This window comes from Polaribacter sp. Z022, assembly GCF_023555495.1.
In the GTDB taxonomy this organism is placed as follows: domain Bacteria; phylum Bacteroidota; class Bacteroidia; order Flavobacteriales; family Flavobacteriaceae; genus Polaribacter.
In genome coordinates this window covers 57,672-115,342 of record NZ_JALCZO010000003.1, presented here as the reverse complement: position 1 = coordinate 115,342, position 57,671 = coordinate 57,672, and the positions used below count along the sequence as shown (strand labels likewise).

At 29.9% G+C, this 57,671-nt stretch carries 66 protein-coding genes (2 of these 66 cut by a window edge); 47 read left to right on the top strand and 19 right to left on the bottom strand.

Features of this window, described 5'->3' with window-relative positions; translation table 11 throughout:
- The 5 genes in view from MPF13_RS07415 to MPF13_RS07395 are tightly spaced (at most 38 nt apart) and all read left to right on the top strand, a layout consistent with a single transcriptional unit that may run on beyond the window.
- Positions 1-406: the 3' end of a multiheme c-type cytochrome gene (locus MPF13_RS07415; protein WP_249981721.1), read on the top strand. 1,487 nt of this gene lie to the left of the window's left edge; the window shows 406 of its 1,893 coding nt (coding positions 1,488-1,893); its start codon lies off the left edge, out of view; the stop codon is at positions 404-406.
- Positions 381-773, top strand: a complete 393-nt coding sequence (locus MPF13_RS07410; protein ID WP_249981720.1) for a tetratricopeptide repeat protein — start codon at positions 381-383, stop codon at positions 771-773. Before MPF13_RS07415 ends, MPF13_RS07410 begins: the two co-directional genes overlap by 26 nt.
- Before the next feature lie 37 nt (positions 774-810).
- Complete coding sequence (gene radC / locus MPF13_RS07405; protein WP_249981719.1) at positions 811-1,497, top strand: RadC family protein; 687 nt, start codon at positions 811-813, stop codon at positions 1,495-1,497.
- A 38-nt stretch (positions 1,498-1,535) separates the two neighbouring features.
- Positions 1,536-2,840: a polysaccharide deacetylase family protein gene (locus tag MPF13_RS07400; protein WP_249981718.1), complete on the top strand. Its 1,305-nt coding sequence runs from the start codon at positions 1,536-1,538 to the stop codon at positions 2,838-2,840.
- A gap of 1 nt (position 2,841) precedes the next feature.
- Complete coding sequence (locus MPF13_RS07395) at positions 2,842-3,699, top strand: GNAT family N-acetyltransferase (RefSeq protein WP_249981717.1); 858 nt, start codon at positions 2,842-2,844, stop codon at positions 3,697-3,699.
- Here MPF13_RS07395 and MPF13_RS07390 read toward each other — a convergent pair.
- The 3 genes from MPF13_RS07390 to MPF13_RS07380 are packed head-to-tail and all read right to left on the bottom strand — an operon-like array spanning position 3,669 to position 7,969.
- The gene (locus MPF13_RS07390) at positions 3,669-4,934 is read right to left on the bottom strand and encodes an oligosaccharide flippase family protein (protein WP_249981716.1); all 1,266 of its coding nucleotides are present in this window, start codon (positions 4,932-4,934) and stop codon (positions 3,669-3,671) included. The two genes, MPF13_RS07395 and MPF13_RS07390, sit on opposite strands and share 31 nt — an antisense overlap.
- Positions 4,934-6,829: an asparagine synthase (glutamine-hydrolyzing) gene (gene asnB / locus MPF13_RS07385; RefSeq protein ID WP_249981715.1), complete on the bottom strand. Its 1,896-nt coding sequence runs from the start codon at positions 6,827-6,829 to the stop codon at positions 4,934-4,936. The genes MPF13_RS07390 and asnB overlap by 1 nt, the downstream gene beginning before the upstream one ends.
- 3 nt (positions 6,830-6,832) lie before the next feature.
- The gene (locus MPF13_RS07380) at positions 6,833-7,969 is read right to left on the bottom strand and encodes a glycosyltransferase family 4 protein (RefSeq protein WP_249981714.1); all 1,137 of its coding nucleotides are present in this window, start codon (positions 7,967-7,969) and stop codon (positions 6,833-6,835) included.
- A gap of 74 nt (positions 7,970-8,043) precedes the next feature.
- Here MPF13_RS07380 and MPF13_RS07375 point away from each other — a divergent pair, with 74 nt between their 5' ends.
- From MPF13_RS07375 to MPF13_RS07360, 4 genes are read left to right on the top strand one after another with little or no spacing between them, the layout of a single operon-like run.
- The gene (locus MPF13_RS07375; protein ID WP_249981713.1) at positions 8,044-8,727 is read left to right on the top strand and encodes a YjjG family noncanonical pyrimidine nucleotidase; all 684 of its coding nucleotides are present in this window, start codon (positions 8,044-8,046) and stop codon (positions 8,725-8,727) included.
- Between the two features lie 29 nt (positions 8,728-8,756).
- Entirely contained in the window at positions 8,757-9,302 is a 546-nt protein-coding gene (locus MPF13_RS07370) for a hypothetical protein (protein ID WP_249981712.1), read from the top strand.
- Positions 9,295-10,674: a DUF5723 family protein gene (locus tag MPF13_RS07365; protein ID WP_249981711.1), complete on the top strand. Its 1,380-nt coding sequence runs from the start codon at positions 9,295-9,297 to the stop codon at positions 10,672-10,674. Before MPF13_RS07370 ends, MPF13_RS07365 begins: the two co-directional genes overlap by 8 nt.
- 1 nt (position 10,675) lies before the next feature.
- Positions 10,676-11,434: a hypothetical protein gene (locus MPF13_RS07360; RefSeq protein WP_249981710.1), complete on the top strand. Its 759-nt coding sequence runs from the start codon at positions 10,676-10,678 to the stop codon at positions 11,432-11,434.
- On the opposite strand, the gene MPF13_RS07355 is transcribed toward MPF13_RS07360, so the two are convergent.
- On the bottom strand, positions 11,431-12,702 hold the full coding sequence (locus tag MPF13_RS07355) for a replication-associated recombination protein A (RefSeq protein ID WP_249981709.1): 1,272 nt from the start codon (positions 12,700-12,702) through the stop codon (positions 11,431-11,433). The genes MPF13_RS07360 and MPF13_RS07355 overlap by 4 nt on opposite strands.
- 76 nt (positions 12,703-12,778) lie before the next feature.
- Here MPF13_RS07355 and MPF13_RS07350 point away from each other — a divergent pair, with 76 nt between their 5' ends.
- Positions 12,779-13,450 (top strand): rhomboid family intramembrane serine protease, encoded by a 672-nt coding sequence (locus tag MPF13_RS07350; protein ID WP_249981708.1) that lies wholly within the window; start codon positions 12,779-12,781, stop codon positions 13,448-13,450.
- Here MPF13_RS07350 and rlmB read toward each other — a convergent pair.
- From rlmB to MPF13_RS07320, 6 genes are all read right to left on the bottom strand, one after another.
- On the bottom strand, positions 13,447-14,202 hold the full coding sequence (rlmB, locus tag MPF13_RS07345; RefSeq protein WP_249981707.1) for a 23S rRNA (guanosine(2251)-2'-O)-methyltransferase RlmB: 756 nt from the start codon (positions 14,200-14,202) through the stop codon (positions 13,447-13,449). The genes MPF13_RS07350 and rlmB overlap by 4 nt on opposite strands.
- 82 nt (positions 14,203-14,284) lie before the next feature.
- Positions 14,285-15,808, bottom strand: a complete 1,524-nt coding sequence (locus MPF13_RS07340) for a RagB/SusD family nutrient uptake outer membrane protein (protein ID WP_249981706.1) — start codon at positions 15,806-15,808, stop codon at positions 14,285-14,287.
- 23 nt (positions 15,809-15,831) lie between these two features.
- Positions 15,832-19,011: a SusC/RagA family TonB-linked outer membrane protein gene (locus MPF13_RS07335; RefSeq protein ID WP_249981705.1), complete on the bottom strand. Its 3,180-nt coding sequence runs from the start codon at positions 19,009-19,011 to the stop codon at positions 15,832-15,834.
- A gap of 127 nt (positions 19,012-19,138) precedes the next feature.
- Positions 19,139-20,587: a SusD/RagB family nutrient-binding outer membrane lipoprotein gene (locus MPF13_RS07330; RefSeq protein ID WP_249981704.1), complete on the bottom strand. Its 1,449-nt coding sequence runs from the start codon at positions 20,585-20,587 to the stop codon at positions 19,139-19,141.
- Positions 20,588-20,598: 11 nt separating this feature from the next.
- Positions 20,599-23,748 carry a SusC/RagA family TonB-linked outer membrane protein gene (locus MPF13_RS07325; RefSeq protein ID WP_249981703.1) on the bottom strand — a complete coding sequence of 1,050 codons (3,150 nt, stop codon included), beginning with the start codon at positions 23,746-23,748 and terminating at the stop codon, positions 20,599-20,601.
- Positions 23,749-23,874: 126 nt separating this feature from the next.
- Entirely contained in the window at positions 23,875-25,563 is a 1,689-nt protein-coding gene (locus tag MPF13_RS07320) for a ShlB/FhaC/HecB family hemolysin secretion/activation protein (protein WP_249981702.1), read from the bottom strand.
- 152 nt (positions 25,564-25,715) lie between these two features.
- Between MPF13_RS07320 and rpsL the strand changes: the two genes are divergently transcribed.
- The 36 genes from rpsL to MPF13_RS07140 all read left to right on the top strand — a co-directional run bounded on the left by rpsL (position 25,716) and on the right by MPF13_RS07140 (position 48,175).
- Entirely contained in the window at positions 25,716-26,090 is a 375-nt protein-coding gene (gene rpsL, locus MPF13_RS07315; RefSeq protein WP_018943587.1) for a 30S ribosomal protein S12, read from the top strand.
- Positions 26,091-26,117: 27 nt separating this feature from the next.
- Positions 26,118-26,597, top strand: coding sequence for a 30S ribosomal protein S7 (gene rpsG, locus MPF13_RS07310; RefSeq protein WP_249981701.1), 480 nt, complete (start codon positions 26,118-26,120; stop codon positions 26,595-26,597).
- A 5-nt stretch (positions 26,598-26,602) separates the two neighbouring features.
- Positions 26,603-28,720, top strand: coding sequence for an elongation factor G (fusA, locus tag MPF13_RS07305; RefSeq protein WP_249981700.1), 2,118 nt, complete (start codon positions 26,603-26,605; stop codon positions 28,718-28,720).
- Positions 28,721-28,738: 18 nt separating this feature from the next.
- Positions 28,739-29,044 (top strand): 30S ribosomal protein S10, encoded by a 306-nt coding sequence (gene rpsJ, locus MPF13_RS07300; RefSeq protein ID WP_068363283.1) that lies wholly within the window; start codon positions 28,739-28,741, stop codon positions 29,042-29,044.
- Between the two features lie 291 nt (positions 29,045-29,335).
- Positions 29,336-29,953 (top strand): 50S ribosomal protein L3, encoded by a 618-nt coding sequence (gene rplC, locus MPF13_RS07295; protein ID WP_249981699.1) that lies wholly within the window; start codon positions 29,336-29,338, stop codon positions 29,951-29,953.
- Complete coding sequence (gene rplD, locus MPF13_RS07290; protein WP_249981698.1) at positions 29,953-30,582, top strand: 50S ribosomal protein L4; 630 nt, start codon at positions 29,953-29,955, stop codon at positions 30,580-30,582. Before rplC ends, rplD begins: the two co-directional genes overlap by 1 nt.
- Before the next feature lie 9 nt (positions 30,583-30,591).
- Positions 30,592-30,882 carry a 50S ribosomal protein L23 gene (gene rplW, locus MPF13_RS07285; protein WP_249981697.1) on the top strand — a complete coding sequence of 97 codons (291 nt, stop codon included), beginning with the start codon at positions 30,592-30,594 and terminating at the stop codon, positions 30,880-30,882.
- Between the two features lie 11 nt (positions 30,883-30,893).
- Positions 30,894-31,718, top strand: coding sequence for a 50S ribosomal protein L2 (rplB, locus tag MPF13_RS07280; RefSeq protein ID WP_249981696.1), 825 nt, complete (start codon positions 30,894-30,896; stop codon positions 31,716-31,718).
- Between the two features lie 7 nt (positions 31,719-31,725).
- Positions 31,726-32,004 carry a 30S ribosomal protein S19 gene (rpsS, locus tag MPF13_RS07275; RefSeq protein ID WP_237588110.1) on the top strand — a complete coding sequence of 93 codons (279 nt, stop codon included), beginning with the start codon at positions 31,726-31,728 and terminating at the stop codon, positions 32,002-32,004.
- A gap of 6 nt (positions 32,005-32,010) precedes the next feature.
- Complete coding sequence (gene rplV / locus MPF13_RS07270) at positions 32,011-32,415, top strand: 50S ribosomal protein L22 (protein ID WP_249981695.1); 405 nt, start codon at positions 32,011-32,013, stop codon at positions 32,413-32,415.
- An 11-nt stretch (positions 32,416-32,426) separates the two neighbouring features.
- Complete coding sequence (gene rpsC / locus MPF13_RS07265) at positions 32,427-33,146, top strand: 30S ribosomal protein S3 (RefSeq protein ID WP_249981694.1); 720 nt, start codon at positions 32,427-32,429, stop codon at positions 33,144-33,146.
- A gap of 22 nt (positions 33,147-33,168) precedes the next feature.
- On the top strand, positions 33,169-33,600 hold the full coding sequence (gene rplP / locus MPF13_RS07260) for a 50S ribosomal protein L16 (RefSeq protein WP_249981693.1): 432 nt from the start codon (positions 33,169-33,171) through the stop codon (positions 33,598-33,600).
- A gap of 11 nt (positions 33,601-33,611) precedes the next feature.
- Positions 33,612-33,803, top strand: a complete 192-nt coding sequence (rpmC, locus tag MPF13_RS07255) for a 50S ribosomal protein L29 (RefSeq protein ID WP_249981692.1) — start codon at positions 33,612-33,614, stop codon at positions 33,801-33,803.
- A 20-nt stretch (positions 33,804-33,823) separates the two neighbouring features.
- Positions 33,824-34,081, top strand: coding sequence for a 30S ribosomal protein S17 (rpsQ, locus tag MPF13_RS07250; RefSeq protein ID WP_091891527.1), 258 nt, complete (start codon positions 33,824-33,826; stop codon positions 34,079-34,081).
- A 1-nt stretch (position 34,082) separates the two neighbouring features.
- Positions 34,083-34,451 (top strand): 50S ribosomal protein L14, encoded by a 369-nt coding sequence (gene rplN / locus MPF13_RS07245; RefSeq protein WP_015482230.1) that lies wholly within the window; start codon positions 34,083-34,085, stop codon positions 34,449-34,451.
- Between the two features lie 13 nt (positions 34,452-34,464).
- Entirely contained in the window at positions 34,465-34,767 is a 303-nt protein-coding gene (gene rplX / locus MPF13_RS07240) for a 50S ribosomal protein L24 (protein ID WP_249981691.1), read from the top strand.
- A gap of 8 nt (positions 34,768-34,775) precedes the next feature.
- Positions 34,776-35,327, top strand: a complete 552-nt coding sequence (gene rplE, locus MPF13_RS07235; protein WP_249981690.1) for a 50S ribosomal protein L5 — start codon at positions 34,776-34,778, stop codon at positions 35,325-35,327.
- A gap of 3 nt (positions 35,328-35,330) precedes the next feature.
- Positions 35,331-35,600 (top strand): 30S ribosomal protein S14, encoded by a 270-nt coding sequence (gene rpsN, locus MPF13_RS07230; RefSeq protein WP_249981689.1) that lies wholly within the window; start codon positions 35,331-35,333, stop codon positions 35,598-35,600.
- Between the two features lie 163 nt (positions 35,601-35,763).
- Positions 35,764-36,162: a 30S ribosomal protein S8 gene (rpsH, locus tag MPF13_RS07225; RefSeq protein ID WP_249981688.1), complete on the top strand. Its 399-nt coding sequence runs from the start codon at positions 35,764-35,766 to the stop codon at positions 36,160-36,162.
- A gap of 9 nt (positions 36,163-36,171) precedes the next feature.
- Entirely contained in the window at positions 36,172-36,717 is a 546-nt protein-coding gene (gene rplF, locus MPF13_RS07220; RefSeq protein ID WP_249981687.1) for a 50S ribosomal protein L6, read from the top strand.
- A gap of 11 nt (positions 36,718-36,728) precedes the next feature.
- On the top strand, positions 36,729-37,079 hold the full coding sequence (gene rplR, locus MPF13_RS07215; protein ID WP_249981686.1) for a 50S ribosomal protein L18: 351 nt from the start codon (positions 36,729-36,731) through the stop codon (positions 37,077-37,079).
- A 3-nt stretch (positions 37,080-37,082) separates the two neighbouring features.
- Entirely contained in the window at positions 37,083-37,607 is a 525-nt protein-coding gene (gene rpsE, locus MPF13_RS07210; RefSeq protein WP_249982319.1) for a 30S ribosomal protein S5, read from the top strand.
- Between the two features lie 11 nt (positions 37,608-37,618).
- Entirely contained in the window at positions 37,619-37,801 is a 183-nt protein-coding gene (gene rpmD, locus MPF13_RS07205; RefSeq protein WP_249981685.1) for a 50S ribosomal protein L30, read from the top strand.
- A gap of 13 nt (positions 37,802-37,814) precedes the next feature.
- Positions 37,815-38,264, top strand: coding sequence for a 50S ribosomal protein L15 (gene rplO / locus MPF13_RS07200; protein WP_249981684.1), 450 nt, complete (start codon positions 37,815-37,817; stop codon positions 38,262-38,264).
- Positions 38,265-38,276: 12 nt separating this feature from the next.
- On the top strand, positions 38,277-39,599 hold the full coding sequence (secY, locus tag MPF13_RS07195) for a preprotein translocase subunit SecY (protein WP_249981683.1): 1,323 nt from the start codon (positions 38,277-38,279) through the stop codon (positions 39,597-39,599).
- Between the two features lie 5 nt (positions 39,600-39,604).
- A complete protein-coding gene (infA, locus tag MPF13_RS07190) occupies positions 39,605-39,820 on the top strand; it encodes a translation initiation factor IF-1 (protein ID WP_004568721.1) in 216 nt (71 codons plus the stop codon).
- Between the two features lie 13 nt (positions 39,821-39,833).
- The gene (ykgO, locus tag MPF13_RS07185) at positions 39,834-39,950 is read left to right on the top strand and encodes a type B 50S ribosomal protein L36 (protein WP_004568720.1); all 117 of its coding nucleotides are present in this window, start codon (positions 39,834-39,836) and stop codon (positions 39,948-39,950) included.
- On the top strand, positions 39,950-40,315 hold the full coding sequence (gene rpsM / locus MPF13_RS07180; RefSeq protein WP_249981682.1) for a 30S ribosomal protein S13: 366 nt from the start codon (positions 39,950-39,952) through the stop codon (positions 40,313-40,315). The genes ykgO and rpsM overlap by 1 nt, the downstream gene beginning before the upstream one ends.
- A 75-nt stretch (positions 40,316-40,390) precedes the next feature.
- Positions 40,391-40,774, top strand: a complete 384-nt coding sequence (rpsK, locus tag MPF13_RS07175) for a 30S ribosomal protein S11 (RefSeq protein ID WP_249981681.1) — start codon at positions 40,391-40,393, stop codon at positions 40,772-40,774.
- Between the two features lie 81 nt (positions 40,775-40,855).
- Positions 40,856-41,461: a 30S ribosomal protein S4 gene (rpsD, locus tag MPF13_RS07170; protein ID WP_249981680.1), complete on the top strand. Its 606-nt coding sequence runs from the start codon at positions 40,856-40,858 to the stop codon at positions 41,459-41,461.
- A gap of 96 nt (positions 41,462-41,557) precedes the next feature.
- A complete protein-coding gene (locus MPF13_RS07165) occupies positions 41,558-42,550 on the top strand; it encodes a DNA-directed RNA polymerase subunit alpha (protein WP_249981679.1) in 993 nt (330 codons plus the stop codon).
- A 60-nt stretch (positions 42,551-42,610) separates the two neighbouring features.
- Positions 42,611-43,081: a 50S ribosomal protein L17 gene (gene rplQ, locus MPF13_RS07160; protein WP_249981678.1), complete on the top strand. Its 471-nt coding sequence runs from the start codon at positions 42,611-42,613 to the stop codon at positions 43,079-43,081.
- 109 nt (positions 43,082-43,190) lie between these two features.
- A complete protein-coding gene (gene carA, locus MPF13_RS07155) occupies positions 43,191-44,297 on the top strand; it encodes a glutamine-hydrolyzing carbamoyl-phosphate synthase small subunit (RefSeq protein ID WP_249981677.1) in 1,107 nt (368 codons plus the stop codon).
- Between the two features lie 136 nt (positions 44,298-44,433).
- Entirely contained in the window at positions 44,434-45,720 is a 1,287-nt protein-coding gene (eno, locus tag MPF13_RS07150) for a phosphopyruvate hydratase (RefSeq protein ID WP_249981676.1), read from the top strand.
- Between the two features lie 180 nt (positions 45,721-45,900).
- Complete coding sequence (locus MPF13_RS07145) at positions 45,901-47,187, top strand: citrate synthase (protein WP_249981675.1); 1,287 nt, start codon at positions 45,901-45,903, stop codon at positions 47,185-47,187.
- 73 nt (positions 47,188-47,260) lie between these two features.
- The gene (locus MPF13_RS07140) at positions 47,261-48,175 is read left to right on the top strand and encodes a dimethylarginine dimethylaminohydrolase family protein (protein WP_249981674.1); all 915 of its coding nucleotides are present in this window, start codon (positions 47,261-47,263) and stop codon (positions 48,173-48,175) included.
- 133 nt (positions 48,176-48,308) lie between these two features.
- Here the strand turns inward: MPF13_RS07140 and MPF13_RS07135 are convergent, their stop codons facing one another.
- From MPF13_RS07135 to MPF13_RS07095, 9 genes are all read right to left on the bottom strand, one after another.
- Positions 48,309-49,013, bottom strand: coding sequence for a DUF4369 domain-containing protein (locus MPF13_RS07135; RefSeq protein WP_249981673.1), 705 nt, complete (start codon positions 49,011-49,013; stop codon positions 48,309-48,311).
- A 66-nt stretch (positions 49,014-49,079) separates the two neighbouring features.
- On the bottom strand, positions 49,080-50,474 hold the full coding sequence (locus MPF13_RS07130; RefSeq protein ID WP_249981672.1) for a DUF819 family protein: 1,395 nt from the start codon (positions 50,472-50,474) through the stop codon (positions 49,080-49,082).
- Between the two features lie 10 nt (positions 50,475-50,484).
- Positions 50,485-51,111, bottom strand: coding sequence for a DUF2490 domain-containing protein (locus tag MPF13_RS07125; protein ID WP_249981671.1), 627 nt, complete (start codon positions 51,109-51,111; stop codon positions 50,485-50,487).
- A 115-nt stretch (positions 51,112-51,226) separates the two neighbouring features.
- The gene (locus tag MPF13_RS07120) at positions 51,227-54,379 is read right to left on the bottom strand and encodes a VPS10 domain-containing protein (protein WP_249981670.1); all 3,153 of its coding nucleotides are present in this window, start codon (positions 54,377-54,379) and stop codon (positions 51,227-51,229) included.
- 101 nt (positions 54,380-54,480) lie between these two features.
- The gene (locus MPF13_RS07115) at positions 54,481-54,645 is read right to left on the bottom strand and encodes a type II toxin-antitoxin system antitoxin (protein WP_249981669.1); all 165 of its coding nucleotides are present in this window, start codon (positions 54,643-54,645) and stop codon (positions 54,481-54,483) included.
- Positions 54,646-54,648: 3 nt separating this feature from the next.
- On the bottom strand, positions 54,649-55,572 hold the full coding sequence (locus MPF13_RS07110) for an alpha/beta hydrolase family protein (protein WP_249981668.1): 924 nt from the start codon (positions 55,570-55,572) through the stop codon (positions 54,649-54,651).
- On the bottom strand, positions 55,569-56,063 hold the full coding sequence (locus MPF13_RS07105) for a hypothetical protein (RefSeq protein WP_249981667.1): 495 nt from the start codon (positions 56,061-56,063) through the stop codon (positions 55,569-55,571). The genes MPF13_RS07110 and MPF13_RS07105 overlap by 4 nt, the downstream gene beginning before the upstream one ends.
- A 1-nt stretch (position 56,064) precedes the next feature.
- Positions 56,065-56,223, bottom strand: coding sequence for a DUF4177 domain-containing protein (locus tag MPF13_RS07100; protein ID WP_249981666.1), 159 nt, complete (start codon positions 56,221-56,223; stop codon positions 56,065-56,067).
- A gap of 13 nt (positions 56,224-56,236) precedes the next feature.
- On the bottom strand, positions 56,237-57,097 hold the full coding sequence (locus MPF13_RS07095) for an SPFH domain-containing protein (protein ID WP_249981665.1): 861 nt from the start codon (positions 57,095-57,097) through the stop codon (positions 56,237-56,239).
- A gap of 120 nt (positions 57,098-57,217) precedes the next feature.
- On the opposite strand from MPF13_RS07095, the gene MPF13_RS07090 reads away from it, so the two are divergent.
- Positions 57,218-57,671, top strand: the 5' portion of a protein-coding gene (locus MPF13_RS07090; protein ID WP_249981664.1) for a S1/P1 nuclease. The gene runs 329 nt beyond the window's last position; only the first 454 of its 783 coding nucleotides appear in the window; its start codon is at positions 57,218-57,220; its stop codon lies off the right edge, out of view.

Sequence of the window (57,671 nt, the reverse complement as noted above, 5' to 3'; positions counted from 1 at the left end):
TTCTGCTTTGGTTAGAGGAGCCAGTGTAGATGTTTTAAGTAGTGTAAATACATCAGAATATACTTCTTACTTTTTACCATTATTAGAAGATCCTAAAAGAAGTATTAGAATAAAAACATTTTTTGGATTAGGAAACGTATCCGAATCAGAAATTCCTGAAGCATATAAAGAAAGCTATAAAAAAGTTAAAAAAGAGTTTTTTACACACTTAAAAACCAATGCAGATTTTGTAGGTGCAAGAATTAAAAAAGGAAATTATTATATTAAAAAAGGAAACCTACAAAAAGGTATAGAAAGTTACGAAAGTGCTTTAGAAATAGATAATATTAACAATCAAATTAGGTTAAACTTAGCTACTTTATATTATAATAATAAACAATATGAAAAAGCAGAAGAAACTTTTTAAAGAAGTAATTAGGCAAGAGCCAGAGTTTGGGCCAGTTTATTATTCTTTAGCTTTATTATATGCAGAAATTAATAGATTAGATGATGCTATAATTCAACTAAAAAAGGCAACTAAAATTATGCCTAAAAACATTCGTGTTTACTATAATTTAGGTTTATTGTTTGACAAAAAACAAGATTATAAAAATGCCGAAAAATATGTAATTGCTGGATTAAAAGTTGAACCAACAAATGAAGGATTATTATATGTTTTGGCTTATGTTTATTCTAAATCAGATCAAAGAAATAAAGCTAAAAACATTGTACAAAAGTTAATACAATTATATCCTAATAACCAGCAATATAGAAGTTTTTTAAATCAATTATAGTTTTAGATTCATTTTCGTATTTTTATAAAAAAAGAATATGGAAAAGTTAACCATTAAATCTTGGGCTTTAGATGATAGACCAAGAGAAAAATTGGTTGCAAAAGGAAAAACATCACTTTCTGATGCAGAGTTAATTGCAATACTTATTGGTTCTGGAAATAGAGAAGAAAGTGCTGTTGGTTTGTCTAAAAGAATTCTACAATCTGTAGAAGGAAACATTAATGAACTTGCAAAATTATCTGTAGAAAAACTTACCAATTTTAAAGGAATTGGTGAAGCAAAAGCAATTGCTATAATTACAGCTTTAGAATTAGGAAAAAGAAGACAATTAGAAACTGCTTTAGAAAAACCTAAAATTACCAGTAGTAAAGATGTTTTTAATTTAATGCAACCTCTAATAGGTGATGTTGAACATGAAGAGTTTTGGGTGTTATTTTTAAATAACTCTAACAAAGTTTTAGCAAAAAAACAAATTAGTAAAGGAGGCTTAACAGCAACAGTTGTAGATGTTAGGTTGTTGTTTAAAAGAGCATTAGAGCTAACATCTGTTGCAATGGTTGTATGTCATAACCATCCTTCAGGAAAATTACAACCCAGTAATGCAGATAAACAACTAACTCAAAAAATAAAAGAAGCTGGTGTAACTTTAGATATTAAACTCTTAGATCATTTAATAATTACTGAAAAAGCGTATTTTAGCTTTGCAGATGAAGGTGTTTTGTAATTAACAAAAATCGATACTGTAAAATTTTTACACGCTAAATGTTATTAGTTTACACACATAAAGTTACTCCAAGAGTTCGTTATATATTTAAGCATATTTTTACAAGAACCTTATTAATTCCTGTAGATTTTACCTCTAAAATAGAAGAGTTTGTTGCTTTTAATGGACCTAAAATGTCATATACAAAAACGCCATTAGGAAACGAGTTTTTTGTAAAAAGCAACGATTTATTGTTTGAACAAGGTGTAAATGACATGGAAATTGTTATTCAAAAATGGGATGATATACCTTGTTTTTTTAAAACAGGACCAAAATCTGCAGTTCCTTATGATGTATTTGCAGCAAGTTTTTATTTAATTTCTAGATACGAAGAATATTTACCACATGTAAAAGATGTTCATGGACGCTATACTGCAGAACAAAGTTTGGCATATAAATATCGTTTTTTAGAAAAACCAGTAGTAGATATTTGGGCATATAAACTTTTAGAAGCCTTAAAGCAAAAGTTTCCAGATTATGAATATAAAACAAGAAAATATAAATATATTTCTACAGTTGATATTGATAATGCATACGCATATAAATATAAAAGTTTAGTAAGAAGTGTTGGTGGGTTTTTTAAAGATTTGTTTCAGTTAAAATTAATAAATGTTTGGAATCGTTTTGCAGTAACTTTTAATATAAAGAAAGATCCTTTTGATACCTTTCAAAAAATATTAGATATCAAAAAAGAAAAAGATATTAGAACTATTTTCTTTTTTTTAATAGGAGATTATACCACTTTTGATACCAACGTTTCTGCATCAAAAAATAAATACAGACTGCTTATTAAAGAAATGGTAGATTATGCAAGAGTAGGTTTGCATCCTTCGTATTTTACCATGAATAATACAGAATTATTAAAGAAAGAAAAAATAAGATTAGAGCACATAATTAATATGCCTATTCAAAGATCTAGACAACATTATCTTAGATTTAGTTTGCCAGATACATATCAAAATTTAATAGATTTAGAAGTAGAAGAAGATTATTCTATGGGGTATGCAAGCAATGTAGGTTTTAGAGCAAGTACTTGTACACCATTTTATTTTTACGATTTAGATTTTGAAATACAAACACCTTTAAAAGTATTTCCATTTGCTTTAATGGACACAACTTTAAATGATTATATGAAGCTTACTCCAAGGCAATCTTTAGGAAGAATTAGAGATTTAAAAAATGAAGTAAAAGCTGTAAATGGTACTTTTATAACACTGTTTCATAACGAAAGTTTAAGTGATTATTTAAGGTGGAAAGGATGGAAAAGGTTGTATGATTCTATGATTAAAATAGCTACTTCATAAAATGATTCAATATATAAAAAGAAAAGATTTAGATATTGAAAAATATAATGCTTGTATAGAAAATTCTGTGCAATCTAGAATTTATGCTTTTTCTTGGTATTTAGATATTGTGGCTGATAATTGGGATGTATTAGTTTTTGGTGATTATGAAGCTGTAATGCCAATTCCATGGAGCAAAAAATATGGAGTTAAATATATAACACAGCCTTTTCAATGCCAACAATTAGGTGTTTTTTCTTTGGATAATTTATCAAAAGAAACCCAAAGAAAATTTATTAATAAAATTCCAAAAAAATATTTAAAAGTTACTTTAAATTTTAATTCTAATAATCATTTTGATGATAATATGATTGAGAATAAGAATTATATTTTAAAACTAAATGAACCTTTTATTCATCAATTTAAAACTTTTTCTAAAGGAAGAAAACATGCAGTTAAAGTAGGAGAGAAGAAGGAATTGATTTTAAAAGAAACATCTATTTTATCATTAATAAAAATTCAAGAAGAGTTTTATAATTATTCAGGTTTTTCTAAAGTTAAATTAGAAAAACTTTCAGAATACGTACTAAATAATAAAAAAGGTTTTGTTTTAGGCGTTTTTAAAGATGAGGTTTTATTGGGTGGAGGTTTCTTTTTAAAATCTAATAATAGAATTACATATTTGTTTTCATCATTTACAAATGATGGAAAAAAGTTGCAAGCCTCTAGTTTTTTACTAAATAGTATCATTAAGAAATATGAGAATTCTAATTTTGTATTAGATTTTGAAGGAGGTAATATGCCAAATATTGGTTCTTTTTACAAAAGCTTTGGTGCAGAAGTAGAAACTTATTTCTCTTTTAACAGAATGTTTTTGTAAAGAATTCCAAAAAGTATAGCAGAAAGAATTCCTGTAAACCACATTAATATTGCAGAGGTTATTGCTGCACCTTTTATTCCGTATTTAGGAATTAAATAATAATTACTTATAATGTTTATAACAAGAGCTAAACTAGCTATGTAGTAATTTACATGTGCTTTTCCTATTGATGAAAGTAGGTTTCCAAACAATCCTCTAAAAATATAAATACCACTAATACCAATTATTAAAATAATAAATGTATCAGCAAATTGTACAAAATTAGCGTCTAAAAGACTTAGCGTAAATTCTGCAAAAAAGAAACTAAAAACCAATAAAAGTCCACTTATTATAAAGAAAAAAAGCATGTAACTTTTTATGTATTTTATAATATGATCTTTGTTGTAAATTTTTTCTGTAAAAGAAACAAAGTCTGTAGCTATAAACACATTGGGTAAAAACAACAAACTAAAAGGAATTAAAGAAATGTATCTGTAATTAGTTACCATTTCTGTATTTTCTAATAAATGTCCAATTAATAAAATATCAATTACAAATAACAATTGAGTTAATACATTAGATAAGCTTGCAAAAAAGCCATATTTCCAAAAAGAAAAATCTGTAATTGATAGTTTTATTTTTGATTTAAAATTGATATTAAGTTTTTTAATAAAAAGAATAGAAGTTATTAAAGGAGTAATTAAAAGCGCAATTGCATATCCCATTTCTTTAAAGAAAAAACTTAGTATAAAAACAGATAAGAGTAAAATTATACTATGTACCAATTCTGTGTAAGCAAAAGATTTGTTATTATGCTGAAGTCTAAATTGAGCTCTAACTATTTCGAATAAAAAAGAGGGAAGAATCAGAAAAGATAAAATTATTACATATAATTGCGTGTTTTCAAATTTAAATGAGATAAAAAAACTACTAATTATTATTAATAATATTAGTATTACAGATGCTATAAGGCCTTTGTTAAAAACATATAAAAATAGACTGTTTTTTTCTTCTTTACTTTTTTGTAATGCCCCATATCTTATTAAACTTTGATGAATGCCAAAACCACTAATAGGTATTAAAAAAACAATAATATTATAAGCAAAAAGTACAACACCTAATTCGTCATTAGAAATTAATTTAAGTGCTATCCAAGAAGCTATAAAAGAAAAAATTCTAGCAAAAACAGTTGCAGAAAATACGTAGTTACCAGACCTACTAAAAAAACCTAATATGTAGTTTTTTATCAATTCCATTATTTGTCAATAAAGTTTTGTAACCAAATTTCTGTAGATACAAGTTGCCAAATTTTGGTCTCATTGTTAGATTTTACAATGTCTTTAATTACTTGATTATTAAAAATATTTCTATTTTTTAATTGATTTAAAGTATCAAATACAAATTCTTTTAAATCTGTTTCTATCCAACTTTTTAAAGGAGTACTCAACCCTTTTTTTGGCATTTCCATTACTTTTTTTGAAAGATGCTTTTTAGCAATTTCCTTTAAAAGATATTTTTGTGTGTTATTCTTTATTTTATATTTCGTCGGAATTTTAAACGAAGCTTCAATAAAATTATGATCTAAAAGCGGAAATCTACCTTCTATAGAATGCGCCATTGTTGTGGCATCTAAAGCCCTCATTTGATGATTGCCAATATAAGAAGTTAAATTATAAAAACTCATAGCTTCAAATGTGTCTGTAAAATTCTTGTTAGATGCATATAAATTTTCTAGAGTAGAATTCGTATTGTATTTCTTATCTAAAAATAAATTTTCAATTTCATTATCATAAAAATTTGTATAATAATGAGAATAGTATTCACCTAAAGTGTTGCAATCTGCAATTTTTTTTCCTTTTATAATTTTTTGATGAACATTGGGTAAAATGCTAACCAATTTTTTGTTTTTACTTAATTTTTCCCAAAGAGGTATTTTTTTATAAACATCATAACCACCAAAAAGTTCATCACCTCCTAAACCACTTAAAACAACTGTAGTTTTATTCTTTTTAGCCATTTTAGCTAACATTAAATTTACAGCAATTACATGATAAGGTTCTTCGTAAGCAATTACAGCTTGTTCTATATCTTTATAGGCTTCTTTTGCATTTGCATGCTCAATAATATGATTTAATTGATGCAGTTTAGCAGTTTCTTTAGCATATTCAACTTCATCAAATCCTTTAAGGTTTTCAAAACCTAAGGTTAATATTTTAACATCAGGTTTACTTTTAGAAGCAATTACAGAAATCAAGGAAGAATCAATGCCTCCACTCATATAAGAACCAACATTTACATCAGAAATTAAACGATAATTAACAGCTTTATATAAGTTTTCTTCAATTAAATTTTTACTTTGTTTTTCGGTTAAAGAAAAATCTTGTGTTTGGGTTGGTATTTCCCAATAGCGTTCTTTTTTAAAAGAATTATTATTTAAATTTATAGTAAAATGATGTGCAGGTTCTAAGGCTAAAATATCTTGAAAAACAGTATTAGGTCTTTGTGCAGTAGTAAATCTAAAATTTTGCCATAAACTTTCCCAATTAATTTCTGGTTGATATAATTTTGATTTAATAATAGATTGAACACTACTTCCAAAAATAAAATTAGTTTCGTTTTTATAAAAGTAAAGAGGTTTTATGCCAATTCTATCTCTTGCAATAAAAACAGTATTTTTTATAGTGTCTAAAATAGCAAAAGCAAACATTCCATTAAATTTATCAAGTGCATTTTTGCCCCATTCTTTATAAGCGTTTAATATTACTTCTGTATCTGAATCTGATAAAAATTGATGACCTAAACCTTCTAATTCGTGTTTAATTTCTTTGTAGTTGTATAATTCACCATTAAAAATTATCCAAAAATTATTAGATACATCTGTTAGTGGTTGATGACTTTTTTCTGATAAATCTATTATTTTTAATTGTCTAAAACCAAAACCAACTTTAAAAGAAGTGTTGTTAGCGGTTTTTATATGATTAGGTGTTTTAACACGAGAATCATCACCAAAAAACAATTCAGACTTATTAGTAAACAACATATAACCTTCATCATCTGGTCCTCTATGTTTTAAACTTTTTGTCATTTGTTCTAAAGACAGAGCGTTTTCTTTTTTTTGATGTAAATTAATTATACCTGCAATACCACACATAAATTAGTTGTTTATAGATTTATAATACAGGTTTGTGAATTTTTGTTCAATAACGGCTTCACTAAAATTAGATTTTACATAGTTGTGCATTACATCTTTAGTAGTAGTTTTGTTTTTGTTGTAATAATAATTAAGAATTTCTTCTTCTAATTTTCTTTCATCTTTAGTAGTAATTAATTTACCAAAATTTTCTGGGAAATGTTCACTAATTCCACCAACATTAGTAGAAATAACTGGAGTTCCGCAAGCAAAAGACTCTAAAATTACACAAGGTAAATTTTCAAAATTACTAAACAAAATAAATAAGTTTGCTTCTTGTAAATGTTGAATGACTAAAGCATGTGGAATTTGATTTATAAACTCAATGTTCTTTTCTTTTATCCTTAATTCCTGGGCAAAAACTTTATATTTATCAGCATTTGCTCCTATCAATTTAAAGTGAAAATTATTAATTTTATTTTGAAGAAGAGATACAACTCTAAGTATACCAGAAACATTTTTGTGATGATCATCCATATTAGAAATATGAACTACAGAAAAAATGTCATTATTAATATTTTTAGGAAAAAAAGAAGATGTATCTACTACATTTTCTACAACATTATAAGTTCCTTTTAGTCCAAACTGAATCATAGAACTTTCTAAATCTTTAGTAACAGGGCAAATAAAAGAAGCATTTTTTGCAATTACTTTAGAAATTAATTTCTGAGTTAGAGAAATTTTATTTGAAAGTGGGTGTTTATAATCAGTCCAATGCTCTGTAATTATAAAAGGAATTTTTTTAAACCATTTTAAATAAACACTAAAAATGCCAAAAGGAAATAATTCATTTAAGTGTACAATATCTAAACTGTCTATTTTTTTTAATATTAAAAGAAACGCTTTTCTAAAGTAAAGTATTTTTTTTATTGGGTTTTTTGTAAATTTTAAATAGGCAATATGGGTTTCTATTCCATTTATAAGTTCTGTAGTAAGCTCAATATTTTTATTGCTTTTTTTATCTGTAATAATGTGTAAAACAGTTACATTATGTTTTAAAGATACAGCTTCTGCATGTCTTTGTATAAAATCGCCATTAGTAGTTAAAACCCTAGAAGGGTACCAGCCACATAAAAATAAAACGTTAAGTTTACTACTCAAGAAAGTTGGTTTAGATAATGCAAATATAACGCTCTAAAGCTTTATTTATTATTATTAATTTATACTTTTATAGCATGAATATACAACATGTTTTCTTTGACTTAGATCATACATTATGGGATTTTGAAAAAAATTCTGATTTAACTTTTAAAAAAGTATTTAACAAAAATAATATTGATACCAATTTAGAATCATTTTTAGAGGTTTATAGACCTATTAATTTTGAATTTTGGAAGCTATATCGTGAAGAAAAAGTAACTAAAGCAGAATTAAGATATGGTAGATTAAAGAAAACTTTTGATGCAATTAACTATACAATTTCTGATGGTGTTATTGATTTAATTGCAGAACAATATATAGATCATTTATCTGATTTTAATTATCTTTTTGAAGGCACTTTTGAGATTTTAGATTATTTAAAAGAAAAATATCAGTTACATATTATTACAAATGGTTTTGAAGAAATTCAAAGTAAAAAATTGCAGAATTCTAAAATAGATCATTATTTTAATAAAGTAATTACATCAGAATCTGTGGGAGTTAAGAAACCAAACCCTAAAGTTTTTACCCACGCTTTAAAATTAGCAAATGCAAATAGTGTAAATTCTATTATGATTGGAGATAATGTTGAAGCAGATATAAATGGAGCTATAAATGTGGGTATGAAAGCAATTCATTGTAATTTCGAGGATAAAGTTATAAATGATAAAAGTTTTATATCAGTATCTTCACTTTTAGAAATAAAACAATATATTTAACTTTTTAACGTTTAAAAAAAAACAATAAAATGTCCTCTAAAAAATTTTTACCACTCCTTTTTTTATTCTTCACAACAGTTTCTTGTGTAGATGATTTAGATTTTGATCAAATTAACGATTATAGTGCTACACCAGAATTTACAGCAGCATTAACTTCATTTAGAATTTTGCCTTTTCAGTTTTTTAATTCTTCAGGTATTCAAGAAACTGAGAGAACTGATATCACAGATTTTAGAATTTTTCAAAATAGTTATTTAAGAGATAAACTGGTAAAACTAGATTTTAATTTAGAAATTAAAAATGAGTATAATAGGGCATTTATCTTACAAATAGATTTTTTAAATTCTAATAATTCAATTACGCATCGTTTTCAAGAAATTAGAATTAATGCAAATACATTAGACTATAAATTTTTAGAAGAGATTGTTGTTAATACAAATCAAAATATTAAAAACACTTCTAAAGTTAGAATTACTGTACAATTAGAAGATCCATTGTTAGCAATAGATCCAAATGGAACAGAAGAATTAGAATTAAAATCATCACTAAAATTCTACCTTGATACAGATGCTTAATATTAAAAGATTTTTACCGCTATTATTTCTCTTTATTTTAAAAAATAGCATCAGTCAAAACAAACAAATTCTCTACAATTTTGCAGAGTTACCTCAAACATTATTATTAAACCCAGGAGCTGAAACAAATTATAAATTTCATATTGGTGTCCCTTTATTATCAGGCTTTTCTTCAGAATTTGGATCAACAGGGTTTACTGTTACAGATATTTTTGCCAATAATAATGTTTCTATAAACGATAAAATTGCTAATGTTTTAAATAAATTAACTACAAGAGATCATGTTAAATTTAATTTTCAACTAGAAGTTTTAAACGGAGGTTTTAGGTACAATGATGATACTTATTTTAGTTTTGGATTTTATCAAGAATTTGATGGAATATCTTATTATCCTAAAGACTTAATAACGCTTTTAAATGAAGGTAATTCAGCTTATTTAAATAAAAATTTTAACTTTTCTCAAATACGTTATAAAGTTGATGCTTTAGGTGTTTTACATTTTGGTGTAACAAAAAATGTAAATGAAAAATTTACAATAGGAGGTAGGTTTAAAGTATATTCTTCTGCTCTAAATATGGAAAGCACCAATAATACAGGAACTTTTACAACAGTAAATGGTACCAATAATATTTATAGTCACTATTTAAATAATGTAGACATAAATTTAAGAACATCTGGATTGGTTAAAGACAATGAATTTATTGACAAAACAGGCACTTATTTAGGGAATACTTTTTTTGGTTCTAATTTAGGTATTGGTTTAGATGCAGGTTTTACATATAATATTTCTAATCAAATACAATTAACAGGTAGTATTACAGATTTAGGTTTTATAAAACATAAAAAAAATATAAAAAACACTTTTATTAAGGGAAGTTATTCTTTTGATGGTATAGAATTTGGTTATGATGAAACTAATTCTACTAACTATTGGAATGAATTAGATCAAGATTTTAAAGAAAAAGTACCTTCTGGAGATAACCAAGACTTATATATTTCTTGGAGACCAACTAAGTTTAATGCATCTTTAAAATATAGCTTTGGCCAAAAAAGAAGCAAAGAATGTTATGATAATACGTATAAAGACTTTTATAGAAATGCTATGGGAGTTCAATTATACTCTGTTTTTAGACCTCTAGGGCCTCAATTAGCATTAACAGGTTTTTTCGAAAAATCACTTTCAGAAAAACTACATGCAAAATTAACTTATACAGTTGATGATTATTCTTTTTATAATATTGGTGCTGGTTTTTCTGCACAAATAGGAAAAGTTAATTTTTATGGAATGGTTGATAATATTGCCCAATTTAACGATATTGCAGCTACAAATAATATTTCTTTACAATTAGGAATTAATTTAATATTCAATTAAAATGATTAAAAAAATAGCATTTAGTTTATTGTTTTTTATAGCAATATCTACTTATAGTCAAAATGAACAAATTAGTAATTATAAGTATGTAATTGTTTCTAATAAATTCGATTTTTTAAAGCATGCAGATCAATATCAAACAAGTTCATTAACTAAGTTTCTATTAAAGAAAAAAGGCTTTACAGTATTTTTAAGTAATGAAACTTTACCAGAAGAATTAGTTGCTAATAGATGTTTGGCTTTAATTGCTAATGTTACAGAAAACTCTAGTTTATTTTCAGTAAAAACAATAATTGCCTTAAAGGATTGTTATGGGCAGACTATCTATACTTCTAAAGAAGGAAAAAGTAAAGAAAAAGATTTTAAAAAATCATACCATGAAGCTATTAGAATGGCATACAGTACTATGTCAGATTTAGAATATAAGTATGAGCCTAAAAAAGAAAACAAAATAAAAGCAACTACTGTAGTTACAAAAGTTTTGCCTGTTAAAAAAAGCATTCCTTTAGTAAAAGAAGACATTACAAAACAAGAAACTGTTTTAAATGTTGAAACCTTGTATGCGCAAACTAAACCTAATGGTTTTCAATTAGTAAATACAAAGCCAGAAATACTTTTTCAAGTATTAAATACAAATGTAAAAGATGTTTTTATAATTAAAAGTAAAAACGGTATTTTATATAAAAGTGATACAAGTTGGATTGCAGAATATTATGAAAACAATACTTTTATTGCTAAAAAATATAATATTAAATTTTAATAATCATATTTCGTTTTCCACCTTTTTTTTAAACTTTCTCTAAAATTATTTTCTCTGGCATTCATTCCTGGATCATATAATTTAGTGCCAGAAATTTCTTCGGGTAAAAATTCTTGTTCTATAAAGTTATTAGGATAACTATGAGAATATTTATAATTTTTACCATAGTCTAAGTCTTTCATTAATTTAGTTGGTGCATTTCTTAAATGAAGAGGTATAGATAAATCTCCAGTTTTTTTTACAACATCAATTGCTTGATTAATAGCCATATAAGAAGCATTACTTTTAGGCGAATTTGCTAAGTATACAGCACATTGACTTAAAATAATTCTAGATTCTGGATTTCCAATTACAGATACAGCTTGAAAAGTATTATTTGCTAAAATTAAAGCTGTGGGATTTGCGTTTCCAATATCTTCAGAAGCAGCAATTAGTAATCTTCTTGCTATAAATTTTACATCTTCTCCACCTTCTATCATTCTTGCTAGCCAATAAACTGCCCCATTAGGATCACTACCTCTAATAGATTTAATAAAAGCAGAAATTATATCATAATGTTGCTCTCCAGTTTTATCATATCTAACTGTGTTTTTCTGAATTTTTTCTAAAACTAATTCGTTCGTAATTTCAATTTCTTCTTCAGTAGAAACTAATAAATCAAAAATGTTTAATAACTTTCTAGCATCTCCACTAGATACTTGTAATAAGGCATCAGTTTCTTTTAAAATTATTTTTTTGGTTGATAAAAACTCATCTTTCTCTATAGCTCTATGAATAAGAGCAATCAAATCGTTTTTATCAAAAGAATTTAAAATATATACCTGACAACGTGAAAGTAGGGCAGGAATAACTTCAAAACTCGGGTTTTCTGTTGTAGCTCCAATAAGAGTTACCCAACCTTTTTCTACAGCTCCTAATAAAGAATCTTGTTGAGATTTACTAAATCTGTGAATCTCATCTATAAATAAAATTGGATTTTTAGCAGTAAATAAGCCTCCACTTTTCTTCGCTTTTTCTATAACTTCTCTAACATCTTTTACACCAGAACTAATAGCACTTAATGTATAAAAAGGTCTTTTAGACTCAGTTGCAATTATGTTTGCAAGTGTGGTTTTACCAATTCCAGGAGGTCCCCATAATATTAATGAAGGAATTATACCTTGTTTAATTAAATTTGTTAAAACACCATTTTTACCAACTAAATGTTGTTGACTTATATAATCATCAAGTGTTTTGGGTCTAATTCTTTCTGCCAAAGGTTCATTCATACAGTAAAAATAATAAAGATTTCTGACAGAATTTGTAAAATTCTTATTTGGTTAGATTTTTGTTATTTTTAATCTGATGGAAAATGAGAATCAATTAAAAAAATCTACATCTTTTTTACTTATTCCAATTATTTATGTAATTGCAATTTGGGTTATTTATTGGATTGAAATCAATTTTGATTTTAATTTTAACAAATTTGGAGTTTATCCAAGAACTTTTGTTGGTTTTAGAGGAGTTTTCTTAACACATTTTATACATAGTAATACCAATCACCTCTTTAATAATTCTATACCTTTATTCGTTCTCTTAAGCAGTCTCTTTTACTTTTATAAAAAAGTTGCTTATAAAGTTTTATTAATTGGAGGTTTACTAACAGGATTATTAACGTGGGTTATTGCAAGAGAATCTTTTCATATTGGTGCAAGTGGTATAGTTTATCTTCTTTTTAGTTTTATTTTTTTTAGCGGAATTATAAAAAAACACTACAGATTAGTAGCACTTTCTTTAATAATAATATTTTTATATGGAAGTATGATTTGGTATGTATTGCCTATTAAAGATGGTATGTCTTGGGAAGGACATTTATCTGGATTTTTAACAGGCTTTATCTTATCAATAATTTATAGGAAAAAAGGAATTGTTAAAGAACAGCATCATTTTCAAGAAACAGATTTTGATTTACTATTTGATGAAAATGGAAATTTTTCACCCCCAAAAGTAGAAGAAAGAGTAGAAGAGGAGTTTTAACTCATTCTTTGTCTAACAGTCTCATAAAGGAAAGCTCCACAAGCAACAGAAACATTTAAAGAAGCTATTTCACCTAATAATGGTAATTTAGCTTTAAAATCTACCATTTTTAATATAGAAGGATTAACACCTCTATGTTCAGAACCCATTACAATAGCTATTGGTTGTTTAAAATCTATATCAAAAATAGAATCTTCAGTTTTTTCAGTTGCAGCAACAGTTTTAATTTCTGATGCTTGTAATAAAAATAAAGCATCTTTAATATGGTCAACTTTACAAATAGGAATTTTAAAAGCAGCTCCAGCTGATGTTTTTATAGTTTCAGCATTTACAGGTGCACTTCCATTTTTTTGAATAATAATACCATTTACACCAGTACATTCTGCAGTTCTAATAATTGCTCCAAAATTTCTAACATCAGATAATTGATCTAAAAGTAAAAATAAAGGAGTTTTTTTGTCATCAATAGTCTTTTCAATTAACGTTTCAAGGTCATAAAATTCTACAGGAGAAATTTGTGCAACAGCACCTTGATGATTACTTCTTTTTGATAACCTATCTAATTTTTCAACGGGAACCATACTTGTAGTAAGTTTATTGCTTTTTATTAACTTATCAAGTTCATAAAAAAGACTTCCTCTTAAACCTTTTTGCAAGTATATTTTATTAATGGTAGAACCACTTTCTATAGCTTCTATAATAGCTCTAATTCCAAAAATATTTGTAGTCTCTGTAGTATTGTTGTCATTCATTTTGCAAATGTATGTTAATTTTAGAGCATAAAAAAACCACCTCGTAAAGAGGTGGTTTTATTTTGTTTATTATGATTAAGATCTATGGATTTTGATCGTCTTCAGTAATAGCATCATTTAAATTTATTTCATCTAAAGGTAATTGGAAAGTAAACCTAAAATCTCCAGCTGGAATATTATAAAATACACTTGGTATATCTAAGTGAGTAGTACCTGGGAAGTCTCTAATAAGACCTACACCCCATCTTTTCATATCTAATAAACCAAATCCTTCACCCCATAATTCAATTCTTCTATGTAATCTAATTTCATCCATTAAAGCAGAACCAGTATTACTAGATAATGTATAACTAGGATCTCTATCAGAAACTAATTTATATAATGCAGCAGCAGCAGGTACATCTAAACCTTCATTTGCGTTAGCTTCAGCTTCAATTAAATACATTTCAGCAACTCTCATAAATACATAGTCAGCTTCAAAAAATGTGTTGTCATAAAACTTGTAGTTGTAAATTTGATCAGGAAATGCAGTCTTTATTGCTCCATTATCATAACCAAACCAACCTTTACGAATATCTGTAGCAGAAATTGCATTGTATAATCTTACATCAGCAGTTCTATGATGTCCTAACTGACCTGGGTATCCAGGTGTATATCCATTTGCACCATAAAAAGCTGGAGAATAAGATTGCATTTGAGAAAAGAAAGATGCATAGTAAGAAGTAGTATCAGCATTAATATCAGCTCCAAATAACCACTCAGGGTTATTAATGTCTTGGAAACCATCCATAATTCCATTACCTGCTAAACTACCACCACCTTGAGCAATTTTAGCATATTTTATAGCGTTGATATTATCTCCTTTTAATAACATAAATCTTGCTAAAAATCCTGCAGCTACAACTTGGTTTATTGCTGTTTTATCTGTCCTTGTATATCCAGCAAGTTCATTATATCCTTCTGTATAATCTTTTTCAATTTGATCATACACTTCTTGTACTGTTAATCTACCAAAACCAGGACCGTTAATTAAATCAGCTGTTGGATCTACTAAAGGAATTCCTGCATCTGACATAGCTGGTTGTCCTTTTTGATAAATTTGAATTAATTGGTAATAACAAAAACCTCTCATTACTTTAGATCTAGCAAGAACATATTTAAGATCATCTGTTAATTTGTTTGGATCTATGCCACCAATTAAACTAATTGTTTGATTACTACCTTTAATAATTGTATAGTAGTAATTCCAAATTACAGAAGTCCAACGAGTTTCATCTATTCTAGCATTATATTTGTAATATTCATCATACCACCATCCATTATTAGAATCAATCATGTCATTAGACATAACATCCATTATTAAATCGATAGATTTTTGTCCGTAATCTGCATGACCATTATCACCTGCAACTCCAAATGTTCTTAAATTGTTTACAGTACTTACATCGAAAGAACTAGCAATGTTTAAAAGTGCCTCAGGAGATTCTTCTGCTAATTTAGCAATATCATCATCTGTTACTATGTTTTCTAAATCTGCATCAACAAATTCATCTGAACAGGCCATCATGAATACTGAAAGCACTGTTAATATTAATATTTTTTTCATTTTTTTTAAAATTAAAATTAAAATTAAAAGTTAACTGTTAATCCTAAGGTGTATGTTTTCAAAGCTGCATATCTTACAGAATTTGTACCACCTGTAGAACTTGCTCTTGGATCATAACCTTGTATATCTGATGCTTTCCATAATCCTACGTTATTAGCAACACCATATATTCTTACACTACTTAAACCAATTTTGTTAGAAATATTAGCTGGTACTGTATAACCTACTGCAATGTCATTTAAACTAATATAATCAGAGCTGATTAAAAATAAATCTGAAGTATTATAACTTGATGTACCATCAAATACTCTAGGTAATGTTCCAGTTGTATTATCTGCTCTCCAAGTTTTCCAGAAATCTTTATGGAAGTTATCTCCTACAGTACCAGTAAAACCATCATTATAAATAGAATTAAAAGCAGTACCTCCAAATTGGTATGATAATGCAATATTAAAGTCCCACGCTTTATAAGTTAATGAAGTAGAAAAACCACCATAAACATCTGGTAAAGCAGATTTACCAATTTCGAATTCAGTAGCAGTACCTCTATCTTCTGTTGTACCATTAGTTGGAGTTACTCCATCAGCTTCAAATTCTTTTGTTGTTTCCCAAATGGCATGACCCGTTGTTTCACTAACACCTACGTATTTATATGTGTAGAAATCAAAAGCACTTCCACCTTTTGTCCAACGATATATACCATTATCAATAAATTCTCTACCTGGAGCCATTTTTGTTATTTCATTTTTATATGAAGTCGCATTAAAATCTACTGTCCAAGTTAAATCTTGTTTGTTTATAATATCATAACCAATAGATAATTCAACTCCTTTATTCTGCATATCCATAACATTTTCTGGAACAGAAGGTAAACCAGTAGAGTTAGGTAAAGGTCTGTTAAAGATCAAGTCAGTAATTTTTCTAACAAAATATTCACTTTCTATTCTTAATCTATTATCAAACATGTTCAATTCAAAACCAACATTTAAGTTTTCTGAAGTTTCCCATTTTAAATCTTTATTCCCTAAATCATTTTTTTCTGGAGCAAAAGAAGATCCATCACTAACAAGAGTCCATTGGTCTAAATAAGGAGCATAGTTTCTTGTTACTGTAGTTCTATCATAATTTACAACATCATTTCCTTGTTGTCCGAAACTTGTTTTAAGTTTTAACTCAGATATCCAAGAAATGTCAGACATAAAATCTTCTTGAGAAACTCTCCAAGCAGCACCAGCTCCCCAAAAGTTACCCCATCTATTATCTGGGTGAAATACAGAAGAACCATCTCTTCTAATACTACCATTAATGAAGTATTTACCATCATAATCATATAATGCTCTAGCAAAGAAACCTTCAAGGTTATATTCAGTTGGTCCACCAGTTAAGTTACCAGCACCATCATTCTCTGCAAATAAACTTAAAGAAGTATCACTTGAGATAAATTGATCTCTTTTATCTCCTCTTATAAAAGTACCATATAATTGAGAAGTTTCATGACCTAATAAAATATCAATATTGTGAACATCTTTTATTGTTTTGTTCCAATTTAATAATTGTTGGTTTGTAAAAGTAGTACGTTTACCATATACTTCACTAATTCTACCATTAACATCTGTACTTGTTGCACTACCTACAATTTTATTAGTGTAATTTACAGTTCTATAAAAGTTGTAATCAACACCAAAGTTGTAAGTAAATGTAAAATCATTTAAGAAATTATATCTTGCATAAGCTCTAGTAGACATGTTATCTCTATCAGAGTTATTTATGTTTAACGTTTGTAATGCATGTGGGTTAGAAAAACCATTAACTGGTCTTCCAGCTACAGCATTAGGAGAAGTAACTTCTGCCCAGTCCCATTGTCTATTACCTGCATTATCTAAAGCTAATTCACCAGTATTATGATCTCTAGCAAATGTAGTATATATTGGTGCTAAATCTCTTACCCAAGCAAAGTTACCTGTAATATTATTTGTTAAAGTACCAGTTTGGAATCTATTTGCATAAGAAAAAGATAAACCTGTCTTTAAGTTTTCAGTAACATCAACATCAAAATTAGATTTAATAGTATATCTCTTAAATCCAGTGTTTACATTAAAACCTTCATTATCTTCATGCCCTAAAGAAAAGAAGTAAGAAATTTTATCTCCACCTCCAGAAACACTTAAATAAGTAGATTGAACACCACTCGCATCATTAAAAAGTTGATCTCTCCAATCAGATTCCCATAATTGGTTTCCTCCTCTAGCTTTTCCTGTTACAGGGTCTACAACAGTGTTTCTGTCTCCACCATATACGTTGTAAACTAAACCTATACCAGCACCATCAATTAAGTTTTGAGAAGCATAAGCTCCTGCATCAGCTTCTGTAGCTCCTCCAACCATTTGGTCACTCTTTATCATTGCCCAATATGCTTCATAATACTCTCCAGCATCTGTCATTACATCGTAATCTTTAATAGCTCTACTAGTAAAACTAGTTTTACTATCAAAACTTACACGTACTTTTCCTTTCTTACCTTTTTTAGTAGTAACAATAATTACACCATTTGCACCTCTGTTTCCATATAAAGCTGCAGCAGAAGCATCTTTTAAAAATGACATTGACTCAATATCATTTGGGTTAATTGAAGTAATAGACTCGTTAAAAGGAACACCATCTACTACATAAAGTGGTGCAGATGAACCTGTAAGAGTACCAACACCTCTAAATCTTACTGTTGGAGCAGCTCCTGGTTGACCAGAATTTGAATAAATTTGAACACCAGCTACTTTACCAGTTAAACCTGTTACAGCACTACCAGAAGCAACTTTTGCAAACTCTTCTGATTTTACTTGTGAGATTGATCCAGTTAAAGATTCTTTTTTCTGAGTACCATAAGCAGTAATAACAACTTCTTCTAGAATACTTGCATCTTGTTCTAATCTAACATTCATAGTACTGCTAGTTCCGATACTTTTTTCAACAGCTTTATATCCTAAATAGCTAAATATTAAAATATCTCCTTTTTTAGCTTTAATAGTATACTTACCATCAAAATCTGATTCTGTACCCTTGTTTGTACCTTTAACCAATACACTAACACCTGGTAAAGGGCCTGAATCATCTGTTACAGTACCTGAAACAGTTTTTTCTTGTGCAAAAGAAATTTGCACTACTAACGCTAGTAAAAGCGTTAAAAATCCATTAAACTTTGTCTTCATTGTATAATTATTTGAATTAATTAAAGCCAAAAGTCTTAAAATAAACTTAAATAAACAATTTTTTAACATAAAAAGAGCTGTAAAATTATTTTACAGCTCTTTTTTAATAGTTAAATTTTACTATTTACTAGTTTTTATCCCACCATAATTTAGTGTGAAGGTCATCTGGACCTTGTATGCTTATAATAGCAGAATAGTTAGCTTGATTGTTATCTTGTACAGAAGAATCATAAGCTAATCTTACTGGAATTCTTGGATCACCAGCAAACTCAGAAGGAGTTAACGCAGGTGCATCTAATCTTCTCCATTCAGACCATGCTTCTTGCCCGTTTAAATATAAAGCAATCCACTTTTCATATGCGATATCATTTATAGTAGATGATGTATGAGCAGCTAAATAAGTAGCTATGTCAGCTGCATCTACACCCCAATAAGTCATAGAGTCTGTAATTCCTTCACTAAATAAAGTTGCAGCAGTAGAACCACCAACATTCCATCCTTTTAAAGCTGCTTCTGCCATAGAAAGTTTTATTTGAGCAGAAGTATAAATTGGAGTTGGATATGTTTCATCATATATTATAGTTGCAGTTGGAAAAGAAAAATCAGGTACATTACCATTTACTTTACCATCAGGAGCTCCTACATAAGCAGCATCAGCATTACCAGGAAATAAAGGGTTTGCAGCTGTACCAGTTTTAGATGGTTCAGCATATTTAAATAATCTTGGATCTAAGTTAGTTCTTAAAGACTCCATCATTGCGTCAGATAAAATATAATCTTCTCTAGTTTTAAATCTATCATGCCAAGGGCTATCTCCAGCATCATCAGAAGTATAGTTGTATTCTATGTTTGCTGCGTTAGATTTAATATAATTTCCTGAAGCTATTACTTCTTCAAATTTTGTTTTTGCTAAAGAAGGGTTTACATCAGAAATTCTTAAAGCCATTGTCATCTTTAATGAATTAGCAAATATTCTCCAACGACTCATGTCTCCACCAAAAATAATATCACCAGAAGGTCCAGTATTAGAATTTATTAATCCTAATGCTTCTTCTATTTCAGCGAACATAGTATTATACAATTCTTCCTGAGTATCAAATTTAGGTTGTGGGTTGTCTATTCCTTGAAATGCTTCTGACCAAGGTAAAGCTCCCCAACTATCTGTCATAAATTGAAGTACAAATGCTCTTAGAATTTTAGCGGTAGCTATTTGATTATTATTGTCTCCAAATGCTTCTGCTTGAGTCATAGTAGCAGGATCTGTATTTAACTTAATGATTTCATTTAAGTTTTGTACAGAACCAGTAAAATAGTCATTGTAATTATATGTTAAAGTTGCATATCTAGATTGTGCTGGATATTGCCCTTCAGTTATCTGTTGTGTAAATAGAGTTCCAGAAATATCAGTTCCAATTTCTGATACTACTTTTTGTGCTTCTGTTAATAATTGTGAAGTAACAGCAGCAGTAGGTCCATTAGGGTTATCATTAGTGTTTCCAAAATCAACAGTTTCACAAGAGCTATAGATAAATGACACACATAATAATAATATTGCTTTTTTAAATATATTATTCATGTTATTTTTTTTTAGAAAGTTAATTTTAAATTAAGACCGTAAGATGAAGTCATTGGTAAAGTACCGTTTTCAGCCCAGTTTACTCCACCTCTTTTCTCAAGTTCAGAAGGGTCAACCCATGGTAAGTCTGAATAGATTAACCAAACATTGTTAGCTAAAAAGCTTAATTGTGCTCCAGATAATCCTACTTTTTCAACTACATCTGGTTTAAAGTTATAAGTTAATTTAACAGTTCTTAATTTTAAGTATGATGCATCATGTACGTTATTAGCATATATGTTTCCTAGATTTCCTAAATTATAGTAATCTTGTGGGTCTATGTATTTGTCTACAACTGTACCATCAGAAATTGGAACTCCATTTGCGTCTGTACCTGTTTGTAATACACCAGTAATATGAATACCACCACCATTTGCTACAGGGTCTCTTAAAGGATTTCCTTTGTCATTTAATCCTGCAGTATAATCTGTTAAACCAGAGTGATCTATATATCTTTCTGTTCTAGAGTAGTATAAACCACCTTTTTGACCATCAAAACCTAAGAATAAATCAAAGTTTTTATAAGATAAAGTAGTACTTAAACCTCCTGTAAAATCAGGTAAAAGACTTCCTAGTTTCTTATTAGCATGTCTTGCAAAATTATCAGTACTTGTAAAGATGATACTTCCATCTGTATGTCTTGCAAAATCATTTCCATAGAATAAACCATATTCTTCTCCAACACGAGCTTGTAATTTCATGTTAGAAGTATAAGTACTTATATCATAAGACTCGATACCAGGGTATATCTCAACAACTTTTTTAGTTAATGTACCAAAGTTAACTGCTAAGTCCCAGCTAAAGTTATCGCTTTTTATTACTGTACCACTTAAACCTAATTCAATACCTTTAGAAGTTGTTTTACCTGAGTTTACTGTTGTTTCAGAGTATCCAGTAGAACCATCTAAAGAGATTTCTGTTGGTAAATTTTCATCAACACGATCAAAATAAGTAATATCTAAACCAATTCTATTATTAATAAATCTTAATTCTGTACCGATTTCAAATTCTTTTCTAATACCACCTTCTAAAAGTGGATTACTTTGTTCTTCTCTAACAGATAACGTACCATTTCCTTGATATAAATCACCTGCTTCATAAGTGTTAGAAACTAAATATGGATCTGGGAAATAAGGTGCAGTAGCGTAACCAGCTCTAATTTTTGCAAATGTAATTGTTTCATTTTTGTCAAATAATTTATGAGCTAAGAAACTTGTAGAAACTCCATATGTTTGAATTCTATTATCATTAGGATTTGCAGTTGAAGACCAGTCGTATCTTAAAGATCCATCTAAATATAACATGTTTTTATAACCAAAAGAAGCTTTAGCAAACATACCTCTAGTTTTAGTTTGTTCTAATTCTGTAGTAGTTTTTAAAGGATCTGTAGAGCCAGCTAAATTGTAGAATTCTGGGATAGATAAATCTCCTTGAGTTTCTGTTTCAGAAAATCTATAAGTTTCGTTAACAATTTCACCACCAACACTAATGTTAAAATCTATTTCACCATCTGCAAATTTATCTTGATAAGTTGCCATACCAAAGTAATGTTCTTTAGCATTCGTCCAAAAATATTCAGAATAAAAAGCTGGGTCTAGTAAACTTTTAGTTGTACCTCTATCATTTCCACTATAAGAATTATATGTAGTTCTTACTTCTCCAAGAACACTGAACTTGTCATTAAATTTGTATGTACCACTAATTTTTCCAAAAGTTGAGTTTTTATAATCGTTTTTTGTGTTTTCATAAGAATGAAAATATGGCATATCCCAATATAAAGGTCTAGCATCTCTCGGTCCTCTAATGTTCCAAGATACAATTTGTCCATTTTGATCATAGTTTTTTAAACGATCTAAATCTAATTGTCTTTGCCACCATTGGTTCATGTTAGATCCAAGGTTTCCGTAATTTTGATCAGGGTTATTTAAAGTTTTTCTGTCTTGGTAGTTAATGTTTGCTGTAACAGAAAACTTTTCAGTAATATCATAAGTTGCATTAACAGAAAAATTAACTGTTTTTCTGTTAGAGTTTGGTACTATACCTCCTTGATCAATTAATGAAAGTGAAGTTCTAATATTGTAATCATCACCAGCTTTTGCAAAAGCAAAGTTTGTGTTACTTGTAATTCCAGTTTCATAAAAATCTTCTACATCACTTGTGGTAGGAGACCAAGCTCTAGTGTTTCCAAATTCATCTCCTCCAGGAATCCATGAGTCCCAGTGACGAACTTGTGTTCCATCTAATTTAGGACCCCATGATTCATCAGCCCAAAAGTCTGGATATTTGTCACCATCAAAAGAAGCCCATGAAGCAGGGTCTTGTGCAGGGTCATAACTAAATGTATTAAAAGTTTGGCTATAACCACCACCATATTCATTTTGGTAACTTGGTAATGCTGCAACTCTATTTACTGTAGTTGCTTGATCAATAGTAAAAGTTGCTTTACCAGCTTTTGCTCTTTTAGTAGTAATTATAATTACACCATTTCTACCTGCAGGACCGTAAATTGCTGTTGCAGAAGATCCTTTTAAAACAGACATGTCAGCAATGTTGTCTGTGTTAATATCACTAATTGAGTAAATTAGAATACCGTCAACAACATAAAGAGCTCCAGTTTCACCTCTCAATTTAATGTCAGAATTGTCGAAAGTAGTAGAAGAATTACCAACTATTTGTACACCTGCTACTTTACCAGCTAAAGCATTGTTAATGTCAGTTTGTTTTCCTTTTTGTAATTCTTCTCCGGCTACAGATTGTTGAGAGTAACCAAGAGATTTCTTTTCTCTCTTAATACCTTGACCAGTAATTACAATTTCTTCTAATACATTTGCATCTTCTTCTAAAGTTACATTAATGGTATTAGAACCACCTACTGTTTTTTCAACAGTTTTATAACCAATATAACTGAAGCTAAGAATATCTCCTGCTTTAGCACTAATTGAGTATTTACCATCGAAATCAGTCTCTGTACCTTTGTTTGTTCCTTTAATAACAATACTCACTCCTGGCAGTGCACCAGCAGCTTCAGATACAGTTCCAGAAACTGTTTTTTCTTGTGCAAAAGTAATTTGCACAACAAACGCCAGTAGTAGCGTTAAAACTCCTTTAAACTTTGTTTTCATTATTGAATAATTTTGAATTAATTGAAGCAAATATCAATCATTATTATTGAATATGCAATGAAAAATGTTAAAAAGAGTTAATAATGTTTAAAAAACCGTTAAGTCATTGAGTTTTTGATAATAAAGTTAAAAGAAATTTACCCATTTTATGAGTAGTTTAATGTCTTTAAAATCAATGTTTTGGTTGTTTGTTTTTGAAACGACTGAACTTAAGTTAATTTGAGAATTATTCGTTGTAAATAAATATCCAATACCTAAACCTAAAAGATCTTTTTTTGTTGAATTTGCTTTAATTCTTCCAAAATCAGAAATAGTATAGAGGTAGGATTTTTCTGAAGTTAAATATCTGTATTCAAAATTAAAAAAAGAATAGTTCTCGGTAAAGATACTTTGTTCATTGTAGCCTCTTATGCTGTTGGCTCCTCCAATTCTAAAAAGTTCATTATTTATTAAGTTTTCAGAGTTTAGGATTCCTGTTTTGTTTTTTATGAATACACTAGATCTATTGTTTATTTCAAGCAGATATGAAATTGTAGTTTCTAGTTTAAGTTGGTTTGTTTTTTTAGTATTGATGCTTCTTTTTCCAAAAGATGGAGAGAGTTCGATGAAGAATTTGTTGTTGTGAAAAAAATCATTATTAAGGCTTTTGTATTGAAAGTTTAGTCCTAAGAAATAATTACTAAAAGATGATATATTACTTGCAATAGTGTTATTAAGTTTTTTAGAGGTGTCAGTATTGTATGTAAATCCAAACTTTATCTTATTGTTAATTTCATATAATACTTTTGATGTAAGTTTAATGTTTGTGAAAGTTGAATCTTGTTTGTAGATAGAAAAAGCAAGTTGAGGGCTTATTCTAGAATTAAATATATATGGAGTGTGTGTAGATACTTTAAATTCCTGTCTTTCGTTATTTACGCTATTCCAAAATAACTCAAGTTGTTCGCCTTTGTTTAGTGTGTTTTTAAGTGTAAGGTTTATATTTCCGTTAAAAAGTAGTCCTCCATTTTCATTTGAGGCAAAATTTACATTTGCATCAAAACTGTTGTTTTGTTTTTTCTTAAGATAAAGGTATATAAATGTAGAGTCTTGAGTAAAAAGTGTTTCAGGGGGTTTAATTTCTGAAACAAATTGCAAATTTTTAGTTTTGTTAGATAGTTCTTTTAGTTTTTTTTGATTGAACTTATTGTTAGGGTTTAAGTTGTAGAAGTTTTTTATAAATGAATTTGGAAAACTTTCATAACCTTTAATGATTACCTTATTAATGTTTCTAGATTTGGAGTGTTTAATTTCTAGATCAGCATACAAGTTGTTATTGGTGATTAAAATGTTGTTTAATTTAACTTTTGAAAATGATAATCCTTTTTCGTCAAGTTTTAAAGAAATTTTATTTAAAAATGATTGAAGGTCTTTTGGTAAAATTGTTATTGTGTCTTTAGTTTTTTTTAATATTGAATTTATTAATTCTAAGTGTGGAGTTGTTGTTAGTTTAATATTTTTTATTTTGTTATTAAGGCTGAAAAAAGCAATGCTAGTTTCGTTTTTTTTATTGATACTATCTATTGTGCTTGTAAAATATCCTAAGGTTTTTAAATATTTTGAAATAATTGTTAGTTCAGATTGAAGAGAAAGTGAATCTTTGTGTGTTTTCTTGTAATCAATTTTATCTAAAACTATTATTTCGCTTTTTAATTTAGAAGTTAGTTTTAATGTTAATTCTTGAGCAGAATTGTTGGGGATATTAAATAGTAGTAATACTATATATATGTAATAAGTGTTTTTTTGTTTCAATTTAGTAGAAGATATTGATTTCAAAAGTAAATTATTTTCGTAGAAAATCCTTAAAATTCTCATGCTAAGAAAAAATAACTTACTGATATTTGAATAATTAGAAATTAATCGTACATTTGCGCACTCTTAAAAAAGAGCAAAAGTTTAATTATAAACAAAAACAGTAATAATTTAGTATGCCAACTATTCAACAATTAGTTCGTAAAGGAAGAACCAAAATAACTAAGAAGAGTAAATCGGCTGCTTTGTCGTCTTGTCCTCAAAGGCGTGGAGTTTGTACTAGAGTTTATACTACAACACCAAAGAAACCTAATTCAGCAATGCGTAAAGTTGCCAGAGTTAGATTAACAAATGGTAATGAGATAAACGCGTACATTCCAGGTGAAGGACATAACTTACAAGAGCACTCGATAGTATTAGTTAGAGGTGGAAGGGTAAAAGATTTACCAGGTGTTAAATATCACGTGGTACGTGGAGCTTTAGATACAGCAGGAGTTGAGGGAAGAACTCAACGAAGATCTAAGTATGGAGCAAAACGCCCAAAAAAGTAAAATTAGTAACTTTTTTAATGTAAAGACATGAGAAAAAGAGCAGCAAAAAAAAGAGTCTTATTACCAGATCCAAAATTTAATGATCAGTTAGTTACACGTTTTGTGAATAACTTAATGTGGAGTGGTAAGAAGTCAGTAGCGTTTAAAGTATTTTACGATGCAATGGATATCGTAGAAGAAAGAAAAGGAGAAGACGAAGAAAAATCGGCTTTAGAAATTTGGAAAGATGGTTTGTCAAATGTTATGCCTCACGTAGAAGTAAGATCTCGTAGAGTAGGTGGAGCAACATTCCAAATTCCAATGCAAATTAGACCAGATCGTAAAGTATCTATGGCTATTAAATGGATGATTTTGTACACTCGTAAGAGAAACGAAAAAACTATGGCACAGCGTTTAGCTGCTGAAATTTTAGCTGCGGCTAAAGAAGAAGGAGCTGCTGTTAAGAAAAGAGTAGATACTCATAAAATGGCGGAAGCTAATAAAGCATTCTCACACTTTAGATTTTAATAAAAATGGCTAGAGATTTAAAATTCACAAGAAATATTGGAATTGCAGCACATATTGATGCTGGTAAAACCACAACTACAGAACGTGTATTGTATTATACAGGTGTTTCTCATAAGATTGGAGAAGTGCATGATGGTGCTGCTACAATGGACTGGATGGAACAAGAGCAAGAGAGAGGTATTACAATTACTTCTGCTGCAACAACTTGTACATGGGATTTTCCAATTGAAAATGGAGCTAAAACTCCAGATACAAAAGGATACCACTTTAATATTATTGATACTCCTGGTCACGTTGATTTTACTGTAGAAGTAAATAGATCTTTACGTGTGTTAGATGGTTTAGTTTTCTTGTTTTCTGCAGTTGATGGTGTTGAGCCTCAATCAGAAACTAACTGGAGATTAGCAGATAACTATAAAGTACCTAGAATTGGTTTCGTTAATAAAATGGACCGTCAAGGATCTGACTTTTTAGGAGTTTGTCAACAAGTAAAAGATATGTTAAAGTCAAATGCGGTGCCAATCGTTTTAAATATTGGTGACGAAGATGAGTTTAAAGGTATCATTGATTTAGTGAAAAACCGTGCTATTGTATGGCATGATGAAACTCAAGGAGCTACTTTCGATATTATCGAAATTCCTGAGGATATGAAAGAAGAAGCTCGTAAATATCGTGCGCTTTTAATAGAAGAAGTTGCAAGTTATGATGAGAATCTTTTAGAAAAATTCATGGAAGATGAAGATTCAATTACAGAAGAAGAAGTGCATGCTGCATTAAGAGCTGCTGTAATGGATATGGCTATCATTCCTATGATTTGTGGATCTGCATTTAAAAATAAAGGTGTTCAGTTCTTATTAGATGCTGTTTGTCGTTATTTACCTTCTCCAGTAGATAAAGAAGGAATTGTAGGTACTAACCCAGAAACAGGTTTAGAAGAAGTTCGTAAACCAGATGTAAAGGAGCCATTTGCTGCTTTAGCGTTTAAGATTGCAACAGATCCTTTCGTAGGTCGTTTAGCTTTCTTTAGAGCTTATTCAGGTCGTTTAGATGCTGGTTCTTATGTTTTAAATAATCGTTCAAACAAAAAAGAACGTATCTCTCGTATTTATCAAATGCATGCTAATAAGCAAAATGCAATTGAATTTATTGAGGCTGGAGATATTGGTGCTGCTGTTGGATTTAAATCTATTAAAACAGGAGATACTTTAACTGCTGAGAAACACCCAATTGTATTAGAATCAATGGACTTCCCAGATCCTGTAATTGGTATTGCTGTTGAGCCTAAAACTAAAGCAGATGTTGATAGATTAGGTATAGGTTTAGGTAAGTTAGCCGAAGAAGATCCTACTTTTACAGTTCGTTCAGACGAAGCTTCTGGTCAAACTATTATTTCAGGAATGGGAGAGTTGCACTTAGATGTAATTGTAGATCGTTTAAAACGTGAATTCAAAGTTGAAGTTAACCAAGGTCAACCTCAAGTAGAGTATAAAGAAGCTATTACAGCTGCTGCTGATCACAGAGAAGTTTATAAGAAACAATCTGGTGGACGTGGTAAATTTGCAGATATTGTATTTACAATGGAGCCTGCAGATGAAGGTGTTCAAGGTTTACAGTTCGAATCTATTATTAAAGGTGGTAACGTTCCTAGAGAATTTGTTCCTTCTGTAGAAAAAGGATTTAAAGAAGCAATGAAGAATGGTCCTTTAGCTGGATACGAAATGGATTCAATGAAAGTAACTTTAAAAGATGGTTCTTTCCACGCAGTGGATTCTGATCAATTATCTTTTGAGTTAGCTGCAAAATTAGGTTATAAAGCTGCTGCTAAAGCTGCTAAAGCTAAAATTATGGAGCCATTAATGAAATTAGAAGTGTTAACTCCAGAAGAGAACATGGGAGATATCGTTGGTGATTTAAATAGAAGAAGAGGTCAAGTAAATGACATGAGTGATCGTAATGGATCTAAAGTTGTAAAAGCATTAGTGCCATTATCAGAAATGTTTGGTTATGTTACTGCTTTAAGAACTATGTCTTCTGGTAGAGCAACTTCTACAATGGAATTTTCACATTATGCAGAAACTCCTTCAAATGTATCTGAAGAAGTTATTGCAAAATCTAAAGGTTAATCGACTAAATAATATAAGATGAGTCAAAAAATTAGAATAAAATTAAAGTCTTACGATTATAATTTAGTAGATAAATCTGCTGAGAAAATCGTAAAGACGGTAAAAAGTACTGGAGCTGTAGTTAACGGTCCAATACCATTACCAACACATAAAAAGATTTTTACTGTATTACGTTCTCCACACGTAAACAAAAAATCTAGAGAGCAATTTCAATTAGCTGCTTACAAAAGATTATTAGACATTTATAGTTCTTCTTCAAAAACTATTGATGCTTTAATGAAACTTGAGTTACCAAGTGGTGTTGAAGTTGAGATTAAAGTTTAAGTAAAATATTAACTTTCGGTTTAATTTTGTTAAACCGAAAGTTTTTTATACTTTTGCAACCCGAATTAGAGTAGGGTGATGCTGTTTTTTGAGTAAAATCTCAATAATAGTAACATGTCCAGAGCGTTTCGCGAAGGAAAAACGGTAAAAACAAATTCAGTATAGAACGAGTTTTTATGCTGTTTTTTTTGAACTAAACTCAAAGGATTTAAAAGAAACATAGGTTTCAAACAAATAATTATTAATAATAGACGCGCTGGAAATATATCTATCGTCTAAAATTTTAACTAAATGTCTGGGTTAATAGGAAGAAAAATTGGAATGACCAGCTTATTTGATGAAAACGGGAAGAATATTCCTTGTACAGTAATCGAAGCAGGTCCTTGCGTTGTTACCCAAGTCAGAACCGAAGAGGTTGACGGCTACAATGCGTTGCAGCTTGGTTTCGATGACAAAAAGGCGAAGAGTTCTAACAAAGCGTTAGACGGTCACTTTAAAAAAGCTGGCACCACTGCTAAGAAAAAAGTCGTTGAATTCCAAGGATTTGAAGAGGAGTATAAATTAGGAGATTCTGTTACTGTGGATCACTTTGAAGAAGGTGAGTTTGTAGATGTATCAGGTGTTTCTAAAGGTAAAGGTTTTCAGGGGGTTGTAAAACGTCATGGATTTGCTGGTGTAGGTCAAGCTACTCATGGTCAGCATAACCGATTAAGAGCTCCAGGTTCTATTGGTGCTGCTTCTTATCCTGCAAGAGTGTTCAAAGGAATGCGTATGGCAGGTAGAATGGGAGGAGATAAAGTAAAAGTTCAAAACTTAAAAGTGTTAAAAGTAGTTGCTGAAAAGAACTTACTTGTTGTTAAGGGAGCTGTTCCTGGACACAAAAATGCTTTTGTAACTATTCAGAAATAATGAAAGTAGCAGTTTTAGATATTACAGGGAAAGATACAGGTAGAAAAGTTGAACTTTCTAAAGATGTATTTGGTATTGAGCCTAATGATCATGCAATTTATTTAGATGTAAAACAGTACTTGGCTAATCAAAGACAAGGAACTCATAAGTCTAAAGAAAGAGCTGAAATAGCTGGTTCTACAAAGAAGATAAAAAAACAAAAAGGTACTGGTACTGCAAGAGCAGGTTCTATCAAGTCTGGTGTTTTTAGAGGTGGAGGACGTATGTTCGGACCAAGACCAAGAAATTATTCTTTTAAATTGAATAAAAACTTAAAGCGTTTAGCTCGTAAGTCAGCTTTAAGTATTCAAGCAAATGATAAAAACTTAGTAGTAATTGAAGACTTTAACTTTGATACACCAAAGACTAAAAACTTTGTAGATGTTTTAAAAGCATTAGAATTAGAATCTAAGAAATCATTATTTGTGTTAAGTAATGAGAATGCAAATGTGTATTTATCATCACGTAACTTAAAAAACTCTAAAGTAGTAAAAGCTTCAGAAATTAATACTTATGGTGTTTTAAATGCTAATAAAGTTGTAGTTACTGAAGGTTCTTTAGAAGGAATTAATACAAACTTAAGTAAATAGGGATTCAAAATGAGTATTTTAATAAAACCTATTATCACGGAAAAAGCAACTAATGATAGTGAATTATTTAATCGTTTTTCATTTGTTGTAGATAAAAAAGCTAATAAATTAGAAATTAAAGATGCTGTTGAAAAAGCATATGGAGTTTCTATAACAAGCGTTAAGACTTTAAATTACCCTATTCAAAGAAATACAAAGTTTACTAAAAAAGGTTTAGTAACTGGTATTAAAAGTGGGTATAAGAAAGCTATCGTTCAGTTAGCAGAAGGAGAAAGCATTGATTTTTATAACAATCTTTAAGAAAAGACAGAATGTCAGTTAGAAAATTAAAACCAATAACACCAGGTCAGCGTTTTAGAGTTGTAAATGGGTTCGACACCATAACAACTGATAAGCCGGAGAAAAGTTTACTTGCTCCGAAAAAACGATCTGGAGGTCGAAACAGTCAGGGTAGAATGACAACTCGTAACATAGGAGGTGGTCATAAACAAAGATACCGTATTATCGATTTTAAAAGAGATAAACAAGGTGTACCCGCAACAGTTAAAACTATAGAGTACGATCCAAATCGTACAGCATTTATTGCATTACTTAGTTATGCTGATGGTGAAAAACGTTATGTAATTGCACAAAACGGTTTAAAAGTAGGTCAAACAATTGTATCAGGTAGTGATATTGCTCCAGAAATTGGGAATGCAATGCCATTAAGTGAAATTCCTTTAGGAACTACAATTTCTTGTATCGAATTACGTCCAGGTCAAGGAGCTGTTATGGCTCGTTCTGCTGGTTCTTTTGCTCAATTAATGGCAAGAGATGGTAAGTATGCTACAGTTAAGTTACCTTCTGGTGAAACAAGATTAATCTTGTTAACATGTATGGCAACAATTGGAGTTGTTTCTAATTCTGATCATCAATTATTAGTATCTGGTAAAGCAGGTAGAAGAAGATGGTTAGGTAGAAGACCAAGAGTTAACGCTGTAAGAATGAACCCTGTTGATCACCCAATGGGAGGTGGTGAAGGACGTTCTTCTGGAGGTCATCCAAGATCTAGAAACGGTATTCCTGCTAAAGGATTTAAGACTAGATCTAAGACTAAAGCTAGTAATAAGTACATTATCGAACGTAGAAAGAAATAATTAAGTTATGGCAAGATCATTAAAAAAAGGACCTTACATTCACTATAAATTAGAGAAAAAAGTGTTGGCTAATGTAGAAGCTGGTAGCAAAACTGTAATCAAAACTTGGTCTAGAGCAAGTATGATTTCTCCAGATTTTGTTGGACAAACTATTGCTGTTCATAATGGACGTCAGTTTGTACCAGTTTATGTTACAGAAAACATGGTAGGGCATAAATTAGGCGAATTTTCACCAACTCGTTCTTTTAGAGGACACGCTGGTGCAAAAAATAAAGGAAAAAAATAGTAGGAAATGGGAGTTCGTAAAAAAAATATGGCAGATCAGTTAAAAGCAGATAGAAAGCAACGTGCTTTCGCGAAGCTTACAAACTGTCCTACGTCACCAAGAAAAATGCGTTTAGTAGCAGATCAAGTAAGAGGTGTTGAAGTTGAAAAAGCTTTACAAATCTTAAAGTTCAGTCCTAAAGAAGCATCTATCAACTTAGAAAAATTGTTGTTGTCTGCAATTGCAAACTGGCAAGCTAAAAATGAGGATGCATCTATTGAAGACGCTGGGTTATTTGTAAAATCTATTTGTGTAGATAGCGCAGGAATGTTAAAAAGATTAAGACCAGCTCCACAAGGGCGTGCTCATAGAATTCGTAAGAGATCTAATCACGTTACTTTAGAGTTAGGTAGTAAAAATTTAAGTAATTAATCAAAGTAGAAATGGGACAAAAAACAAATCCAATTGGGAATCGTTTAGGAATCATCAGAGGTTGGGAATCTAACTGGTATGGTGGTAATGACTACGGAGATAAAATTGCTGAAGATGATAAGATAAGAAAGTATGTAAATGCTAGATTATCTAAAGCAAGTGTTTCTAGAGTAATTATAGAGCGTACTTTAAAACTTGTAACCGTTACTATCACTACAGCACGTCCAGGTATCATTATTGGTAAAGGAGGTCAAGAGGTAGACAAGTTAAAAGAAGAGCTTAAAAAAATTACTGGTAAAGAAGTTCAAATTAACATTTTTGAAATTAAACGTCCAGAATTAGATGCAAAATTAGTTGCAACTAGTATTGCACGTCAAATTGAAAATAGAATTTCTTATAAGAGAGCTACAAAGATGGCTATTCAAGCTACAATGCGAATGAATGCTGAAGGAATTAAAGTTCAGTTATCAGGTCGTTTAAATGGAGCAGAAATGGCACGTTCTGAGCACTATAAAGAAGGAAGAATTCCTCTTTCTACTTTTAGAGCTGATATCGATTATGCACTTGTAGAAGCTCATACTCAATACGGAAGATTAGGTATTAAAGTATGGATTATGAAGGGTGAGGTTTATGGTAAAAGAGAATTGTCTCCATTAGTTGGCTTGTCTAAAAAGCAAGGTGGTAATAAAGGAGGTGATAGATCAAAGCGTCAACCTCGTAGAAGAAAATAATTTTTAAAATTAGAAATTAAAAATGTTACAGCCAAAAAGAGTAAAATACCGTAAGGTACAGAAGGCGAAAGGGAATATGACTGGGAATTCTCAAAGAGGAAATCAACTTTCTAATGGAATGTTTGGTATTAAATCTTTAGACCAGAACTTATTAACTTCTCGTCAAATAGAAGCAGCTCGTATCGCGGCAACTCGTCATATGAAAAGAGAAGGGCAGTTATGGATTAAGATTTTTCCAGACAAGCCAATCACTAAAAAGCCTTTAGAGGTACGTATGGGTAAGGGTAAAGGAGCACCAGATCATTTTGTTGCAGTTATTAAACCAGGTAGAATTTTGTTTGAAGTTGGTGGAGTACCAATGAATGTAGCAAAAGAAGCTTTACGTTTAGCAGCTCAAAAACTTCCAGTAAAAACGAAGTTTGTAATAGCAAGAGATTTTGATATTAACGCATAATTCTAAAGAAAATGAAACAATCAGAAATTAAAGAATTATCTATAGCAGATTTACAAGAGAAGCTTGGAGCGTTGCAAAAGAATTATACTGATCTTAAGATGGCTCATGCAATCACTCCTTTGGAGAATCCATTGCAATTGAGAAGCTTAAGAAGAACTGTAGCAAGAATTGCAACAGAATTAACAAAAAGAGAATTACAATAATTCTATAGTCAGTTTTAAAGATGGAAAAAAGAAATCTTAGAAAAGAGAGAATTGGTGTTGTTTCTAGTAGCAAAATGGAGAAATCTATTGTTGTTTCTGAAACTAAAAGAGTAAAGCACCCAATGTACGGTAAGTTCGTATTAAAAACGAAAAAGTATGTTGCACACGACGAAAAGAATGATTGCAACGAAGGAGATACTGTTAGGATCATGGAAACTAGACCTATGAGTAAATCTAAACGTTGGAGATTAGTAGAAATCCTAGAAAGAGCTAAATAATATGTTACAGACAGAATCAAGATTAAAAGTAGCAGATAATACTGGAGCTAAAGAAGTTTTAGTAATTAGAGTTTTAGGAGGAACAAAAAAACGTTACGCAAGTATTGGAGACAAAATTGTTGTATCTGTTAAATCTGCAACTCCTAACGGAACTGTAAAAAAAGGTCAAGTATCTAGAGCAGTTGTTGTAAGAACTAAAAAAGAAGTTAGACGTAAAGACGGGTCTTATATTAGATTTGATGATAACGCTTGTGTACTTTTAAATCCTACAGAGGAAATGAGAGGAACTCGTGTATTCGGACCTGTTGCACGTGAGCTTCGTGAAAAACAATTCATGAAAATAGTATCATTAGCACCTGAAGTGCTTTAAATCATTATATAAGATGAAGAAGTTCAAATTAAAATCAGGAGATACTGTAAAAGTAATTGCAGGAGATCATAAAGGATCAGAAGGTAAAGTTTTACAAATTATCAAAGATAAGGATAGAGTGTTAGTTGAAGGTGTAAATTTAGTTTCTAAGCACACTAAACCAAGCGCTCAAAACCCTCAAGGTGGTATTGTAAAAAAAGAAGCTTCATTACATATTTCTAACGTTATGTTAGTAGAAGATGGTGTAGCTGTAAGAGTAGGTTATCAAGTTGATGGAGATGCTAAAACTAGAGTCTCTAAAAAAACTAAAAAATAAGAATAATCATGAGTTACGTACCAAGATTAAAAGCAGAATACAAAGAAAGAGTTATGAAAGCTCTTACTGAAGAATTCAGTTATAAGAATGTAATGCAAGTACCTAAATTAGAAAAAATAGTTGTTTCTAAAGGTGTAGGTGCTGCAATTGCAGATAAGAAATTAATAGATTATGCTGTTGAAGAGTTGACTAAAATTACAGGTCAAAAAGCTGTTTCAACAATGTCTAAAAAAGATGTTGCATCATTTAAATTACGTAAAGGAATGCCAATTGGTGTTAAAGTTACTTTACGTGGAGATAAAATGTATGAGTTTTTAGATAGATTAGTTACTGCTTCTTTACCTCGCGTAAGAGACTTTAACGGTATAAAAGCTAATGGATTTGATGGAAGAGGTAATTACAATTTAGGAATTACTGAACAAATCATCTACCCAGAAATTAATATTGATCAAGTTAAAAAAATCAGTGGTATGGATATTACTTTTGTAACATCTGCAAATACTGACAAAGAAGCTAAATCATTATTAGGAGAATTAGGTTTACCATTCAAAAAAAATTAAGAAATGGCTAAAGAATCAATGAAAGCGCGTGAGCGTAAAAGAGCAGCAGTTGTTGCAAAATATGCAGAAAAGAGAAAAGCTTTAAAAGAAGCTGGAGACTATGAAGCATTGCAAAAATTACCAAAGAATGCTTCACCAATAAGAATGCACAATAGATGTAAACTTACTGGACGTCCAAAAGGATACATGAGACAATTTGGTATATCACGTGTTACTTTTCGTGAAATGGCAAATCAAGGATTAATACCAGGAGTTAAAAAGGCTAGTTGGTAGAAATTTTAAATAAAGCTTAAAAATAAAAATAGAATGTGTATCTTTGCACGCTCTATTTTTTTTGAGTATAAGAATTTTAACTGATTATAGGTTCATTTATCACAGAGAAATCTGTAGCATAAATAGAGGTAATTGAAAACCGTAATCGCAATTTTATATTAATATGTATACAGATCCAATCGCGGATTTTCTTACTAGAGTAAGAAATGCTATCGCAGCAGGACACAGAGTAGTAGAAATTCCAGCTTCAAATTTGAAGAAGGAAATGACTAAAATTTTGTTTGATCAAGGGTATATTTTAAGTTACCAGTTCAATGACGATAAAGTTCAAGGAACTATTAAGATAGCTTTAAAATATGACAAAGACACAAAAGAGTCAGTAATTAGAAAAATTCAACGAATCAGTACACCAGGTTTACGTAAATACGTTGGCTCTTCAGAGATGCCAAGAGTATTAAACGGACTTGGAATTGCTATTGTTTCTACATCTAAAGGTGTAATGACAAACAAAAAAGCACGTCAAGAAAATGTTGGAGGAGAAGTTTTATGTTACGTTTATTAAGCCTTAGAGATGAGTAGAATTGGAAAAAACCCAGTTAGCATCGCACAAGGTGTAGATGTAAACATTAAAGACAACGTAATAACTGTAAAAGGAAAATTAGGAGAATTATCTCAAACAATTTCTGAAGGAATTACAGTTAACATTGAAGATGCAACTATTACATTAGATAGAGCATCAGAAAGTAAAGACCATAAAGCACAACATGGTTTAATGAGAGCTTTAATCAATAATATGATTGAAGGTGTTTCTAAAGGATGGACTAAAGAACTAGAATTGGTTGGAGTTGGTTATAGAGCTTCTAATCAAGGACAAAAATTAGACTTAGCTTTAGGTTTCTCTCATAATATAGTTTTAAACTTAGCTCCAGAGGTTAAAGTTGAAACAGTATCAGAGAAAGGGAAAAACCCAATCATTAAATTATCTTCTTTTGACAAACAATTAGTTGGTCAAGTTGCTGCAAAGATTCGTTCTTTCAGAACTCCAGAGCCTTACAAAGGAAAAGGAGTTAAGTTTGTTGGTGAAGTATTAAGAAGAAAAGCAGGTAAATCTGCATAATATATAGTATTATGGCATTATCAAAGCTACAAAGAAGAACTAGAATTAAGCAAAGAATCAGAAAAATTATCTCTGGTACTGCTACAAAACCAAGATTATCGGTTTATAGAAGTAACAAAGAAATTTATGCTCAACTAGTTGATGATGTAAACGGAGTAACATTAGCTTCAGTTTCATCTAGAAATAAAGAAATTAAAGCAACTACTAAATCTGAAGCAGCTACTGCAGTTGGTAAAGCAATCGCTGAAAAGGCTGTTAAAGCAGGAGTAGAAACAGTTGCTTTTGATAGAAACGGATATTTATACCACGGTAGAGTTAAAGTATTAGCTGACGCTGCAAGAGAAGCAGGTTTAAAATTTTAAGAAATTATGCAAGGATATAAAAACGTAGAAAGAGTAAAACCAAGCGGATTAGAGCTTGTAGATAGATTAGTAGGTGTACAACGTGTAACTAAAGTAACTAAAGGTGGTAGAGCTTTTGGTTTTTCTGCAATTGTTGTTGTAGGAGATGGTAATGGTGTTGTAGGTCATGGTTTAGGTAAATCAAAAGATGTTTCTTCTGCAATTGCTAAAGCAGTTGAAGATGCAAAGAAAAACTTAGTTAGAATTCCTATTTTAGATGCAACATTACCTCATGAGCAGAAAGGTAAGTTTGGTGGAGCAAAAGTTTTCATTAAGCCTGCATCTCATGGTACAGGGGTTATTGCTGGTGGTGCTGTAAGAGCAGTATTAGAAGCAGTTGGTATTCATGATGTATTATCTAAATCTCAAGGATCTTCAAATCCTCATAACGTAGTTAAAGCAACTTTTGACGCTTTATTACAATTACGTAGTGCAGCATCTATTGCTAAACAAAGAGGAATTTCTTTAGAGAAAGTATTTAACGGATAAATCTAAGAACGATGGCAAAAATAAAAGTTACACAAGTAAAAAGTCAAATCGGGCGTCTTAAGAATCAAAAGAGAACTTTAGAAGCTTTAGGTTTACGTAGAATGAATCAAACTGTAGTACACGAGGCAACTCCATCTATAGTTGGTATGGTAAATACAGTTAAACACTTAGTTTCTTTCGAAGAAATTAAATAAGATATTTAAAAAAATGAGTTTACATAATTTAACACCAGCAGAAGGTTCCATTAAAAAAGGAAAAAGAATTGCAAGAGGTGAAGGATCTGGAAAAGGTGGTACTGCTACAAGAGGTCACAATGGACAGAAATCTCGTTCTGGATATTCTAAGAAAATTGGTTTTGAAGGAGGGCAAATGCCACTTCAAAGACGTGTACCAAAGTTTGGTTTCACGAATATAAACCGTAAGGAATATCAAGGTATCAACTTAGATAAATTACAATCTTTAGTTGAAAGTGGAAAAATAACCGATACAGTTAATTTAGAAATTTTAGTTGCTAATGGTTTAGCAGGTAAAAACGACCTAGTAAAAATATTAGGTAATGGTGAATTAAAAGCTAAATTAAATATAACTGTAAATAAATTTACAGCATCAGCAAAAGCGGCTATAGAAGCTGCTGGAGGAGAAGCTGTTACTTTATAAGATCCCGTAAATATGAATTTTATTAATAGATTAAAAGACATTTTCAGTATTGAAGAATTAAAAAACAAAATTCTTCTAACTATCGGTTTAATTGCGGTTTACCGTTTTATGGCTGCTGTTCCTTTACCAGGAGTAGATCCATTACAGTTAGCTGCTTTAAAAGAAAGTGCTGATGGAGGTCTTTTAGGATTATTAAATGCATTTACAGGAGGAGCATTTGCTAGAGCGTCAGTAATGGCACTTGGTATTATGCCTTATATTTCTGCATCTATTGTAGTTCAATTAATGGGAATTGCGGTTCCATATTTACAGAAATTACAAAAAGATGGAGAAAGTGGACGTAAAAAAATTACGCAAATAACTAGATGGTTAACAATAGGTATTACGCTTGTACAAGCTCCTACTTATATTACTGCTATAAAAACTCAGTTTGGTTTAGGCCCTGAAGCTTTCTTAGTAAGTGGTGCAACTTTCTGGGTATCATCAATCATTATCTTAACTGCAGGAACAATATTTGCAATGTGGTTAGGAGAGCGTATTACAGACAAAGGAATTGGTAATGGTATTTCATTATTGATTACAGTAGGTATTATAGCTAACTTTCCAGCAGCATTTTTACAAGAATTTGTTGCAAAAACAACAAATGCTGGAGCTGGTGGAATTATGATGGTTTTAATTGAAATCATTGTTTGGTTTGTAGTAATTTTATTAACTGTGCTATTAGTAACTGCCGTTCGTAAAATAGCAGTACAATATGCCAGAAGAACAGTTGCAGGAAACATACAAAACGTTGCAGGTTCTAGAGATTATATACCTCTAAAACTTAATGCAGCAGGTGTTATGCCTATAATCTTTGCACAAGCAATTATGTTTTTACCAGTTGCTTTAGCTCAAAGATTTCCAGCAATTGCAAGCTTACAAGATATTAATGGTTTATGGTATAATGTAATATTTGCATTATTAATTATTATTTTTAGTTATTTCTATACTGCAATTACTATTCCTACGAATAAAATGGCAGAAGATTTAAAAAGAAGTGGTGGTTTTATACCAGGTATTAGACCAGGAAAAGACACAGCAGATAGATTAGATTCTGTTTTATCTAGAATTACGTTCCCTGGATCGTTATTTTTAGCAGGATTATCAATCTTACCAGCAATTGTAGTTCAGTTTGGAGTACAACAAAGTTGGGCTATGTTTTATGGAGGTACATCATTAATAATTATGGTAGGAGTTGCAATTGATACTTTGCAACAGATTAACTCGTACTTATTAAATCGTCATTATGATGGATTAATGAAAGCGGGAAATAGCAATAGAAAATCGAATAAATAATAGATATGGCTAAGCAATCAGCAATTCAACAAGATGGAACAATTACAGAAGCATTATCAAATGCAATGTTTCGTGTAGAGTTAGAGAACGGACATATTGTTACGGCTCACATTTCTGGAAAAATGCGTATGCATTATATTAAATTATTACCTGGAGATAAGGTAAAATTAGAAATGAGTCCTTACGATTTATCGAAAGCAAGAATTACTTACAGATACTAAAAAAACAAAACAGATGAAAGTTAGAGCATCAGTTAAAAAAAGAAGTGCCGACTGCAAAATAGTTCGCAGAAAAGGTAGATTATACGTGATTAATAAACAAAATCCTAGATTTAAACAAAGACAAGGGTAATGGCAAGAATAGCAGGTATTGATATTCCAAAGAATAAAAGAGGAGTTATTGCTTTAACTTACATCTTTGGTATAGGAGACAGTAGAGCTAAACAAGTTTTAGCAGCAGCAAAAGTAGATGAGAGCATTAAAGTTCAAGATTGGACAGATGATCAAATCGCAGCAATTAGAGAACAAGTAGGAACTTTCACTATTGAAGGAGAATTACGTTCTGAAGTACAGTTGAACATCAAACGTTTGATGGATATCGGTTGTCAAAGGGGAATTCGTCATAGACTTGGTCTTCCATTAAGAGGACAAAGAACTAAGAATAACTCTCGTACAAGAAAAGGTAAGAGAAAAACTGTAGCTAACAAGAAAAAATAAGTTAGATAAGTAATCAAGATCTAATAATAGATTATCTATAAAATTAGAAAACTAAGTTACTAAAACTGAAAAATTATGGCAAAAGCAAGTTCAAAAAAGCGTAAAGTAATAATAGACGCTATTGGTGAGGCACACGTAACTGCGTCTTTCAACAATATCATTATTTCTTTAACAAATAAAAAAGGTGACGTTATTTCATGGTCATCTGCAGGTAAAATGGGTTTTAGAGGTTCTAAAAAGAATACTCCATATGCAGCTCAATTAGCAGCAGAAGATTGTGCAGCAGTTGCAAAAGAAGCAGGTTTACGTAAAGTAAAAGTTTATGTAAAAGGACCAGGTAATGGTAGAGAGTCTGCAATTAGATCAATTCACAATGCAGGTATTGAAGTAACAGAAATTATTGATGTTACACCAATTCCTCATAATGGATGTCGTCCACCTAAGAGAAGAAGAGTATAATTAAATATTTTAACTTGATAGGAATAAGATTATCGAAGGAGAAAGCCTTAATTCATAATCCCTATCTATAACAAAAAAGAAATGGCAAGATATACAGGACCAAAAACTAAAATTGCTCGTAAGTTTGGTGAAGCAATTTTTGGAGATGATAAAAACTTTGAAAAAAGAAACTATCCTCCAGGACAACATGGAAACGCAAGAAGAAGAGGAAAAAAATCTGAATATGCTACTCAATTAATGGAGAAGCAAAAAGCAAAATATACTTATGGTATTTTAGAGCGTCAATTCAGTAACTTATTCAAAAAAGCACAAGCAGCTGGAGGTATTACAGGTGAAGTGTTATTACAATTATGTGAATCTCGTTTAGATAACGTAGTTTTTAGAATGGGTATTTCTAATTCTAGAAGTGGAGCTCGTCAATTAGTTTCTCATAGACATATTACTGTTAATGGAGAAATCGTTAACATACCTTCTTATAGTTTAAAAGAAGGAGATGTAGTAGCTGTAAGAGAGAAATCTAAATCATTAGTAGCTATTGAAAATGCATTGGCATCTAACAACAATGTATACGAATGGTTAACTTGGAATTCTGATACTAAAACTGGAACTTTTGTAAAAGTACCAGAAAGATTACAAATTCCAGAAACTTTCAAAGAGCAATTAATCGTAGAATTATATTCTAAGTAATAAATTAATCATATTGGTATTTAGCCAAAGGGTTTATAAGTATTTCTTCACACTAATAAACCGCGCAACTAAATAACAATTAAAACGAAGAACAATATGGCAATTTTAAATTTTCAAAAGCCTGATAAAGTAATTATGATTGAATCTACAGATTTTTCTGGTAGATTTGAGTTCAGACCATTAGAACCAGGTTTTGGTTTAACGGTTGGTAATGCTTTAAGAAGAGTGCTTTTATCATCTTTAGAAGGATTCGCAATTACATCATTAAGAGTTGATGGTGTTGAGCACGAATTCTCTACAGTTCCTGGAATTGTAGAAGACGTTACAGAAATTATTTTAAACTTAAAACAAGTACGTTTTAAGAAACAAATAGAAGAAACTGATAGAGAAACTGTTTCTATATCATTATCTGGTCAAGAGCAGTTTACTGCTGGAGATTTACAAAAATTTATCTCAGGTTTTCAAGTATTGAATCCAGATTTAGTTATTTGTAATATGGATAAATCTGTAAAGTTAAATGCAGAAATTACTATAGAAAAAGGAAGAGGATTTGTACCTGCTGAAGAAAATAAAAAAGCTTCTGCACCAATAGGAACAATTTTTACTGATTCTATTTACACACCAATTAAGAATGTTAAATATGCAATCGAAAATTATCGTGTAGAACAAAAAACGGATTATGAAAAATTAGTTTTCGATATCGATACTGATGGATCAATCAATCCTAAAGATGCATTAACTGAAGCTGCTAAAATTTTAATCCACCACTTTATGTTATTCTCTGATGAGCGTATCACTTTAGAGGCAGATGAAATTGCACAAACTGAAACATATGATGAGGAATCATTACATATGCGTCAACTATTAAAAACTAGATTAATCGATATGGATTTATCTGTTAGAGCTTTAAATTGTTTAAAAGCTGCAGAAGTAGATACATTAGGAGATTTAGTTTCTTTTAATAAAAGCGATTTAATGAAGTTTAGAAACTTTGGTAAAAAATCTTTAACTGAATTAGAAGAATTAGTTATTGTTAAAGGTTTAAGTTTCGGAATGGACTTAACAAAATACAAATTAGATAGAGATTAATCTTTCATATTTTGCTCCCCAAAATGGGTAGAGCAAGATGAAAGTAAAACAAACGTCACAATGAGACACGGAAAAAAACACAATCACTTAGGAAGAAAAACAGCGCATAGAAAAGCGATGTTAGCTAATATGGCTTGTTCTTTAATTGAGCACAAACGTATTAACACTACAGTAGCAAAAGCAAAAGCTTTAAGAGTTTTTGTTGAGCCACTAATTACTAAATCTAAAGCAGATACTACTCACAACAGACGTATTGTATTTTCTTACTTAAGAGATAAATATGCTGTTACAGAGTTATTTAAAGAGATTTCTGTAAAAGTAGGTGATAGACCAGGAGGATATATTCGTATTATCAAATTAGGAAACCGTCAAGGAGATAACGCTCCTATGGCAATGGTTGAATTAGTTGATTATAACGAAATTTATAACCCTAAAGGTAAAAAAGCTAAAAAATCAACTCGTAGAGGTAGAAGCAAAAAAGCAGCTCCACAAGTAGAGGAAGTAGCAACAGAAGAAAAATCTGAAGAATAAAAAATGAAAATTTTTTAATTTATATAAAAGGGATAAACGTTTACGTTTATCCCTTTTTTTATATTTTTGCACTAACTAATTTATAAGCAAACACAACACACTATAATAAATGAAATATCAAACGCGAAAAAAGGCTTTAGTTTTATTAGCAGATGGAACTATCTTTTATGGAAAATCGGTTGGAATAGAAGGAACTTCTACTGGAGAAATCTGTTTTAATACAGGAATGACTGGATATCAAGAAATATTTACTGATCCATCATATTTTGGTCAATTAATGGTAGCCACTAATGCACACATAGGTAACTATGGTGTAAATAATGAAGAAGTAGAATCTGATGGAATTAAAATTGCAGGTTTAATTTGTAGAAATTTTAGTTTTACTCATTCTAGAGTAGATTCTGATGGTAACTTAAAAGATTGGTTTGAAAAACATAATTTAGTTGCTATTTCTGATGTTGATACCAGAGCATTGGTATCTTATATTAGAGATAATGGAGCAATGAATGCAATTATTTCTACAGAAGTAGACAATATTGATGCATTAAAAAAACAATTAGCTCAAGTTCCTAGTATGGAAGGTTTAGAGTTAGCCTCTAAGGTTTCAACAAAAGAACCTTACTTTATTGGAGATGAAAATGCTGATATTAAAATTTCTGCATTAGATATTGGTATTAAAAAGAATATTTTAAGAAACCTTGCTAAAAGAGGTGCTTACATAAAAGTTTTTCCTTATAATTCAAGCTTTTCAGAATTAGAAGCATTTAATCCTGATGGATATTTTATATCAAATGGACCTGGAGATCCAGAACCTCTTACTGAAGCTCAAGAAGTAGCTAAAGAAATTATTTATAAAAACTTACCTTTATTTGGTATTTGTTTAGGTCATCAAGTAATAGCTTTATCTCAAGGGATTTCTACTTACAAAATGCATAATGGACACAGAGGTATTAATCACCCTGTAAAGAATTTAGTAACTGGTAAAGGAGAAATTACTTCTCAAAATCATGGATTTGCAATAAATAGAGAAGAAACAGAAGCAAATGCTAATGTAGAAATTTCTCATGTGCATTTAAATGATCATACTGTTGCAGGGATTCGTATAAAAGATAAGAATGCATTTTCTGTACAGTATCACCCAGAAGCTAGTCCAGGACCTCATGATTCAGAGTATTTATTTGATCAATTTATAGAAAACATTAAGTCATCAAAGTAATAATTTAACAGGAATTTAGAACTTGTTTAATTAGAAAACGTTTTCGTAACTAACTGATTAAAATCAGTTTTAAACGTGCTATAATTCGTAAATTAGCACTATAAATTAAGACTTAAATAAATTAAATTACAATAAAATGAGTATTATAATTAGCGTTCATGCACGTCAAATTTTTGATTCAAGAGGAAACCCAACAGTAGAAGTAGATGTAACTACAGAAAATGGAACTTTAGGTAGAGCTGCAGTTCCTTCTGGAGCTTCTACAGGAGAACATGAAGCTGTAGAATTAAGAGATGGTGGAAGTGATTACATGGGTAAAGGTGTTTTAAAAGCTGTTGATAATGTTAACAGTATAATTGCACCAGAATTATTAGGAACTTCTGTATTTGAACAAAATACAATAGATAAGTTAATGATTGACTTAGATGGTACTCCTAATAAATCTAAATTAGGAGCTAACGCTATTTTAGGAGTTTCTTTAGCTGCTGCAAAAGCTGCTGCAAATGAATTAGGAATGCCTTTATACAGATACGTAGGTGGTGTTTCTGCAAATACTTTACCAGTACCAATGATGAACATCATTAATGGTGGTTCTCACTCAGATGCTCCTATAGCATTTCAAGAATTTATGGTAATGCCTGTAAAAGCAGAAACTTTTTCTAAAGCTATGCAAATGGGATCTGAAATTTTCCATAATTTAAAGAAAGTTTTACACGATAGAAATTTATCTACTGCTGTAGGTGATGAAGGTGGTTTTGCACCAACTTTAGATGGTACAGAAGATGCAATTGAAACTATTGCTTTAGCTGTTAAAAATGCAGGTTATTCTTTTGGAGATGAAATTAAAATTGCATTAGATTGTGCTTCTGCTGAATTTTTTGTTGACGGAAAATACGATTACACAAAATTTGAAGGAGATAAAGGTGTAATTAGAACATCTAATGAACAAGCAGAATACTTAGCAGAATTAGCTAATAAATACCCAATTATCTCTATAGAAGATGGTATGGATGAAAATGATTGGGAAGGAACAAAATATCTTACAGAATTAATTGGTGATAAAGTACAATTAGTTGGTGATGATTTATTTGTTACAAATGTAGATCGTTTATCTAGAGGTATAAAAGAAGGAATTGCAAATTCTATCTTAATTAAAGTAAATCAAATTGGTTCATTAACAGAAACTATTGCAGCTGTTAATATGGCTAAAAATGCGGGTTATACTTCTGTAATGTCTCATAGATCTGGAGAAACTGAAGATAATACAATTGCTGATTTAGCTGTTGCTTTAAACTGTGGACAAATTAAAACAGGTTCTGCTTCACGTTCTGATAGAATGGCTAAGTACAATCAATTATTAAGAATTGAAGAAGAATTAGGAGAAACTGCTTATTTTCCAAAAGAAAAAGCTTTTAAAATATAAATAATTTTTCTTTTCAAATAAAAACTAAACCTCATAAGTAATTATGAGGTTTTTTTTGTGATATTCTTATATAAATTAATGTTATCTTAAAATATCTAAAAACTATTGTAAGAACCTTTCAAAATTCTGTAAAATAAAGTACCTTTGCAAAACTAAACACAACAATAAATCATCTATCATATGTCAGATACAGCTAAATTAGAAATTGGCGGTAATTCTTATGAATTTCCACTTGTAAAAGGAACAGAAAATGAAGTAGCAATTAATGTAAAAACATTAAGAGCTGCCACTAAAGGAGTAATTACTATAGATCCAGGATATAAAAATACAGGATCTTGTGAAAGTGCTATTACTTTTTTAGATGGAGAAAAGGGGATTTTACGTTACAGAGGATATTCAATTGAAGAATTAGCAGCTAAAGCTGATTTTTTAGAAGTAGCATATGCATTAATATTTGGAGACTTACCTAATAAAGAACAGTTAGATAAATTTAAAAATGATATTAAAGAGCACTCATTAGTAGATGATGATGTTAGAAAAATTTTAGAAGCTTTTCCAAAGACTGCTCATCCAATGGGAGTTCTTTCTTCTCTTACAAGCGCTTTAACTGCTTTTAATCCTGCTTTTGTTGATATCAATTCTGAAGAAGATATGTATCATGCTGTGGTTAGAATTTTAGGGAAATTCCCTGTTTTGGTAGGTTGGACAATGCGTAAGCAAAAAGGATTGCACTTAAATTACGGTAAAAAATCATTATGTTATATTGAAAACATTATGTACTTAATGTTTAAGCAGCCTAATGAAGAGTTTCAAATGAATCCAATAATTAAGAATGCATTAGATAAATTATTAATTTTACATGCAGATCATGAACAAAACTGTTCTACATCTACAGTAAGAATTGTAGGTTCTTCTCATGCAGGTTTATATGCATCTCTTTCTGCAGGTATTTCTGCACTTTGGGGGCCATTACATGGTGGTGCAAATCAAGCAGTATTGGAAATGTTAGAAGCTATTAAAGCAGATGGTGGTGATACTAAAAAATATATGGCTAAAGCAAAGGATAAAAACGATCCTTTCCGTTTAATGGGATTTGGACATAGAGTTTATAAAAACTTCGATCCAAGAGCTAGAATAATTAAAGCAGCAGCAGATGAAGTTTTAAATGATTTAGGTGTAAATGATCCTATTTTAGAAATTGCTAGAGGTTTAGAAAAAGAAGCATTAATAGATCCTTATTTTGTTGATAGAAAATTATATCCAAATGTAGATTTTTATTCAGGAATTATTTATAGAGCTATGGGAATACCTGTAGAAATGTTTACAGTAATGTTTGCTTTAGGTCGTTTACCTGGTTGGATTGCACAATGGAAAGAAATGCGTCTTAATCAAGAACCAATTGGACGTCCACGTCAAATTTATACAGGAGAAAATTTAAGACCTTTTGTAGAATTAGATAAAAGATAAAAAAATAATACTATTTTTACCAAATAATCAAAAGCTTCATAATTTATGAAGCTTTTTTTATCGAATTAAAAATATGTTACAACTTAATATACAAAACGAAACATCAAGATTAAGAGCTGTTGTTTTAGGAACAGCAAAAAGTAATGGTAGTATTCCTAAAGTAGAAGATTGTTATGACCCTAAAAGTATAGAGCATGTTTTAGCAGGTACTTACCCTAAAGAAGAAGACATGATTTTAGAAATGGATGCAGTTGCAAAAGTTTTTGAAAAATACAATGTAAAAGTTTTTAGACCTGATATAATTGAAAATTATAATCAAATATTTTCTAGAGATATTGCTTTTGTAATAGATGATATTTTTATTGAAGCAAATATACTTCCAGATAGAGAAAGAGAATACAAAGCTATAAATAATGTAATTTCTCAAATTAATACAGACAAAATAGTTGTTTTACCAGAAGAATGTCATGTAGAAGGAGGAGATGTTATGCCTTGGAATAATTATATTTTTATAGGTACTTATTCTGGTTCTGATTATGCAGATTATATTACAGCTAGAACAAATGTTGATGCTGTAATAGCAATACAAGAATTATTTCCTGAAAAAACTGTAAAATCTTTTGAATTAAGAAAATCTAATACAGATCCTAAAGAAAATGCACTTCATTTAGATTGCTGTTTTCAACCTATAGGAAAAGATAAAGCAATTCTTCATAAAAATGGATTTTTAGTTGAAAGTGAATACGAATGGTTGGTAAACTTCTTTGGTAAAGAAAACATTTTTGAAATAACTAAAGAAGAAATGTATCATATGAATAGTAATGTTTTTTCTATTTCTGAAGAAGTAATTATTTCTGAAAAGAATTTTACACGTTTAAATAACTGGCTTAGAAATAATGGATTTATAGTAGAAGAAGTACCCTATGCAGAAATAGCTAAACAAGAAGGTTTAATTAGATGTTCTACTTTGCCTTTGGTTAGGGATTAAAAGAAATGATTTATTTTCTTAACTAATAAGCGTTTTTTTATTTCTACAATTAGCATTTTTTTATAAATAAGAACTTGTAAAACAAAAAAAAACCGAGCAATATGCTCGGTTTTTTTGCTTTTAGAGAAAAAAATTATTTGTTCTCACTTTTTTTAATTTCATTTAAATATTCTTGAAAACGTTTACCATAATCAGAATTTTTAACTTTATCAGATAAAGTATTATTTACAGTGTCTAACATTTTTAAACTTGCATCATACATTTCTGTTAACGCAATATAAGGAGCTACTTCACTATCTGCATTAGTAAGTGCAAAATTAGTAGTATATAAAACACGTCTTTTAGATAGTTTTAAATAATCTTTTTCTAATTGTGCAACTAAGTCTAAATCATTCGCTTTTTTTGCGTCAAAGTCTTTTTTAACAAACTCTAAACGTTGGTTTTGAAATTGTCTTTTAACCTTGTTGTACTTATCTAATAATTCTTGGTTTTTAGAACCAGAAATTTCTGGAGTATAACCAAATTTATCAACATTATCATTAATGGTAATAACTCCTTGTTCTCCAAAAAATAATATTCTTTTATCTGTTGTATTTCCATCAAAAGTTAAATAATATAATACAGGAGATGTTACATTATCTGTTAAAGTAAATTTATCACTTCCTAATAAATTTATAGAATCTACAGAAACCAAAAGTGTATCCTTCATTTTCTGAAGATATAAGGTTCCTTTTTTAAGTCCTTTAATTTGTCCTTGAACAATCATGTTTCCTTCTTTTTTAGAAGAACAAGCTGATATTAAAATAGAAAGGACTAAAAGTGTAATAATTTTCTTCATAATTCTTAAATTTCGACTGCAAATATGCGTTTTTATTGATATAAAGTCTAATAAATAGTATAAAAATTAACTAACCCATTTCATCATTATTGCACAAAAGAATGCACCATAAGTACCTAAAGCATATCCAAGAACTGCTAATAAAACTCCAACAGGTGCTAAAGATGGATGAAAAGCACCAGCAACAACAGGAGCAGAGGCTGCACCACCAATATTTGCTTTAGAACCAACTGCTAAGAAGAAATAAGGAGCTTTTATAATTTTTGCAATTAAGAATAATAATCCTACATGAATAATCATCCAAACAAAACCAATGGCAAATAAGCTAATATTTTCTACAATAGCATTCAAATTCATTTTCATACCAATAGAAGCAACTAAAATGTAAATAAAAACAGTTCCTATTTTACTTGCACCTGCACCTTCGTAACTTTTAGCTTTTGTAAATGATAAAAAGATTCCTACTGTGGTAGCAGAAATTATCAACCAAAAGAAAGAACTACCCAAACCAAAATCTACTAAAAAAGGAACATTTTCTGCAATATATCCTCCTAAATTATCACCAATAATATGACCAATAGAAGTTACACCAAAAGCAATACCTAATAGAATTATTAAATCGTTAAAAGAAGGAACTCTAGCAGATTCTAAAGTAAATTTTTCCATCTTATTTTTAAGGTTTGTAATAGAAGAATTATCTGCTTTAAACCATCTGTCTATTGCATCAGATTTTGCAACACCTAATAATAAAAATGCCATCCAAACTTCTGCAACTAAAACATCAACAACAGCCATAATACTAAAAAGACTATCACTAACTTCCCATTGTTCTTTCATGGCTAATTGGTTTGCACCACCACCAATCCAACTTCCTGCAACTGTAGATAAACCTTTCCAAAGTTCAGTACCTTCTACTTGTACTAAAATATCTGGAGCAACAAATTTAAAGAAAACAATTGCTAAAGGACCACCAATCATAACCCCAAAAGTTGCTGTTAAAAACATGATTAATGCTTTAGGGCCCAATTTAAAGACTCCTTTTAAATCTATACTTATAGTTAATAAAACCAAAGAAGCAGGTAATAAAAATCTTGAAGAAACATAATAAAGTTTACTTCCTCCAGAAAATTGAGCATATACAGAACTATCTATATTATTAGTTGTAATATAAGCTTTTAATGAAGCTAAATCTGTTACACCCTCTAAATTGCCATATAAAGTATTTAAATGGGCAATAGTAGCTTGAACATCTATCCATTTATCAGCAATTATACCTAAAGAACTAAAAACGGATGGTATAAAATAACAAAGTAAAAGTGCAGGTATGTACTTATAAAATTTGCCAAAAGATTTTAATGTTGAAGTGTAAAAGATTCCTGCTAAAATAACACACAAAACACCAAATATAATGGTGTCGTTTGCAAATAAAGGAATATCATTATTGATTTCTGATATACTCATAAAATTAATTTTAAGTTGATTTTTTTGTAAAGTCTGTATTTAAAATAATACCTAATTGTAATCTATGAAGACTACTGTTAGAAAATTTTGTGTAAAAATAGCCTAATCTAACTTTTAGATTTTCGTTCAATTCTCTTATAAATCCTGCTCCAGTTCTATTTTGACTAAAGGCTTTTGTAGCAAATTTTATAAAGATTTCGCTAAAAGCATAAGTTTCCCATTTTTCTAATAAAGGACGATTTAAAAATAATCCATATCTTATTCTATGTTTTACTTCATCATTAAAATTTTGGCGTTTAAATCTTTGTGCTAATCTTACTCTATGTTTTACTTTTACTTTGTTCCAAGTATCTTTAATATTTAAATCTTGATAAAAACGATACTCATATAAATCTGCTAAATCAGTTTTATATGAAGAATCTGTAATAGAATAGACCAAACCACCTGTAAAATTTACTTTTTTATTAAAGCTATAATTAAGACCTACTCTATAAATTTCTTGTTGATATTCTGTTATAAACTCATAATATCTAAAGTGTGCACTTGTTGTAAGTTTTACGTTTTTAGATAATTTATGAGAACCATTATACATGTACCAAGTTCCTAATTTATTTTCATGAGAATTTTGACTCTGCATTACTAAAAAGCAAAAATGAAAACAAAAAAATATAATTATTTTTTTCATATAATATAATACTTCTTCTTCTTTAAGAAGACGAATTTAATGATTTAGTTTGAATATTAATTCATCATTAATTTGTAAATATTTTAGTTTCTTTAAATGGTGAAATTTTTATGTTTTCTGTACTGTTTTTATATGTTGCCCAATCAGATTTAAAGAAATTATTTGTTTTATCTAAAGCTTTGCTAAACTCATCTTTAAATTGATTTACTAATGTTTTTTCTGTAGAAGTTTGCTCTCCAAAACGAGAAAACACATATCTTCTTGCTGTATAAAAACGTTGATTTACATTTACTTCTGGATTCCTTGTAATTCCTTGTCTTTTATCAACTTTACCAAGATATAATGCTATTAAAGTATCTATTTTTTTAATGATTTCAGATGACTTTTTAATTTCATCTTTGTACATTTTCTTATCTTCTTTACTTAATTGAGATTTTATTTTAGCGGCAGTATTTTTACTTTCTACTAATTGTTCTACAACATTTGCCATTTTTTCTTGATAGCTTTCTAGCTCTTTACTAGCTACATATTTTTGATTGATAGCTGCATCAGTAATTTGTAACCTTGGGTCAAATTGAACTTTAATGTTTTGTTCAGAAACTGTTTCTCCAAATGTCATTTTTAATTTGTAAACACCTGGTTTTACAGAAACACCAGAAGGCTCTCTTTTAGATTTTCTTATACTTCTATAAGCTCTAGAAACTCCTTTTTCTCTTAAATACCAAGTTGTTTTATGAACTCCATTTTCTTTAGGAGTTTTCATCTTTAATGTTCTAATTAGTCTTGTACCATCAAAAATTTCTAATTTAATAGAATCGTATTTAATTTTGTTGTTCTCTTTTTTATCAACTTTTGGTTTGTTAATGTAATAAGAAATTAAAGCTCCACGTTTTCTGTTTTCTCCTTGATACATAGCATCTGCACCAAACCTGCTTCCTGTTGGTTGTTGTGATGCATGTTGATAAGCAACAGGAGGTTGAAACAATTGTAATTTTTTAGAAGTTATATTTCCGTTTGCAATAGCTCTTAAAGGTTTAATATCATCTAAAACCCAAGCAGCTCTTCCAAAAGTTCCAATAATTAAATCATTTTCTCTTGGATGAATTACTAAATCTTTGACAGGTACTGTAGGAAATCCATTGGTCCATTTTGTCCATTTTTTACCAGCATTTATTGAAATATATAAACCATCATCTGTACCTAAAAACAATAAGTTTTTATTAATTGGATCTTCAATAATGCATAATGTATAACTTTGTACATCATCTTCATTTACAATACGTTCCCAAGATTTACCATAGTTTTTGGTTCTGTATGCATAAGGAGTGTAATTAAAACGTCTGTAATCATTAGCAACTAACAAAGCTTCTCCTTTATTTTTATTAGAAGCCTTTATCTGAGTTATCCAACTGTTTTTTGGTAAACCTTTTAAGTTTTTAGAAACGTTTGTCCAATTAGCACCTCCGTTTTTTGTAATGTGTACTTGACCATCATCTGTAGCTGCCCATAAAACATCTTTTTCTAACTCTGTAGGCTCAATTACTAATATTGTACAATGGTTTTCTGCTCCAGTAGCATCCATAGTTAAACCACCACTTTCTGCTTGTTTTAATTTTTCTGGATTGTTAGTAGATAAATCTGGAGAAATTACATTCCAAGTTAAACCTTTGTCTGTAGATTTATGTACAAACTGACTACCAAAATACAATGTAGAATTATTAAATGGATCTATGTTTATTGCTGCATTCCAATTAAAACGTAGTTTTACATTTGGGTCTTTATGTGTTGGTTTTACACTATAATTATTTCCTGTTTTATAATCATATCTTACAACAGAACCTTGCTGACTCATAGACCATCCATAACGTGAATTGTCTTTATCAGGAACCACATCAAAACCATCTCCAAAACTAATTTCTTGCCAATAAGAATTTCTAATTCCTTGCGCTTTCCAAACGTAAGCAGGACCTCTCCAAGAACCATTATCTTGCATTCCACCATAAACATTATAAGGATATTCATTATCTACATTTATGTGATAAAATTGAGCAACAGGTATGTTGCCTATAAATCTCCAAGTTTTACCACCATCTTTTGTAATGTTTAAACCTCCATCATTTCCATCAATCATAAATTTTCCATTGGTTGGATGAATCCACCATGCATGATGATCTGGATGAACTCCATTGTCTACACCATAAGCAGGCATTAATTGTTTGAAAGATTTACCTCCATCTTGAGAAACATTTACATATGTAAAAACGGTATATAATCTATTTTCATTTTGTGGATCTACGTATATTTCTGAATAGTAAAAAGGACGATTACCAATTCCGGGTTTGTCATTTATTTTTTTCCATTTAAAACCACCATCTACACTTTTGTATAAAGCATTCTTTTTTGCTTCTACTAAGGCATAAATTACATCAGGATTGTTAGGAGCAATTGCTACACCAATTCTACCCAATTCTCCTTTAGGAAAACCTTCTTTTTCTGTAATTTGTTTCCAATTTTCACCACCATCATGTGTAATGTACAAACCACTTCCTTGTCCACCAGATTTAAAAAACCAAGGATCTCTTTTGTGTTCCCACATTGCAGCTATTAATTTGTTTGGATTTTTAGGGTCCATAATTAAATCTGCAGTACCAGATTTAATGTTTGTAAACAAAATTTGTTTCCAAGTTTTACCACCATCTGTAGTTTTATAAACACCACGTTCTTTGTGTTCTCCCCAAGGAGATCCAATTGCTGCAGCATAAACAATGTTTGGGTTTGATGGATCTATGATAACTCTATGAATATGTCTTGTTTTTTCTAATCCCATAGATTTCCATGTTTTACCAGCATCTAAAGATTTGTAAATACCAAAACCACCATTTAAACTATTTCTTGGGTTTCCTTCTCCAGTTCCTGCCCAAATTACACTTGGGTTAGATTGCTGAATGGCAATAGCACCAATAGAAGCAGTTAATTCGTTTTCGAAAATTGGTTTCCAAGTTGTTCCTCCAGAAGTAGATTTCCAAACACCACCAGAAGCTGTACCAACGTACATTATTTCTGGGTTTGATTCTACAACATCAATAGAAGTTACACGTCCAGACATACCTCCAGGACCAATATTTCTTGGTTTCATGTTTTTTACCAAATCCATAGAAAATTCTTGTGAAAAGAATAGAGTAGAAGTACATAAAAAAAGGAGTGTAAATAATTTTTTCATATTAAGTATTTTGTTGAGTTAAGTTTGATGCTAACAAGATACAAAATAGAAAACGCTCAATATAAATTGAGCGTTCTTTTAACAGTTTTGTTATTATAATTTTATTCTTCCTTTTTTTTAGGTTCTCTTTTTGCTTCTTTTAAAGTTTGCATTAGCATCCATTCTATTTGTCCGTTTGTAGAACGAAACTCATCTGCAGCCCATTTTTCAATGGCTTTCATCATGTCTTCATTCATACGTAATGCAAATGCTTTTTTCTTAGCCATAATTTATTGGTTGATGAAATTTACAATAGTTTCTACTAGTTTGATTGATAAAGGAAAATCTGCTTTTAAATAAGAAGATTGATTTTCTGTAATTGAATTTACTTCTTTTAAAACATGATTCATTTTTTTTATAATTACTAATTTAGAATTTGTATTAGAATTATGCAAAGTTTCTGCATCAGTTACTTTTACTTGCAAATCACTATCACCATTAATGATTAATTTTGGAATGGTTAATTTCTTAATTTCTTCTGAAGGATTGTATTGTATCCAAGAGCTTAAAAAAGACTGATTTTGTTTTGCAAAAACCGAAAGCAACATTGGGTTTACTTCTTTTATTTTACCTGTTGTAGCTAATTCTTTAAAATGAGCTTGAGTTATAGAATCTAAAAAAGGGGCTTTTTCTTGAATTTGTTTTATTATTACTTTGTCTGCACTCATGCCTGCACCAGCAACAGAAATAAATTGGTTAACGTTTTCTGAAGCTAACATAGCAACTAAAGAACCTTGACTATGACCTAGTAATATAATTTTAGAAAATCGTTTGTCATTTTTAAAATGTGCAATTGCTTTTTTAAGATCTAAAACATAGTCTATAAATTTTACTCCTTTTATTAAACTTTCTTTGTTTTTTAAATTGGCAGTACGTTTGTCATAACTGTAAAAAGCAATTCCTTTTTTATTGATACTATCTCTAAATTGTTTAATGTAATTTGCTTTAATCATTGGTTGTTGATTTCCATTTCTATCAACGTTTCCAGAACCATGAACCCAAATAATTAAAGGACTATTTTTTTTTGTAAAAGTTAAAGTGCCAGGTAACTCTATTTCATTGTTTTTAAGTAAAATTTCTTCAGATTTTACTTGAGCCAATGAAACTGCAATTCCAAAAATTGTAATTACTAAATAGCTAATTATACGAATCATGATAATTTACTTTTATAAGTTTCTAAAACTCTTTTTACTTCCTCTTTTTTTAGAGTGCCTATTAACAGTTTTTTTTCGTTTTTTAGAATTAGTTGAATGCCAACATCACCAGAAACATTTATAGCTTTTCCTCTAGATTTAGACCATCCACCTTTTAATCCCCAACCACCATATTCGCCAATTGGGTTATAAGTTCTAATATGAGCTTTAGCAATATTTTGCCAAGGAATTAGTTTCATAGAAAAATGAAAAGGGAAAAATTGATAATAAATTCCTTTTTCATCTATTCTAGTTGTTAGTTTAAAAAAGAAGATTAATGATATAGAGACTAAAATACCAACTAATGTAATTACAAATTTATTTGTAGACATATTAGATTCTTTCTCTAAATATTCTTTTGTAATTATAGCTATTGGAACAATAGTACTAAATGCTAAAAGTACAATTAACCAAGTTTGAGTAAAACGTTGCTCTTCTTTAAAAACTTTCATTTTATCTATTTTTATCTCTTTCAAAAAGAACAGCAGTCCATCCTTGATGAATTTCTATAACTCGCCATCCTTCTCTTGCATATTGATTTAATAGATCTTCAAAATTTTGAAATCTATTTCTAAAACCTAATTTTGGTTGAACTAATTTATATTCTTTCATGTTTTTTGTTTTTTTAATGACTTAAAGTACCTGTGTTTAAAACTGGTGAAGCTTCTTTGTCCCCACATAAAATAACCATTAAGTTACTAACCATTGCTGCTTTACGTTCTTCATCTAACTCAACAATATCTTTTTTGTTTAGTTCTTCTAAAGCCATTTCTACCATGCTAACAGCACCTTCAACAATTTTATGTCTTGCAGCTACAATTGCTGTGGCTTGTTGTCTTTTTAGCATAGCACTTGCTATTTCTTGAGCGTACGCTAAATAACCAATTCTTGCTTCTAAAACTTCTATTCCTGCAATAGATAAACGTTCTTCCAACTCTTTTTCTAAGGTTTCAGAAACCTCATTTACACTAGAACGTAAAGTAATATCTTCTGTATGACCTTCATCAGCAAAATTATCATAAGGATACATACTAGCTAGTTTTCTTACTGCAGCATCTGTTTGCACACGTACAAAGTTTTCATAATTATCTACATCAAAAGCTGCTTTGTAAGTGTTAGTAACTCTCCAAACTAAAATTGTAGAAATCATTACTGGGTTTCCTAATTTGTCATTTACTTTTAAACGCTCACTATCAAAGTTACTAGCTCTTAATGAGATTGTTTTTTTTCTAAACAGTGGGTTTGCCCAATACAAACCATTTTCTTTTATAGTACCTACATATTTACCAAATAGTAAAACTACTTTAGATGTGTTTGGATTTACAAGTATAAAACCAAAGAAACCTACAAAACCAATAATAATTAATGGAAAATATATTGGGGTTTCGTTAATTATAGACATTGCAATTCCGCCAAAGAATAAAACTAAAACGATAAATAACATTAAATAACCATTTGCGGGTTTAATAATTTTTTCTGCTTTCATATGTTGAATTTGTTATGATATTAAAATGATATCACAAAGATATAATTATTTTTTGTTGATTTCCAAATATTTAAAGATATATTTTATATTTTAGCTCAGAATTTATAATAATATTTACAGATGAAGATTAAATTTTTAATGATGATATCTTTTCTGTTTTTTTTTAACGTATCTGATAACAAATCAGATGATTGGGGAAAAAACGGTCATAGAGCTACTGGTCAAATTGCACAAGAATATTTAACAAAAAGAGCTAAGAAAAAAATAGACAAACTTTTAAAAGGACAAAGTTTAGCGTTTGTTTCTACTTTTGCTGATGAAATAAAGTCTGATAGAAAATATAATAAGTATTATGCATGGCATTATATTAATATGGATTTTGATGAAACTTATGAAACGGCTAAGAAAAACCCTAAAGGAGATTTAGTAACAGGAATTGAAAAATGTATTGAAGTTTTAAAAGATAAAAACAGTACAGATGAAGACAAAGAATTTCATTTAAAACTATTAGTACATTTTGTAGGAGATTTGCATCAGCCAATGCATATTGGTAGAAGAGAAGATAAAGGTGGTA

Bases quoted from the DNA above. Each gene is read 5' to 3' on its own strand.
- rplW (WP_249981697.1), top strand. From the start codon at position 30,592: ATGAGTATTTTAATAAAACCTATTATCACGGAAAAAGCAACTAATGAT.
- rpsC (WP_249981694.1), top strand. From the start codon at position 32,427: ATGGGACAAAAAACAAATCCAATTGGGAATCGTTTAGGAATCATCAGA.
- rplC (WP_249981699.1), top strand. From the start codon at position 29,336: ATGTCTGGGTTAATAGGAAGAAAAATTGGAATGACCAGCTTATTTGAT.
- MPF13_RS07100 (WP_249981666.1), bottom strand. From the start codon at position 56,223: ATGAAAGAATATAAATTAGTTCAACCAAAATTAGGTTTTAGAAATAGA.
- MPF13_RS07395 (WP_249981717.1), top strand. From the start codon at position 2,842: ATGATTCAATATATAAAAAGAAAAGATTTAGATATTGAAAAATATAAT.
- rplF (WP_249981687.1), top strand. From the start codon at position 36,172: ATGAGTAGAATTGGAAAAAACCCAGTTAGCATCGCACAAGGTGTAGAT.
- eno (WP_249981676.1), top strand. From the start codon at position 44,434: ATGAGTATTATAATTAGCGTTCATGCACGTCAAATTTTTGATTCAAGA.
- MPF13_RS07110 (WP_249981668.1), bottom strand. From the start codon at position 55,572: ATGATTCGTATAATTAGCTATTTAGTAATTACAATTTTTGGAATTGCA.
- rpsH (WP_249981688.1), top strand. From the start codon at position 35,764: ATGTATACAGATCCAATCGCGGATTTTCTTACTAGAGTAAGAAATGCT.
- MPF13_RS07335 (WP_249981705.1), bottom strand. From the start codon at position 19,011: ATGAAGACAAAGTTTAATGGATTTTTAACGCTTTTACTAGCGTTAGTA.
- rpsS (WP_237588110.1), top strand. From the start codon at position 31,726: ATGGCAAGATCATTAAAAAAAGGACCTTACATTCACTATAAATTAGAG.
- rpsN (WP_249981689.1), top strand. From the start codon at position 35,331: ATGGCTAAAGAATCAATGAAAGCGCGTGAGCGTAAAAGAGCAGCAGTT.
- MPF13_RS07350 (WP_249981708.1), top strand. From the start codon at position 12,779: ATGGAAAATGAGAATCAATTAAAAAAATCTACATCTTTTTTACTTATT.
- rplB (WP_249981696.1), top strand. From the start codon at position 30,894: ATGTCAGTTAGAAAATTAAAACCAATAACACCAGGTCAGCGTTTTAGA.
- MPF13_RS07120 (WP_249981670.1), bottom strand. From the start codon at position 54,379: ATGAAAAAATTATTTACACTCCTTTTTTTATGTACTTCTACTCTATTC.
- rplD (WP_249981698.1), top strand. From the start codon at position 29,953: ATGAAAGTAGCAGTTTTAGATATTACAGGGAAAGATACAGGTAGAAAA.
- MPF13_RS07105 (WP_249981667.1), bottom strand. From the start codon at position 56,063: ATGAAAGTTTTTAAAGAAGAGCAACGTTTTACTCAAACTTGGTTAATT.
- carA (WP_249981677.1), top strand. From the start codon at position 43,191: ATGAAATATCAAACGCGAAAAAAGGCTTTAGTTTTATTAGCAGATGGA.
- MPF13_RS07375 (WP_249981713.1), top strand. From the start codon at position 8,044: ATGAATATACAACATGTTTTCTTTGACTTAGATCATACATTATGGGAT.
- rpsK (WP_249981681.1), top strand. From the start codon at position 40,391: ATGGCAAAAGCAAGTTCAAAAAAGCGTAAAGTAATAATAGACGCTATT.
- rplR (WP_249981686.1), top strand. From the start codon at position 36,729: ATGGCATTATCAAAGCTACAAAGAAGAACTAGAATTAAGCAAAGAATC.
- MPF13_RS07355 (WP_249981709.1), bottom strand. From the start codon at position 12,702: ATGAATGAACCTTTGGCAGAAAGAATTAGACCCAAAACACTTGATGAT.
- MPF13_RS07370 (WP_249981712.1), top strand. From the start codon at position 8,757: ATGTCCTCTAAAAAATTTTTACCACTCCTTTTTTTATTCTTCACAACA.
- MPF13_RS07340 (WP_249981706.1), bottom strand. From the start codon at position 15,808: ATGAAAAAAATATTAATATTAACAGTGCTTTCAGTATTCATGATGGCC.
- MPF13_RS07130 (WP_249981672.1), bottom strand. From the start codon at position 50,474: ATGAGTATATCAGAAATCAATAATGATATTCCTTTATTTGCAAACGAC.
- rplV (WP_249981695.1), top strand. From the start codon at position 32,011: ATGGGAGTTCGTAAAAAAAATATGGCAGATCAGTTAAAAGCAGATAGA.
- rpsL (WP_018943587.1), top strand. From the start codon at position 25,716: ATGCCAACTATTCAACAATTAGTTCGTAAAGGAAGAACCAAAATAACT.
- radC (WP_249981719.1), top strand. From the start codon at position 811: ATGGAAAAGTTAACCATTAAATCTTGGGCTTTAGATGATAGACCAAGA.
- rplP (WP_249981693.1), top strand. From the start codon at position 33,169: ATGTTACAGCCAAAAAGAGTAAAATACCGTAAGGTACAGAAGGCGAAA.
- MPF13_RS07365 (WP_249981711.1), top strand. From the start codon at position 9,295: ATGCTTAATATTAAAAGATTTTTACCGCTATTATTTCTCTTTATTTTA.
- rpsJ (WP_068363283.1), top strand. From the start codon at position 28,739: ATGAGTCAAAAAATTAGAATAAAATTAAAGTCTTACGATTATAATTTA.
- secY (WP_249981683.1), top strand. From the start codon at position 38,277: ATGAATTTTATTAATAGATTAAAAGACATTTTCAGTATTGAAGAATTA.
- MPF13_RS07330 (WP_249981704.1), bottom strand. From the start codon at position 20,587: ATGAATAATATATTTAAAAAAGCAATATTATTATTATGTGTGTCATTT.
- MPF13_RS07360 (WP_249981710.1), top strand. From the start codon at position 10,676: ATGATTAAAAAAATAGCATTTAGTTTATTGTTTTTTATAGCAATATCT.
- rlmB (WP_249981707.1), bottom strand. From the start codon at position 14,202: ATGAATGACAACAATACTACAGAGACTACAAATATTTTTGGAATTAGA.
- rpsQ (WP_091891527.1), top strand. From the start codon at position 33,824: ATGGAAAAAAGAAATCTTAGAAAAGAGAGAATTGGTGTTGTTTCTAGT.
- rplX (WP_249981691.1), top strand. From the start codon at position 34,465: ATGAAGAAGTTCAAATTAAAATCAGGAGATACTGTAAAAGTAATTGCA.
- MPF13_RS07140 (WP_249981674.1), top strand. From the start codon at position 47,261: ATGTTACAACTTAATATACAAAACGAAACATCAAGATTAAGAGCTGTT.
- fusA (WP_249981700.1), top strand. From the start codon at position 26,603: ATGGCTAGAGATTTAAAATTCACAAGAAATATTGGAATTGCAGCACAT.
- rpmC (WP_249981692.1), top strand. From the start codon at position 33,612: ATGAAACAATCAGAAATTAAAGAATTATCTATAGCAGATTTACAAGAG.
- rpsD (WP_249981680.1), top strand. From the start codon at position 40,856: ATGGCAAGATATACAGGACCAAAAACTAAAATTGCTCGTAAGTTTGGT.
- ykgO (WP_004568720.1), top strand. From the start codon at position 39,834: ATGAAAGTTAGAGCATCAGTTAAAAAAAGAAGTGCCGACTGCAAAATA.
- rplN (WP_015482230.1), top strand. From the start codon at position 34,083: ATGTTACAGACAGAATCAAGATTAAAAGTAGCAGATAATACTGGAGCT.
- MPF13_RS07390 (WP_249981716.1), bottom strand. From the start codon at position 4,934: ATGGAATTGATAAAAAACTACATATTAGGTTTTTTTAGTAGGTCTGGT.
- rpsG (WP_249981701.1), top strand. From the start codon at position 26,118: ATGAGAAAAAGAGCAGCAAAAAAAAGAGTCTTATTACCAGATCCAAAA.
- MPF13_RS07410 (WP_249981720.1), top strand. From the start codon at position 381: ATGAAAAAGCAGAAGAAACTTTTTAAAGAAGTAATTAGGCAAGAGCCA.
- MPF13_RS07115 (WP_249981669.1), bottom strand. From the start codon at position 54,645: ATGGCTAAGAAAAAAGCATTTGCATTACGTATGAATGAAGACATGATG.
- MPF13_RS07165 (WP_249981679.1), top strand. From the start codon at position 41,558: ATGGCAATTTTAAATTTTCAAAAGCCTGATAAAGTAATTATGATTGAA.
- MPF13_RS07135 (WP_249981673.1), bottom strand. From the start codon at position 49,013: ATGAAGAAAATTATTACACTTTTAGTCCTTTCTATTTTAATATCAGCT.
- rplE (WP_249981690.1), top strand. From the start codon at position 34,776: ATGAGTTACGTACCAAGATTAAAAGCAGAATACAAAGAAAGAGTTATG.
- rpmD (WP_249981685.1), top strand. From the start codon at position 37,619: ATGGCAAAAATAAAAGTTACACAAGTAAAAAGTCAAATCGGGCGTCTT.
- MPF13_RS07095 (WP_249981665.1), bottom strand. From the start codon at position 57,097: ATGAAAGCAGAAAAAATTATTAAACCCGCAAATGGTTATTTAATGTTA.
- rpsM (WP_249981682.1), top strand. From the start codon at position 39,950: ATGGCAAGAATAGCAGGTATTGATATTCCAAAGAATAAAAGAGGAGTT.
- infA (WP_004568721.1), top strand. From the start codon at position 39,605: ATGGCTAAGCAATCAGCAATTCAACAAGATGGAACAATTACAGAAGCA.
- rplO (WP_249981684.1), top strand. From the start codon at position 37,815: ATGAGTTTACATAATTTAACACCAGCAGAAGGTTCCATTAAAAAAGGA.
- asnB (WP_249981715.1), bottom strand. From the start codon at position 6,829: ATGTGTGGTATTGCAGGTATAATTAATTTACATCAAAAAAAAGAAAAC.
- MPF13_RS07125 (WP_249981671.1), bottom strand. From the start codon at position 51,111: ATGCAGAGTCAAAATTCTCATGAAAATAAATTAGGAACTTGGTACATG.
- MPF13_RS07325 (WP_249981703.1), bottom strand. From the start codon at position 23,748: ATGAAAACAAAGTTTAAAGGAGTTTTAACGCTACTACTGGCGTTTGTT.
- rplQ (WP_249981678.1), top strand. From the start codon at position 42,611: ATGAGACACGGAAAAAAACACAATCACTTAGGAAGAAAAACAGCGCAT.
- MPF13_RS07400 (WP_249981718.1), top strand. From the start codon at position 1,536: ATGTTATTAGTTTACACACATAAAGTTACTCCAAGAGTTCGTTATATA.
- MPF13_RS07145 (WP_249981675.1), top strand. From the start codon at position 45,901: ATGTCAGATACAGCTAAATTAGAAATTGGCGGTAATTCTTATGAATTT.